This window comes from Stenotrophomonas sp. STEN225, from assembly GCF_056756445.1.
The window spans coordinates 1-54355 of the sequence record NZ_JBRRBV010000016.1 but is presented as its reverse complement, the minus strand read 5'-3'; the positions used below and the strand labels follow the sequence as shown (position 1 = coordinate 54355).

The 54355-nt window shown below is 65.9% G+C and carries 55 protein-coding genes, 1 tRNA gene and 1 pseudogene (1 of these 57 cut by a window edge); 30 read left to right on the top strand and 27 right to left on the bottom strand.

Annotation, left to right across the window (positions count from 1 at the left end):
- Positions 1 to 230, bottom strand: partial view of a polyhydroxyalkanoic acid system family protein gene (locus ACVOJ1_RS15140; protein ID WP_053515509.1) — the 5' portion only. Its footprint begins 46 nt before the window's first position; 230 of the gene's 276 nt are visible here — the first part of the coding sequence; its start codon is at positions 228 to 230; its stop codon lies off the left edge, out of view.
- Between the two features lie 124 nt (positions 231 to 354).
- On the opposite strand from ACVOJ1_RS15140, the gene ACVOJ1_RS15135 reads away from it, so the two are divergent.
- The 4 genes from ACVOJ1_RS15135 to aroA all read left to right on the top strand — a co-directional run bounded on the left by ACVOJ1_RS15135 (position 355) and on the right by aroA (position 5047).
- Positions 355 to 1158, top strand: a complete 804-nt coding sequence (locus ACVOJ1_RS15135; RefSeq protein WP_065176024.1) for an FHA domain-containing protein — start codon at positions 355 to 357, stop codon at positions 1156 to 1158.
- Between the two features lie 162 nt (positions 1159 to 1320).
- Positions 1321 to 2406 (top strand): 3-phosphoserine/phosphohydroxythreonine transaminase, encoded by a 1086-nt coding sequence (gene serC / locus ACVOJ1_RS15130; protein ID WP_053515512.1) that lies wholly within the window; start codon positions 1321 to 1323, stop codon positions 2404 to 2406.
- A 52-nt stretch (positions 2407 to 2458) separates the two neighbouring features.
- Positions 2459 to 3655, top strand: a complete 1197-nt coding sequence (gene pheA / locus ACVOJ1_RS15125; RefSeq protein ID WP_053515513.1) for a prephenate dehydratase — start codon at positions 2459 to 2461, stop codon at positions 3653 to 3655.
- A 75-nt stretch (positions 3656 to 3730) separates the two neighbouring features.
- Entirely contained in the window at positions 3731 to 5047 is a 1317-nt protein-coding gene (gene aroA, locus ACVOJ1_RS15120; protein WP_346480598.1) for a 3-phosphoshikimate 1-carboxyvinyltransferase, read from the top strand.
- Between the two features lie 122 nt (positions 5048 to 5169).
- Here the strand turns inward: aroA and ACVOJ1_RS15115 are convergent, their stop codons facing one another.
- The gene (locus ACVOJ1_RS15115; protein ID WP_053515518.1) at positions 5170 to 5739 is read right to left on the bottom strand and encodes an energy transducer TonB; all 570 of its coding nucleotides are present in this window, start codon (positions 5737 to 5739) and stop codon (positions 5170 to 5172) included.
- Positions 5740 to 5858: 119 nt separating this feature from the next.
- Positions 5859 to 6497, bottom strand: coding sequence for an energy transducer TonB (locus ACVOJ1_RS15110; protein ID WP_053515537.1), 639 nt, complete (start codon positions 6495 to 6497; stop codon positions 5859 to 5861).
- 113 nt (positions 6498 to 6610) lie between these two features.
- Here ACVOJ1_RS15110 and serS point away from each other — a divergent pair, with 113 nt between their 5' ends.
- Positions 6611 to 7891 (top strand): serine--tRNA ligase, encoded by a 1281-nt coding sequence (gene serS, locus ACVOJ1_RS15105; protein WP_111186122.1) that lies wholly within the window; start codon positions 6611 to 6613, stop codon positions 7889 to 7891.
- A gap of 103 nt (positions 7892 to 7994) precedes the next feature.
- Here serS and ACVOJ1_RS15100 read toward each other — a convergent pair.
- Positions 7995 to 8345, bottom strand: a pseudogene (locus tag ACVOJ1_RS15100) (SH3 domain-containing protein).
- A 208-nt stretch (positions 8346 to 8553) separates the two neighbouring features.
- A complete protein-coding gene (locus ACVOJ1_RS15095) occupies positions 8554 to 9141 on the bottom strand; it encodes an FMN-dependent NADH-azoreductase (RefSeq protein ID WP_074899233.1) in 588 nt (195 codons plus the stop codon).
- A 124-nt stretch (positions 9142 to 9265) separates the two neighbouring features.
- On the opposite strand from ACVOJ1_RS15095, the gene ACVOJ1_RS15090 reads away from it, so the two are divergent.
- A complete protein-coding gene (locus ACVOJ1_RS15090) occupies positions 9266 to 10258 on the top strand; it encodes a LysR family transcriptional regulator (protein WP_053520355.1) in 993 nt (330 codons plus the stop codon).
- 105 nt (positions 10259 to 10363) lie between these two features.
- Positions 10364 to 10453 (top strand) — tRNA-Ser (locus ACVOJ1_RS15085).
- A gap of 493 nt (positions 10454 to 10946) precedes the next feature.
- Here the strand turns inward: ACVOJ1_RS15085 and ACVOJ1_RS15080 are convergent.
- The 4 genes from ACVOJ1_RS15080 to ACVOJ1_RS15065 form a co-directional block, all read right to left on the bottom strand.
- On the bottom strand, positions 10947 to 12695 hold the full coding sequence (locus tag ACVOJ1_RS15080; RefSeq protein WP_346480597.1) for a DUF262 domain-containing protein: 1749 nt from the start codon (positions 12693 to 12695) through the stop codon (positions 10947 to 10949).
- A 291-nt stretch (positions 12696 to 12986) separates the two neighbouring features.
- Positions 12987 to 13496 carry a hypothetical protein gene (locus ACVOJ1_RS15075; RefSeq protein WP_346480596.1) on the bottom strand — a complete coding sequence of 170 codons (510 nt, stop codon included), beginning with the start codon at positions 13494 to 13496 and terminating at the stop codon, positions 12987 to 12989.
- Positions 13497 to 13523: 27 nt separating this feature from the next.
- A complete protein-coding gene (locus tag ACVOJ1_RS15070; RefSeq protein WP_346475630.1) occupies positions 13524 to 14039 on the bottom strand; it encodes a hypothetical protein in 516 nt (171 codons plus the stop codon).
- Positions 14036 to 15226 (bottom strand): PAAR domain-containing protein, encoded by a 1191-nt coding sequence (locus ACVOJ1_RS15065; RefSeq protein ID WP_346480595.1) that lies wholly within the window; start codon positions 15224 to 15226, stop codon positions 14036 to 14038. The genes ACVOJ1_RS15070 and ACVOJ1_RS15065 overlap by 4 nt, the downstream gene beginning before the upstream one ends.
- 515 nt (positions 15227 to 15741) lie before the next feature.
- Between ACVOJ1_RS15065 and ACVOJ1_RS15060 the strand changes: the two genes are divergently transcribed.
- Both ACVOJ1_RS15060 and ACVOJ1_RS15055 read left to right on the top strand, forming a co-directional pair.
- Positions 15742 to 16149 carry a hypothetical protein gene (locus ACVOJ1_RS15060; RefSeq protein ID WP_322523151.1) on the top strand — a complete coding sequence of 136 codons (408 nt, stop codon included), beginning with the start codon at positions 15742 to 15744 and terminating at the stop codon, positions 16147 to 16149.
- A gap of 109 nt (positions 16150 to 16258) precedes the next feature.
- Positions 16259 to 16690, top strand: coding sequence for a hypothetical protein (locus tag ACVOJ1_RS15055; RefSeq protein ID WP_322523201.1), 432 nt, complete (start codon positions 16259 to 16261; stop codon positions 16688 to 16690).
- Here ACVOJ1_RS15055 and ACVOJ1_RS15050 read toward each other — a convergent pair.
- Entirely contained in the window at positions 16687 to 17331 is a 645-nt protein-coding gene (locus ACVOJ1_RS15050; RefSeq protein ID WP_065183049.1) for a hypothetical protein, read from the bottom strand. The two genes, ACVOJ1_RS15055 and ACVOJ1_RS15050, sit on opposite strands and share 4 nt — an antisense overlap.
- Positions 17332 to 17500: 169 nt before the next feature.
- Here ACVOJ1_RS15050 and ACVOJ1_RS15045 point away from each other — a divergent pair, with 169 nt between their 5' ends.
- The 3 genes from ACVOJ1_RS15045 to ACVOJ1_RS15035 are packed head-to-tail and all read left to right on the top strand — an operon-like array spanning position 17501 to position 21581.
- A complete protein-coding gene (locus tag ACVOJ1_RS15045) occupies positions 17501 to 18553 on the top strand; it encodes a DUF6932 family protein (RefSeq protein ID WP_346480594.1) in 1053 nt (350 codons plus the stop codon).
- Positions 18553 to 19377 (top strand): Fic family protein, encoded by an 825-nt coding sequence (locus ACVOJ1_RS15040; protein ID WP_164153095.1) that lies wholly within the window; start codon positions 18553 to 18555, stop codon positions 19375 to 19377. The genes ACVOJ1_RS15045 and ACVOJ1_RS15040 overlap by 1 nt, the downstream gene beginning before the upstream one ends.
- Positions 19377 to 21581 carry a peptidase domain-containing ABC transporter gene (locus ACVOJ1_RS15035; protein ID WP_164184964.1) on the top strand — a complete coding sequence of 735 codons (2205 nt, stop codon included), beginning with the start codon at positions 19377 to 19379 and terminating at the stop codon, positions 21579 to 21581. The genes ACVOJ1_RS15040 and ACVOJ1_RS15035 overlap by 1 nt, the downstream gene beginning before the upstream one ends.
- Before the next feature lie 111 nt (positions 21582 to 21692).
- On the opposite strand, the gene ACVOJ1_RS15030 is transcribed toward ACVOJ1_RS15035, so the two are convergent.
- The 6 genes from ACVOJ1_RS15030 to ACVOJ1_RS15005 all read right to left on the bottom strand — a co-directional run bounded on the left by ACVOJ1_RS15030 (position 21693) and on the right by ACVOJ1_RS15005 (position 28223).
- The gene (locus tag ACVOJ1_RS15030; protein ID WP_346480593.1) at positions 21693 to 22250 is read right to left on the bottom strand and encodes a hypothetical protein; all 558 of its coding nucleotides are present in this window, start codon (positions 22248 to 22250) and stop codon (positions 21693 to 21695) included.
- Between the two features lie 110 nt (positions 22251 to 22360).
- On the bottom strand, positions 22361 to 23638 hold the full coding sequence (locus ACVOJ1_RS15025; protein ID WP_080375280.1) for an HlyD family secretion protein: 1278 nt from the start codon (positions 23636 to 23638) through the stop codon (positions 22361 to 22363).
- Positions 23639 to 23686: 48 nt separating this feature from the next.
- A complete protein-coding gene (locus ACVOJ1_RS15020) occupies positions 23687 to 24976 on the bottom strand; it encodes a retropepsin-like aspartic protease (protein WP_346480592.1) in 1290 nt (429 codons plus the stop codon).
- Between the two features lie 68 nt (positions 24977 to 25044).
- Positions 25045 to 25602 (bottom strand): hypothetical protein, encoded by a 558-nt coding sequence (locus ACVOJ1_RS15015; RefSeq protein WP_197601014.1) that lies wholly within the window; start codon positions 25600 to 25602, stop codon positions 25045 to 25047.
- Between the two features lie 637 nt (positions 25603 to 26239).
- On the bottom strand, positions 26240 to 27559 hold the full coding sequence (locus ACVOJ1_RS15010; protein WP_262218788.1) for a retropepsin-like aspartic protease: 1320 nt from the start codon (positions 27557 to 27559) through the stop codon (positions 26240 to 26242).
- 49 nt (positions 27560 to 27608) lie between these two features.
- Entirely contained in the window at positions 27609 to 28223 is a 615-nt protein-coding gene (locus ACVOJ1_RS15005) for a hypothetical protein (protein ID WP_197601012.1), read from the bottom strand.
- Between the two features lie 268 nt (positions 28224 to 28491).
- Between ACVOJ1_RS15005 and ACVOJ1_RS15000 the strand changes: the two genes are divergently transcribed.
- Together ACVOJ1_RS15000 and ACVOJ1_RS14995 are read left to right on the top strand one after the other, a co-directional pair.
- Positions 28492 to 29178 (top strand): hypothetical protein, encoded by a 687-nt coding sequence (locus ACVOJ1_RS15000; protein ID WP_346480591.1) that lies wholly within the window; start codon positions 28492 to 28494, stop codon positions 29176 to 29178.
- Positions 29175 to 29597: a hypothetical protein gene (locus ACVOJ1_RS14995; protein WP_346480590.1), complete on the top strand. Its 423-nt coding sequence runs from the start codon at positions 29175 to 29177 to the stop codon at positions 29595 to 29597. The genes ACVOJ1_RS15000 and ACVOJ1_RS14995 overlap by 4 nt, the downstream gene beginning before the upstream one ends.
- A 54-nt stretch (positions 29598 to 29651) precedes the next feature.
- Here ACVOJ1_RS14995 and ACVOJ1_RS14990 read toward each other — a convergent pair whose 3' ends face one another.
- From ACVOJ1_RS14990 to ACVOJ1_RS14960, 7 genes are all read right to left on the bottom strand, one after another.
- A complete protein-coding gene (locus ACVOJ1_RS14990; protein WP_346480589.1) occupies positions 29652 to 31793 on the bottom strand; it encodes a TonB-dependent siderophore receptor in 2142 nt (713 codons plus the stop codon).
- A 102-nt stretch (positions 31794 to 31895) separates the two neighbouring features.
- Entirely contained in the window at positions 31896 to 33599 is a 1704-nt protein-coding gene (locus ACVOJ1_RS14985; RefSeq protein ID WP_197572054.1) for an ATP-binding protein, read from the bottom strand.
- 89 nt (positions 33600 to 33688) lie between these two features.
- Entirely contained in the window at positions 33689 to 33874 is a 186-nt protein-coding gene (locus ACVOJ1_RS14980) for a hypothetical protein (protein WP_111187042.1), read from the bottom strand.
- Between the two features lie 4 nt (positions 33875 to 33878).
- Positions 33879 to 34118 carry a hypothetical protein gene (locus tag ACVOJ1_RS14975; RefSeq protein WP_053517863.1) on the bottom strand — a complete coding sequence of 80 codons (240 nt, stop codon included), beginning with the start codon at positions 34116 to 34118 and terminating at the stop codon, positions 33879 to 33881.
- A 106-nt stretch (positions 34119 to 34224) separates the two neighbouring features.
- Positions 34225 to 34479 (bottom strand): hypothetical protein, encoded by a 255-nt coding sequence (locus ACVOJ1_RS14970; protein ID WP_111187041.1) that lies wholly within the window; start codon positions 34477 to 34479, stop codon positions 34225 to 34227.
- 129 nt (positions 34480 to 34608) lie between these two features.
- Positions 34609 to 34878 carry a hypothetical protein gene (locus ACVOJ1_RS14965; RefSeq protein ID WP_053517866.1) on the bottom strand — a complete coding sequence of 90 codons (270 nt, stop codon included), beginning with the start codon at positions 34876 to 34878 and terminating at the stop codon, positions 34609 to 34611.
- Positions 34879 to 35017: 139 nt separating this feature from the next.
- Positions 35018 to 36229: an MFS transporter gene (locus tag ACVOJ1_RS14960; RefSeq protein ID WP_053517900.1), complete on the bottom strand. Its 1212-nt coding sequence runs from the start codon at positions 36227 to 36229 to the stop codon at positions 35018 to 35020.
- A 307-nt stretch (positions 36230 to 36536) separates the two neighbouring features.
- On the opposite strand from ACVOJ1_RS14960, the gene ACVOJ1_RS14955 reads away from it, so the two are divergent.
- Positions 36537 to 37043 carry a GNAT family N-acetyltransferase gene (locus tag ACVOJ1_RS14955; protein WP_197601007.1) on the top strand — a complete coding sequence of 169 codons (507 nt, stop codon included), beginning with the start codon at positions 36537 to 36539 and terminating at the stop codon, positions 37041 to 37043.
- Between the two features lie 10 nt (positions 37044 to 37053).
- Here the strand turns inward: ACVOJ1_RS14955 and ACVOJ1_RS14950 are convergent, their stop codons facing one another.
- Positions 37054 to 37491 (bottom strand): acetyltransferase, encoded by a 438-nt coding sequence (locus ACVOJ1_RS14950; RefSeq protein ID WP_065182778.1) that lies wholly within the window; start codon positions 37489 to 37491, stop codon positions 37054 to 37056.
- 111 nt (positions 37492 to 37602) lie between these two features.
- On the opposite strand from ACVOJ1_RS14950, the gene tadA reads away from it, so the two are divergent.
- From tadA to ACVOJ1_RS14930, 4 genes are all read left to right on the top strand, one after another.
- Positions 37603 to 38127, top strand: a complete 525-nt coding sequence (tadA, locus tag ACVOJ1_RS14945) for a tRNA adenosine(34) deaminase TadA (RefSeq protein ID WP_053517868.1) — start codon at positions 37603 to 37605, stop codon at positions 38125 to 38127.
- Positions 38128 to 38202: 75 nt separating this feature from the next.
- A complete protein-coding gene (gene orn, locus ACVOJ1_RS14940) occupies positions 38203 to 38775 on the top strand; it encodes an oligoribonuclease (protein ID WP_053517870.1) in 573 nt (190 codons plus the stop codon).
- Positions 38776 to 38839: 64 nt separating this feature from the next.
- Positions 38840 to 39712 carry an EcsC family protein gene (locus tag ACVOJ1_RS14935; protein WP_053517871.1) on the top strand — a complete coding sequence of 291 codons (873 nt, stop codon included), beginning with the start codon at positions 38840 to 38842 and terminating at the stop codon, positions 39710 to 39712.
- A 158-nt stretch (positions 39713 to 39870) separates the two neighbouring features.
- On the top strand, positions 39871 to 40986 hold the full coding sequence (locus ACVOJ1_RS14930; protein WP_053517903.1) for an alkene reductase: 1116 nt from the start codon (positions 39871 to 39873) through the stop codon (positions 40984 to 40986).
- Positions 40987 to 41091: 105 nt separating this feature from the next.
- Here the strand turns inward: ACVOJ1_RS14930 and ACVOJ1_RS14925 are convergent, their stop codons facing one another.
- Together ACVOJ1_RS14925 and ppsA are read right to left on the bottom strand one after the other, a co-directional pair.
- Positions 41092 to 41985: a mechanosensitive ion channel family protein gene (locus tag ACVOJ1_RS14925; RefSeq protein WP_346480588.1), complete on the bottom strand. Its 894-nt coding sequence runs from the start codon at positions 41983 to 41985 to the stop codon at positions 41092 to 41094.
- A 156-nt stretch (positions 41986 to 42141) separates the two neighbouring features.
- Complete coding sequence (ppsA, locus tag ACVOJ1_RS14920; RefSeq protein WP_053517874.1) at positions 42142 to 44520, bottom strand: phosphoenolpyruvate synthase; 2379 nt, start codon at positions 44518 to 44520, stop codon at positions 42142 to 42144.
- Positions 44521 to 44665: 145 nt separating this feature from the next.
- Here ppsA and ppsR point away from each other — a divergent pair, with 145 nt between their 5' ends.
- The 5 genes from ppsR to ACVOJ1_RS14895 all read left to right on the top strand — a co-directional run bounded on the left by ppsR (position 44666) and on the right by ACVOJ1_RS14895 (position 48909).
- Positions 44666 to 45487: a posphoenolpyruvate synthetase regulatory kinase/phosphorylase PpsR gene (ppsR, locus tag ACVOJ1_RS14915; protein WP_053517875.1), complete on the top strand. Its 822-nt coding sequence runs from the start codon at positions 44666 to 44668 to the stop codon at positions 45485 to 45487.
- 177 nt (positions 45488 to 45664) lie between these two features.
- Entirely contained in the window at positions 45665 to 46177 is a 513-nt protein-coding gene (locus ACVOJ1_RS14910) for a DUF1249 domain-containing protein (protein WP_053517876.1), read from the top strand.
- Between the two features lie 40 nt (positions 46178 to 46217).
- The gene (locus ACVOJ1_RS14905) at positions 46218 to 46706 is read left to right on the top strand and encodes an NUDIX hydrolase (protein WP_053517878.1); all 489 of its coding nucleotides are present in this window, start codon (positions 46218 to 46220) and stop codon (positions 46704 to 46706) included.
- A gap of 93 nt (positions 46707 to 46799) precedes the next feature.
- The gene (locus ACVOJ1_RS14900; protein WP_111187038.1) at positions 46800 to 47432 is read left to right on the top strand and encodes a DUF2239 family protein; all 633 of its coding nucleotides are present in this window, start codon (positions 46800 to 46802) and stop codon (positions 47430 to 47432) included.
- A 115-nt stretch (positions 47433 to 47547) separates the two neighbouring features.
- The gene (locus ACVOJ1_RS14895) at positions 47548 to 48909 is read left to right on the top strand and encodes an MATE family efflux transporter (protein WP_346480587.1); all 1362 of its coding nucleotides are present in this window, start codon (positions 47548 to 47550) and stop codon (positions 48907 to 48909) included.
- Positions 48910 to 48999: 90 nt separating this feature from the next.
- On the opposite strand, the gene ACVOJ1_RS14890 is transcribed toward ACVOJ1_RS14895, so the two are convergent.
- Positions 49000 to 49650, bottom strand: a complete 651-nt coding sequence (locus tag ACVOJ1_RS14890; protein WP_065182725.1) for a class I SAM-dependent methyltransferase — start codon at positions 49648 to 49650, stop codon at positions 49000 to 49002.
- 343 nt (positions 49651 to 49993) lie between these two features.
- On the opposite strand from ACVOJ1_RS14890, the gene ACVOJ1_RS14885 reads away from it, so the two are divergent.
- The 6 genes from ACVOJ1_RS14885 (at position 49994) to ACVOJ1_RS14860 (ending at position 53920) form a co-directional block, all read left to right on the top strand.
- Positions 49994 to 50608, top strand: a complete 615-nt coding sequence (locus tag ACVOJ1_RS14885; RefSeq protein ID WP_053517884.1) for a CDP-alcohol phosphatidyltransferase family protein — start codon at positions 49994 to 49996, stop codon at positions 50606 to 50608.
- Positions 50609 to 50630: 22 nt separating this feature from the next.
- Positions 50631 to 51722, top strand: coding sequence for a class III poly(R)-hydroxyalkanoic acid synthase subunit PhaE (gene phaE / locus ACVOJ1_RS14880; RefSeq protein ID WP_262218793.1), 1092 nt, complete (start codon positions 50631 to 50633; stop codon positions 51720 to 51722).
- A gap of 3 nt (positions 51723 to 51725) precedes the next feature.
- Entirely contained in the window at positions 51726 to 52799 is a 1074-nt protein-coding gene (gene phaC / locus ACVOJ1_RS14875; protein ID WP_180877025.1) for a class III poly(R)-hydroxyalkanoic acid synthase subunit PhaC, read from the top strand.
- A gap of 32 nt (positions 52800 to 52831) precedes the next feature.
- Entirely contained in the window at positions 52832 to 53203 is a 372-nt protein-coding gene (locus ACVOJ1_RS14870; RefSeq protein WP_053517888.1) for a YfeK family protein, read from the top strand.
- A 64-nt stretch (positions 53204 to 53267) separates the two neighbouring features.
- On the top strand, positions 53268 to 53471 hold the full coding sequence (locus ACVOJ1_RS14865) for a PspC domain-containing protein (RefSeq protein WP_053517889.1): 204 nt from the start codon (positions 53268 to 53270) through the stop codon (positions 53469 to 53471).
- Between the two features lie 11 nt (positions 53472 to 53482).
- Positions 53483 to 53920 (top strand): hypothetical protein, encoded by a 438-nt coding sequence (locus ACVOJ1_RS14860; RefSeq protein WP_053517890.1) that lies wholly within the window; start codon positions 53483 to 53485, stop codon positions 53918 to 53920.
- Positions 53921 to 54355 lie beyond the last annotated feature (435 nt).

The window sequence follows — 54355 nt, the reverse complement described above, 5'->3', positions numbered from 1 at the left end:
ATGCCTTTCATTGCCGACAGCAGGAAGCCGAGCTTGGCGGTCACCCGCACGGCGCCCGGCTGCAGCTCGATCGCGCCGTCCACGCCGCTGCCGGAGAAATTCAGCACATCGGCGCTCCACGAGGACTTCAGGCCAAAGCGCTCGGCCAGCTTGGCGGCAACCTGTTCGATCGCCTCGCGCGCCTGTGCGTCGGGCAGGGCGTGGGCGTGGCGGACATCGATGGTGGACATGCAGGCTCCTGGCGCAGGGCGGGGTGATCAGAGAGGGCGAGCATTGTGCGCATCGATCGCGTCCGCGCCAAGCGCTCATCCGGGGTTCTTCTTCGATGCCGGCCAACCTGCTAGGCTGCGCCGCGTGCAGAACCTGCTTGTTCACTTCAGTCAACAACAACAGCCCGACCAGCCGCTGCGGCCCGGGGTGCAACGCATCGTGCGCCATGCCAACGGCAGCGTGCGGCTGGGCGAAGCAGGCAACGGCGCGTTGCTGCTGGCGCAGTTCTGCATGGATGATCGCGGCCTCTGGCTTCAGGTCGGCAACGGCATCCGCGGCATCCATGTCAACGGCCGTCCGGTACGGCGCATGGCGCTGCTCCGCGCCGGCGATGCGGTGTATGTCGATGGCGTGGAAATGGTCCTGCGGGGCGAAGCCGAGAGCCTGCTGCAGGCGCCGTCACCGGACGGCGAAGATGCCGGCGACGAGCAGCGCCTGCTGCGGGGCGTCGGTGGCCTGCACCATGGCCGCAGTTTCACCTTGTCGCGCGCCCGCGTGATCGGCCGCGGCACCGAGGCCGACATCGCCATCGACGATCCGGCGTTCGCCGAACAGCACGCGCGCGTGGAAGTGCACGGCGATCGCGTCCTGCTGCGTGACCTGGGCAGCGCCGATGGCACCTGCGTCAACGGCGTGGCCGTGCGCCACTGCTGGCTGCAGCCGGGCGACCAGGTGGTATTCGATGGCCAGCACCGTTTCGTGCTGGAAGTGCCGCGTGATCCGCGCCGGCGGCCGCTGGCGGCCGAGGATGAGTCCAGCCACGAGGCCGAACGGGCGCCTGCCGAGCCCCTTCCTCCGCGCCGGGTCCGCCGCTGGCCGTGGCTGCTGGTCAGCGCACTGCTGCTGGCTGCGCTGCTCAGCCTGCTGCTCTGGTTCGGCGCGCGCTGAGCCTGTCGTCTCCGTGCTTCGGGCAGGCGCCGGCCCAGGTCGGCGACTGCCGGCGCAGTGCCGCGGGCGATGGATTCCGATGAAACCAAATTTCCCTTGCCGCGCAAGGCCGCAAGGCTGGTGCACTGCGGCATACTAGGGATCTTGCCCCACAGGTGTGACATGACGCGCGCGTTCAACTTCAGTGCCGGCCCTGCAACCTTGCCGGAATCGGTTCTGCGCCAGGCGCAGGCGGAAATGCTGGACTGGCACGGTACCGGCGCCTCGATCGTGGAAATGAGCCATCGCGGTGCGGAATTCATGTCCGTCGCCGCCGAGGCCGAGGCGGACCTGCGCCGCCTGCTCGACATTCCCGAGGACTACGCCGTGCTGTTCCTGTCAGGCGGCGCCACCACCCAGCAGGCGTTGATCCCGCTGAATTTCGCAAGCCCCGGCCAGCGTGCCGACTACGTGGTCAGCGGCCACTGGGGCAGGACGGCGGTCAAGCAGGCCGGCCCCTATGTGGACGTCAACATCGCTGGCAGCAGCGAGGACGGGGGCTACCGCGAGCTGCCCGCGCGCAGCAGCTGGCAGCTTTCGCCCGATGCGGCCTATGTGCACATCACCGCCAACGAGACCATCCACGGCGTCGAGTTCCGTGACGTGCCCGATACCGGCGATGTGCCGCTGGTGGCCGATTTCAGTTCGTCCATCGCCAGCGAACCGCTGGATGTGCGCCGCTACGGCGTCATCTACGCGGGCGCGCAGAAGAACCTGGGCCCGGTCGGCATCGCGGTGATGATCATCCGTCGCGACCTGCTGGAGCGCAGTGGCCAGCCGCGCGCGGACATCTTCGACTACCGCTCGCACGTGGCGCGCGACTCGATGCTCAACACCCCGCCCACCTGGAACTGGTACCTGGCGGGGCTGGTGTTCAAGTGGATGCTGGCCGAAGGCGGCGTGGCCGAGTTCGCCCGGCGCAATGCGGCCAAGGCCGCGCTGGTGTACGGCGCCATCGATGCGTCCGGCGGCTTCTATCGCAATGAAGTCGCGCACGCGGCGCGTTCGCGGATGAACATCCCGTTCTTCCTGCCCAACGCCGACCTCGATGCGCGTTTCGTCGCCGAGGCCAAGGCCGCCGGCCTGCTGGCGCTGAAGGGTCACAAGGTGGTCGGCGGCATCCGTGCTTCGCTGTACAACGCCATGCCGCTGGCGGGTGCGGAGGCGCTGGTCGCCTTCATGGCCGACTTCCAGCAGCGCTACGGCTGAGCAATGAACGGCGCGCACCGTCGGGTGCGTGCCCACGCAACAGGGAATTCCGATGGCAAGCAAATCCAGCAAGAAGGCGCCGAAGCAGGCCGCACCGGCCAAGGACAGCGCTGCGTCCAAGGGCACGTCCAAGGCCAGGGCTGCATCGACGCCGGCCCCCACCCAGGCGCCGCTGGCACTGGCCGACGTGCGTTCGAAGATCGACCAGATCGACCGCGACATCCAGCGCCTGATCGCCGAGCGCGCGCAGTTCGCCCACCAGGTCGGCAAGGCCAAGGGCAAGCTTGCCGCCGCCGTCGATTACTACCGCCCCGAGCGTGAAGCACAGGTGCTGCGCATGGTGGTGGACCGCAACGAAGGCCCGCTCAGCGATGAAGTGCTGGTGCACGTCTATCGCGAGATCATGTCGGCCTGCCTGGCCCAGCAGGAGCCATTGAAGATCGGCTACCTCGGCCCGGAAGGCACCTTCAGCCAGCAGGCCGTGCTCAAGCATTTCGGTCGCTCGGCGCTGGGCCTGCCGTTGGCCAGCATCGAAGAAGTCTTCCAGGAAGTGGAAGCGGGCAACGCCGATTTCGGCGTGGTGCCGGTGGAGAACTCGGGGCAGGGCACCATCCAGATCACCCTGGACATGTTCCTGACCTCCAACCTGAAGATCTGCGGCGAAGTGGAACTGCGCGTGCAGCAGTACCTGATGTCGCGCAGCGGCCGCATCGAGGACATCGAACGCGTCTACGGCCACCCGCAGTCGTTCATGCAGACCTCGGCGTGGATGCGCGCCAACCTGCCCAAGGCCGAGAAGATTCCGGTCTCCAGCAACGCCGAAGGCGCACGCCGCGCGCGCAACGCCGACGATGCGGCGGCCATCGGTGGCGAAAGTGCCGGCCACGTGTACGGCCTGAAGAAGGTGGTGACCAAGCCGATCCAGAACGATGCCGACAACACCACCCGTTTCCTGGTGGTGGGCCGCAACATCTTCCCGACCTCCGGCCATGACCGCACCTCGGTGCTGGTCTTCATCCATGACAAGCCGGGTGCGCTGTTCGACGTGCTCAGTCCGTTCGCACGCCACGGCATCAGCATGAACCGCATCGAGTCGCGGCCTTCGCACCACGGCAAGTGGGAGTACGGCTTCTTCATCGACCTGGCCGGCCACATCGACGACGCGCCGATGCAGGCCGCGCTGGCCGAACTGGAAGCACACTCAGCGCAGATCAAGGTCCTCGGCTCCTATCCGGTGGCCGTGCCCTGATGCCTGCCGCGGTGGCCGCGGCCACCGCCCCTTGATGCACCGCCGGCCCGCCGGCGTCTACGGAATGATCGAACGATGAGCAACGCGCAACACTGGATCGCCCGCAAGGGCCAGCCGCTGCAGGGCAGCCTCACCATTCCCGGCGACAAGTCGGTTTCGCACCGTTCGGTGATGTTTGCCGCGCTGGCTGACGGCACCTCTCACATCGAGGGTTTCCTGGAAGGCGAAGACACCCGCGCCACCGCGCGCATCTTCAGCCAGCTGGGCGTGCGCATCGAAACCCCCAGCCCGTCGCAGCGCATCGTCCACGGCGTCGGCATCGATGGCCTGCAGGCGCCCAGCGCAGCGCTGGACTGCGGCAACGCCGGCACCGGCATGCGCCTGCTGGCGGGCCTGCTGGCCGGGCAGTCGTTCGACTGCACCCTGATCGGCGACGAATCGCTGTCCGGCCGGCCGATGCGCCGTGTCACCGGCCCGCTGTCGCAGATGGGGGCGAAGATCGATACCCAGGACGATGGCACGCCGCCGCTGCACGTGCACGGTGGCCAGGCACTGCACGGCATCGCGTTCACCTCGCCGGTGGCCAGCGCGCAGATCAAGTCGGCCGTGCTGCTGGCAGGCCTGTACGCACAGGGCGAAACCAGCGTCGTCGAACCGCACCCGACCCGCGACTACACCGAGCGCATGCTGTCCGCGTTCGGCGTGCAGATCGAGTTCTCGCCGGGCAAGGCGCGCCTGCGCGGTGGCCAGCGCCTGCGTGCCACCAACATCGCGGTGCCTGCCGATTTTTCCTCGGCAGCGTTCTTCCTGGTGGCCGCCAGCATCATTCCCGGCTCCGAGCTGCGCCTGAAGCAGGTTGGCCTGAACCCGCGTCGCACCGGCCTGCTGCATGCACTGCGGCTGATGGGGGCGGACATCACCGAGGAAAATCCAGCCGAGCAGGGCGGCGAGCCGGTCGCTGACCTGGTGGTGCGCTACGCGCCGCTGAAGGGCGCGCGCATTCCCGAAGCGCTGGTGCCGGACATGATCGATGAATTCCCGGCCCTGTTCGTCGCCGCCGCCGCCGCCGAAGGCCAGACCGTGGTGAGCGGCGCAGCAGAGCTGCGGGTGAAGGAATCGGATCGCCTGGCAGCGATGGCCACCGGCCTGCGCGCGCTGGGCATGCAGGTGGATGAAACCGAAGACGGCGCGACCCTGCATGGCGGCACGCGTCTGGGCAGCGGCACCATCGAAAGCCACGGCGACCATCGCATCGCCATGGCCTTTGCCATTGCCGGCCAAATCAGCGACGGCGAAGTACGGATCAACGACATCGCCAACGTGGCCACCTCGTTCCCCGACTTCGACGGCCTGGCACGCAGCGCCGGATTCAACCTCTCAGATCATCGGTAGTGCCCGGCCAGGCCCGCCGAATCGGTAGCGCCGGGCCATGCCCGGCGAGCAGGCATCAGACGTGCAGATAAAATGACGGAGGCCGAAGCCTCCGTCGAACATCACGAACCCCTCGTCCGCGATCAACGCTGCTCGGTACGGAAATCCACTGGGACCCGCACCACACTGGCCACAGCACGGCCATCCTGCATGGCCGGCTGGAACTTCCAGTTCTGGACCGTGCGCAGGACCGCACGATCCAGGTCACGGCTGCGTTCGCCACTGCGCGACACGATCGCGGCATTGGTGACGTTGCCGCGGGTATCCACATCAAGGCTGGCGATCACGCTGCCCTGCACACCGTTACGAAGCGCAGCCGCCGGATAGTCCGGCTTGCTGTTGCTGGCGAGCGGGCGCGCCTCGCGGTTGCGCACCGCCGGCACTGCCTTGCGCTCGCTCGTGGCCGGCGTGGCCTGTCGTGCGGCAGGCGGTGCCGTTTCGGCAACAGGCGTCTGTTCGGTGGCTGGCAGCATGCGCTCGCCGACCGGTGCAGGCGCCACCTCATCCGGTCCGGAATAGCGCAGCCAGAGCAGCGCGGCCGCGAACATCGCCACGATCAGCGCGACCCACAGCCAAGGCGATGTGGCCCGGCGCGGCGTACCGTCCTGCTGCATCTGCGGCGAATGAAGGTCTTCATGGGTGGTGACAGTCATCGCAAACTCCTTACGTCGGTTGACGACGTGCCGAGTGTTGCCCGAGGCCACGAAGAAAAGTGTCAGTGTTGCGTCAACGCAACCGGGAGGGTTCAGTTTGCCTTCCGGTATGCGTTCAGTTACTGCGTCTTGAAGTCGAACGGCACTTCAATGGTGCCCGGCACCGCCTGCCCGTTGCTCTGCGCCGGGGTGAAGCGCCAGCGGCGCACCGCGTCGGTCGCTGCGCGGTCCAGGTCACGCGAGCCGCTGCGCTGGATGACGGTGACGTTGTTCGGATAGCCCGTAGCGTCCACCTCTACCCGCACCACCACACTGCCGGTTTCGCCCGCACGCAGTGCGGCGGCTGGATAGGCCGGCGGCGGCGATTGGCCCGCGATCGGCATGGGCTGGCTGCCGCCACCGGCGACCGGCACGGTGCCGGGCGCAGCGGGTGCCGGTTCAGCCATTGCAGGCGGCGGGGGCGGAGCGGTTTCCACCAGCTTCGGGGCGTCTTCCGGTGCCGGCGCCGGCTTGGCGTCGGGCATGTCGCTGGACCCGGCTGCCGCCGGCAGGGGTTCCGGCAGAGGCTCCACCTGGGCGGTTTCCTGCGGCGTCTGTGCCGCAGGGTCGGCGCGGAAGAATTCCTTGTCGCGGCCGGTCAGCCAGACCACCACGAACAGCAGCACCCCCACGCCGAAAGCGATGCCGGCGATCTTCAGGGCGTTGCGCGGAATATGCACAGTGAACGACTTGGCGGACGACGAGCGGGGTGCAGACATGGACCGGACCAGTACGGAATAGCCCGATTCTGCCACGGCCCGAATGAACCGGGCGGCAGAAATCCGCATAACAGGCGATAATCCCGGTCCTGACACCCACCACGACACCTGCCATGCTTGATCCAGCCCTGCTCCGCCACCAGCCCGCCGACCTCGCCGAACGCCTGCGCACCAGCCGCGGCTTCGAGCTCGACGTGTCTGCCCTGGAGTCCCTGGAGGCCGATCGCAAGCGCATCCAGGTGCGGACCCAGGAGCTGCAGAGCCTGCGCAACAGCCGCTCCAAGGCCATCGGCCAGGCCAAGGCCAAGGGCGAGGACGTCTCGGCCATCATGGCCGAGGTCGCCGCCTTCGCCGACGAACTGAAGGCCTCGGAAGTGGCGCTGGACGAGCTGCGCGAGAAGATCGAAGCAATCTCGCTGGGTATTCCGAACATTCCGGCCGACGACGTACCGGCCGGTGCCGACGAGAACGACAACGTGGAGCAGGCGCGCTGGGGTACCCCGCGCCAGTTCGATTTCAAGGTGCTGGACCACGTTGAACTGGGCGCCCGCAACGGCTGGCTGGATGGCGAAACCGCCGCCAAGCTGTCCGGTTCGCGCTTCACCGTGCTGCGCGGCCCGATCGCGCGCCTGCACCGTGCGCTGGCCCAGTTCATGGTCGATCTGCACACGGGCGAACACGGCTACGAGGAAACCAACGTACCGCTGCTGGTCAACGCCGAATCGCTGCGCGGCACCAGCCAGCTGCCGAAGTTCGAGGATGACCTGTTCAAGACGGCCGTCGGCGAGTCCACGCGCTACCTGATCCCCACCTCGGAAGTGCCGCTGACCAACATCGTGCGCGACGAGATCGTCGACGCCGAGCGCCTGCCGCTGCGCATGACCGCGCATTCGATGTGCTTCCGTGCCGAGGCGGGCAGCGGCGGCCGCGACGTGCGCGGCATGATCCGCCAGCATCAGTTCGAGAAGGTCGAGCTGGTCTCGATCTGCCAGCCGGAAGACAGCGAGGCCGAGCACCAGCGCATGACCCGCTGTGCGGAAGTCGTGCTGGAAAAGCTGGGCCTGCCGTACCGCAAGGTCCTGCTGTGCACCGGCGACATGGGCTTCTCGGCCATCAAGACCTACGACCTGGAAGTCTGGCTGCCCTCACAGGAGACCTACCGCGAGATCTCCTCGTGCTCGAACTGTGGTGACTTCCAGGCCCGCCGCATGCAGGCGCGCTGGCGCAACCCGGCCACCGGCAAGCCCGAGCTGGTGCACACCCTGAACGGCTCGGGCGTGGCGGTCGGCCGCGCGATGATCGCGGTGATGGAGAACTACCAGAACGCCGACGGCAGCATCACCGTGCCGGAAGCGCTGCGCCCGTACATGGGTGGGCTGGAAACCATCGCCTGACAACCGGCTCAGGTGGGTGCCATGCTTGCATGGCACCGAATCCACGCATGGCGTGGATCTGCAATGCGGCTACATCCACGCCCTGCGTGGATGAACCCCGCGATCACTCCACAACCCGCACCTTCTCCAACGGCACCCATCCCGCTTCGCCCGCCTCGGGCATGCACCACGCCCAACCATTCAGTGTGCGCAGCCCGCGCAGCCTCTGCCCCGGATTCACATCCAGCTCCCGCGCGCAGTAATCCGCGGTGGCAAACGCGTCACCCTGCGTATCGCGACCGATCACCGGTGCCGGCACGAATCCAGGCTGCTGCCCCTCGGCCTGGCACAGGAACCAGTCCTCTCAGCCCTCCGGGCCTTCATAGCGCTCGCCTACCACCAGCGCCTGGCCGCGGAGCAGGGTGATCGGGTGTGGGAATTCGCTGCGGTGCGTGGTCGTCACGATGTAGTTCATGGCCCACTGTACCGTCTCCGCCGGGCATGGCCCGGCGCTACCCGATCGGTGTGGTAGCGCCGGGCCATGCCCGGCGGGCGGGAACCGGGCCACAAAAAAACGGCCCCGCATTGCGGGGCCGTCGGGGTGGGCCGGGAGGGGGGAGGGGAATCCCGGCCCGCGTTCAACGCCCAGACGAGGAGAGAGGGGCGCTGAACGCTGGAACGCGTCACGCCGCTGCCGCTTCCGCCGCCTCATGCGAGGGCAGTGCAGCCAGTGCACCGGCAATGGCGTCTTCGCGGTGCTGCGGCGAGTAGGCGATGCCCTCGGCACGCACGAACTCGACCTCATTGATGCCCATGAAGGCGAACACCTGGCGCAGGAACGGCTCCTGGAAGTCGGCCGGCGAATCGGTGTAGATGCCGCCACGGCTGCTGGCGATGATCACCCGCTTGCCACCGGCCAGACCCACCGGGCCATTCTCGGTGTACTTGAAGGTGCGGCCGGCCACGGCCACGCGGTCGATCCAGGCCTTCAGGGTGGAGGGGATGCTGAAGTTGTACATCGGCGCGCCGATCACCACCACGTCGGCATCGAGGAACTGCTGCATCACCTGTTCAGCGTCGGTCGCCTCGGCCGCATCGGTCTTGGCCAGCGAGCTGCTGCGCAGATGCGGTACCGGATTGGCGTCAAGATCGCGATAATCGACCTGCAGGCCGTCGATCTGGTCCTTGAACCGGGCCACCACCGCTGCCGACAGCTGGCGGGAGACGGAATTGTCGCCAAGCACGCTGGCGTCGAGATGCAGAAGCTTCATGGCAGTCACCTATGTTCTGGAAGGAAGGGCGGGTTTGCCGCCGACGGAGAGAACGATAGGTTGTTGCAAAGGCGGAATAAAGGTGGTTGAATGCCACGTATTGTTCTAGATATGGAACTCGGGTATGCATGACCTGAATGATCTGTACTACTTCGCGATGGTGGTCGACCACGGCGGGTTCGCCGCGGCCGAGCGCGCCCTGGGCATCCCCAAATCGCGCCTGAGCCGCCGCATCAGCCAGCTGGAGACCGACCTGGGCGTGCGCCTGCTGCAGCGCTCCACGCGCCGCTTCGCGGTCACCGACGTCGGCACCAGCGTGCACCGTCACGCGCAGACCATGCTGGCCGAAGCACAGGCCGCACGCGAAGTGGTGGACCGCCTCAGTGCGGAGCCGCGCGGCGTGGTCCGCGCCAGCGTGCCGGTGTCGTTGGCGCAGATGCAGCTGCCCAAGCTGCTGCCCAAGTTCCTGGAGCAGTACCCGAAGGTGCGGCTGCAGCTGAACATCAGCAACCGCCGCGTGGACATCATCAACGAAGGCTACGACGTGGCCCTGCGCGTGCGCTCGCGCCTGGACGACGATGGCAGCCTGGTGATGCGCAGCTTCGGCCAGGTGCAGGAACTGCTGGTGGCCAGCCCGAAGTACCTGGACCGCGCCGGCCGCCCGAAGGAGCCGGAAGAGCTGACCCAGCACGTCACCCTCAGCATCAGCGAGGACGAGGCGCGCCAGCGCTGGGAACTGCATGGCCCGGAAGGCGAAGTGCGCCGGGTGGACCTGCAGCCGCGCGTGGCCGGCTTCGACTTCCCGCTGCTGCAGAGCATGGTGAAGGACGGCTTCGGCATCACCATGCTGCCGGAAACCGTATGCGCCGATGCCGTGCGCAATGGCGAACTGGAAGTGGTGCTGCCGGACTGGTCGCTGCCACAGGGCGTGTGCCACGCAGTGTTCGCCTCGCGTCGCGGCCTGCTGCCGGCGGTGCGCGTGTTCATCGATTTCCTGGCCGAGCACCTGCCGCCGCAGCTGGAGGCCTCGCGCCTGCATTGCGACGGCGCCTGCGAGAAGGCCAAGGAACGCATCAAGGCCAGCGCGCTGGGTGCGCTGGCGGTGGATGCGGGCTGAGGCTGGAGCGGTAACGCCGGGCCAGCCCCGGCCGCGACGACGGTCTTGGGCAAATCGCCCGACCGTGCGAGAATGCGTGCCCGGCCTGCAGTGCCGGGCCGATACGGAGAGATGGCCGAGCGGTTTAAGGCACCGGTCTTGAAAACCGGCGAAGGGTTAAACCTTCCGTGGGTTCGAATCCCACTCTCTCCGCCATAGGCATTTAATTCAGTGGCTACCAAGGCCTTCGTCGGTCGATACTGCCGCCTACCGAAGCACACGGCGCTTTGATGTCTAGTGGACTGGCGATCAGACAGGATCCATTGCGCCGAATCTGAGCTAGGTGTCGGGTTTGACTGCGGCTGCCGCTCGCCTGTTGAACGCCTTGCGCCAGTCCAGCATCGATGTCCGCGCCACGGCCACGCGCGTTGTTCTTGGTTCTGGTTATCACGTCTCGCTGCTGCGCTGGGTCGAGACGTGAGTTTAGGGAGACTTATCGGCCGCCAAATTACTGGCACATAATCCAGACGCCTTTCCCGGTTTTTTCGTCGTCGCAGGATCCCACAACCGCTGTCCTCTCTCGCAACTAACTATTCAGGGGGCGCAATTCCAAGGCCAAATGTATGAGGGAGGCAAGTGGCGCAAATATGTGCGATCAACTGACCGGAAGTCGTCCCATTCCGCCCCAATTTCGGTGCGCGAATTCTCGTCACGCGTGGCCCACTGCCGGAACAGCCATGCTCTCCGGATTCACGATCTTGTTACAGATTTCCCAGATCTTTGCGGCTCGCGCATCACGGAACGTCCGGTAGGTAATCGAGTCAAATGCCATGGTGCTCGGAGCGGCTGAGTAGGAGGTTACTAGGAGATGTCTCTCGATTGGGGCGCCGGAGGCCTTCAATCGACTGAAGTAGTCTGCAGGTAGTTCAGCGCGTTTGCGAATGTTGTCAGTCGCGCCAACGAACCGGAAATTGCCTATGGTGTTCACTTCGCTGCTTGGAAGTCCAAGCTTGGTGAGCAGCGCGTGACGTGGATAGATGTGGTCGATATGAGGCTCGTTCCCTTTGAACTTCACGTCAAATGGCGAGCCTCCCATCTGGTCTACATAGACGAGGTTTAGCAGGATGTAGCGAAGCCTGCTGGTGTGAAGGTGACCGGGCCGAAGCTCAGTTTCGCTGCTGCGACTGCGGAAGAACGTCTTGATCTCTTCCATGGGGAAGTCAGCTGGACAGCGGCTTCCCACAATCGAATGCAGACCATTGATAACGGAGTCGGTACTCTGAGAGTACCAGCCAAAGATCTGCGCTTTGTAATGGTACGCGCGCATCAAAGTCCTGCTGCGTTCATTTGGCTTTGGATTTGAATACAGGTAGTCGAACAAGGGGATGAAGCTGTTGTAGCTCCGAATGACCTTGTCAGCGTACACCTTGAGGTCAGATTTCAGGAAGTCGCGTAGTTCTTGGAAGGCTTGTTCAGCTCGTCCCCAGTTGGCCTTCATTTCCTGAAGCAATGTTGCGCCATACTCGCCGCTGAACTTCTCTGGCGAGGTTTCAGCCCCCCGCCCGTGAACTACAAGTAGGCACTTCAACGGGAAGGATTTGTCGAAATCCAAATTCGTACTATTGAGAAGCTCCGTGGTCTCCTCAATAGCTTCTTCGATTTCGTCCCATCCTTCCTTCATGGCAGCAAACATGAGATCTGATGCGTCGAGTTTAGTGCCGCCGGAGTTTACTCGAACAAAGATGTCCAGCACTGTTCTATACGGGTACCTGTTGGCGACGCCATCCAGCTCTTGAACCCAGAAGTGTTTTTCTTCTCGCAACAGCGAGACTAGTTGAGCGAAATTTCGGCGAACGAGCTTCTGGCGCGCTTTCTGCTGTTCATCGGTAGGCTTTTCTTCCACATGCATAGACGAATCGAGTGTGTCCAAGGAGTCGTTGGCGCGTTCAGACAATTCTTCAGCATTCTTCTGCGAATCTTTCCCCAGTAGGTCTGCAACCCTATACCAAGGGGATAGGAGTGGCGATGTCGAAAATTTCAGAGAGTACTGCAGGCCGGATTCGGAAACTGCGTCTCCGCTAGTAATGTCGAAGTACGCCTCGGCCCGGTCCTTCCCCTCAGGTTTGATCGCCCCTGAAAAAATGGCGAAAAGTGTCTGCAGACGCTGCTGGCCGTCGAGAACAAACACCTTCTCGTGGCCTTCCTTGCTGACGTTAGATGCGTAGTGATCGCTAAGGTCGGCATCCCAATCCACTACATCCATGAACTCACGCGCTTTGATTTCATCCTTGGTGCGCCAGAACAGTAGCGTCTGAATTGGGTAATTTCGCATGAGGCTGTCGAAGAGCTTGACCATCTGCTCTTCATCCCAGACAAAAGGTCGCTGAATGTGCGGCAGGTAGAGAGAGGTATTGATGTCCTCAATAAGACGGAACAGCGTCTTCGGCTTGTAACTCATAAACCCAATCTCCAATGCAACCCAATGTGTTGTTCTGATGATATCAGCGAAGCTGAACAGGCTATTCCAGCTTCGTGCCATGTGTTGCTAGGGGGGTAATCCTGGCGGCGCTTGAGAAGGTCGTTCCATGGGACTAGCGGCTCCCAACATCGTCCGATCAGCCAGGCCGAGGCGCGGTACGCCCTCCAGTGCTGCATCGTCGCCGGCCGATTCCACCCGGACGGCAATTAGCAGTTTGCTCATGGACATCCGCAGGCCCAGCAAGGCCAGGATGCCGCCCAAGGCCAGCCGCTACTTGGACTCGGCCTCCCCCAGGCGCAGGTCGGCAGAAGACGCAGTTGAGCAGTCCGATTCGACAGGTCTCACAGCACCAGCCGCTTCCACCATGTAGAAGCAGGCGCTGAACACGCGCTTCTCCGCACCATTCGTGGTGCCGGAGGTACCCGGGGTGTAGCCGGAAACAACCACTCTATAGTGCTTTCCCGCACGCAAAGCTGTGCCGAGTGCAGGCTTCCCATCCTGACCGTACGGCAGACACTGACCAGGACCCAGCGCAGGGTCGGTAGACCCTTCGCGAAGAAAGATGCGCTGCCAGACAGGCGGATGTCCCTTGCCCACTTCCGTCACTGTCACGCCCGCGATAATCGGCGGGGCAGCACGTGTCTCACGCGTGTCAGGCACGCCAAAACACGGTACGCCATCGTGTGCCTGGATCGTGGCGCGCTGATAGGTCCCATGGGGCTGTGAACCCGTGGCCATCATTGGCAACAGCAGGATCACCAGGGCCACCGTCTGTCGCATCAACGGGTCACCTCGAAGTGGCATCTGCTACGTGCCGTCTTCGCGTACGGGTGGCGGTCCGGACGAGAGTGCAGTCGCGCAGTCCGATATGACGGATTTCATGCTTTTGCCGGCCACGTCCACCATGTGGAAGCAGGCACTGAACACACGCGCCTGTGCTTCATTCTTCTTGCCCGGCGTGCCAGGTGTGCGCCCCCATATCTCCACCTGGTAGCGCTTGCCCGGCCGCAGCGCGGGGGCGGATGCCGCGCCCTCGCCGTAGGTGAGGCACTGGCTGGGGGGCAGCGCAGGTTCGGTTGTGCCCTCGCGCAGAAAATCATGTTCCCATAGCGGGGTGCCGCCGGTGCCCACTTCCATCACGGACACGCCAGTGACAAGGGGGGCGTTGACGCGCGTTTCATGGGTATCGGGCACGCCGAAGCAGGGCACACCCTCACGGCTCTGTATCGTCGCCTGCTGGTAGCGACCGGCTGGCGAGGAGCAGCTGGCCATCATCGGCAGGAGCAGCCCCAGCAGAGCCACCGGCAGTTGTAGTCGCATCATCGGGTCGTCCTCGGGAGGTTGTCCTTGCTGCTGCGGTCGGCCAGGAACTGGGAGAGCGCGCGCTCGAGTTGTGCGCCGATGCCAGCCGTCGCGCGATAACGCGTGTTGTTCATGCTCGACTGTGAGCCACGGAACGTGACGAGGAAGTAGTCCGCCAGAATGTCACCCTGGGCCTCCATGTTGTAGTCATGCAGCAGCCGCGTCTCGTCAAGCACGTAGTCGTAGCTCATGTTCGGCCGGGGTGCCCGCACCAGCTTGACGTTGTAGCCAAGCTGATACTGCCAGACGTGGGCCATCTCATGGATGAAGAACGCCTGGAATCTCACGGTATCCAGCGAGTAATCCTCCCGATAGATACCCTTCGGGAAATACATCTGCCCGTTGGGCGTCACGGCAGTGTCCTTGTCCTGGAAGCCGAAGAACATCCAGTAGCCGTGGTTATGGACTTTCACGGTGCTGTAGTCGACTGCATCGCCGAACACCAGGCGTGCCATTTCGATCTCGCCGGCGGTCATGGCGCGTTCGTGGCCAGGCGCGCTTACCGGTACCACGGAGGTGCCCATGCCCTCGGCGGTGGTCACCACACCGTCCACATCGAACACTTCCGCTTCGTCGGTGCTGGCCGGTGCCGTGCGCGCACAGCAGCCGGTCGGCTGTGTCGGCGGGCGCAGTTCGGCACGCACGATGGCCTGGCTCTGCGCGGTCGATACCCGCGCCGTCTCGCCCTGCGCATTGGTGGTGCCGGAAAGGGTCTGCCCATCGGCCAGATGCAGCGTGTACGGCACCTCGGCCAACGGTGCGCCTTGCAGGCCGAGAAAACGGATGGCCTGATCGAACGCGGTGGGCAGTGCGCGCGCCAGCTGTGCGGCCGTGCTGGCGACCGCGGCCGCCTTGCCGGCACCGCCTGCGGCCCCGCCGCCGCCACCACCCCCTCCGCCCCCCGTGACATGCACCACGGCCTGCTGGCTGGACAACACCCGGCAGCCGCAGGCCAGCGCGCTGCCGTGCAACGCCACCGGCTGGCCGTCCACCATCAAGGTGGCATCGCCTTCAACAATTGGAAAGACGCCTTTATGCAGGGTAGGGCAGGTCGCCTTGTCGCTGACCCGCGCGACGCCGATGCCGTCGATGTCGGTTTCACTTGAGGCCGTGATGACCCGTCCGCCGCTGGAGGTCGGGTCCCCCATCACAATCCAGTTCCGTCCCATGGTTCGCTTCCATTGCAGACCAGGGCTCCATGATGCGCCGGTTCAGGTCGGGTTGGCTGAATAGGCGGCGAGGCGGATGGCAGGCCGCACTGTGTCGCGACCCGCCGTGGTGCTGCGGGTTCTGGATCAACGCAGGCGTGCCTCGGTCAGCGGCGTCGAGTGAAGGCGGTCACAAGTTGATGTTTCACTCGCGGCGCTCTGTCGCGTGCTGCGCCAAATGCCGCATCTGCCTCTTTTCCAGAGGCCGCGCAGGGCAAACGATGGCCGCGCCAAGGCACCCGCCCTGGCCGGGATTGGCGTCCCGAACATACGTTGTCCGTCGAGTCGCGGTTGCACCTCCCATTGCAATCACGACAATGCACCGTCTGCCAGTTCATGGCGGACGGTGTGTGGGGATCTTTTGATCCGCCGGCATTGGACAATGTATCCGGCACGCCAACCCGCACCGTCCGCCACCTTGCCTCCGCGGGTGGCCCACCTGTGAGGTTGCCGCCATGCCTGATCTGCGCCCCGACTATCCCCGCCTGCACGCCCTGCTCGGCGATGCGCTGCGTGATCTTCCCAACACCCTTGCTGAAAAGATGGAAGACGCCCTCAGCGATGCCGCCGCGTCCTCGCCACCGTCCGCGTTCTTCACCCATCTGCTGGGCCATGGCAGGAACCTGCGCGCGGATGGCCAGCCCTGGACCGAAACCCGCCTCAGCCCGGGGCGTGCGTTCGATCTGGCCCTGGCGACCCGATGCGCATCCGGTATCACCGCGCTGACGGCAGTGCTGCAGGCATCCCACGTGGCCCGAGAAAACGACGATCCGGACGGTTATCCCTCGGCGGCGCTGGTCCATGGCATGTTCGACGCCTGCCATGCGCTGTCGATGCAGATCGAGCGCTGCCTCGTTCCCTGAGCCGCCTGTTGTCCCTCACGCCTCGTTTGCATTTCCGCCGTCCGCCATTGCTAAGGTCGCTGCGCACCCCGAACAGGAACCTGCAATGACCCGGATGTCCTCGCTCACGCTGCTCGCACTCTGCCTCGCCCCCACGCTGGCCTTCGCCCAGTCCGATCGCGAGGTGGCCGAACACATGGTCACCCGCGCCGCCAATGTCTGCCCCGGCCACAGCGCCGAGCGCACCACGCCCACGGTGAAGAAGGTCCCGGTCGGCGCGCTGCGGGTGATGCTGGATCGTGGCCTGGTGATGTGCCCGGACCGGCGCCTGGACGCCAGCGCGCCGGCCGTGTTCTACGGCCGGGTAGGTGTGTTCGGCTGGAACCCGGACGTTCCAGCGGCAGCGACCGTGGTCATCGGCCAGATCGACGCGATGACGCGCAAGGACGAGTACCCGGTGGAAACCCTGGTGTGGGATGCCCAGGGCGGGGCGCTGAGCCAGCAGACCGTGCCGGCCTTCGAGCCGCGCCCTGGCGCCGCGGTGCTGTACAAGGTCCGCTAGGGCGCCATCGGAGGCGCGGTGTCCGGCACCAGCGTGAACCGGTAGCGGTTCTCGTAAAGCTTCACTTCCAGCTGTGTCCGGCCGCGCCGTTCGAGGGTGTACAGCTTGCCGGCCCAGGGGCTGCCCAGGGCCGTGATCGGATTGATGTTGCCCAGCCGGCTGGCGTCCAGATGCACCACGACGCGGTCGTCCAGGTACGCCACCTTCACCGTGCTGAAGAACGTGGCGTACTGGCCGCTGGTCATCGCGGCATAGCCGGACAGCTCCGGGTGCGCCACCAGGAAGGCGAACTGCGTGCTGAAGTCGATACCGGAAAGATCCGGCGCGCGGTACTGCGATTGCCGGGCCCACGCAGCGTCGGTGCTGTCCAGCGCATCGGCGGAGGTGATGGGGAAGAACTGGAGATCCATGTAACCGGGGCCGTTGCCATCGACGCGGGCCTGCCCGCCTTCCACCGAAGCCGACGAGACCAGGTTCGGGTAGGCCAGCGCCGGCAGCCCGCTGACACGGAACTCGCTGTGCGCCTGCACCTCCTGCGGTGGGTTGAAGAACTCGCCGACCTTCTCGCTCTGGCAGGCCGAGAGCAGGGCCAGCAGGGCCAGCGGCAACGCGCGTCCGAGCGCGGAACGGGGGTGGATCATGCGATGTGCCTCATCCTTGGGGGACGACAGTAGACCACGCTCTGCGGCAGCGGTACTGGTCCGACGCATTGCGCTGCCTGTTCAGGCATGTATTTGCGGGGCTGCGTGCACAAGCCCGACGCGTGGATATGCTAGCGTTGAGACGTTCCACCGTTGGCCTGGATGCCTGATGAACTACGCTGAATGGATTCGCGAACAGCACGCGCGCAGTGTGGCGGCCGAGCAGATCGCCGAGGCCGCGCTGGATGGGCCGGCACTGTGTGCCGGCGACACCGAAAGCCTTGCGCCGCTGCTGCGGGGAGTGAGCCAGCTGCTGGCGGTGCCGGTGGCCGATGTGCAGATTGTCGGCTCGGCCCGCTTCGGCTTTTCGCTGCGCGATGGCGCGGCTTTCGATCCCGCGTTTTCCGATCTGGATCTGGCCATCGTCAACGCCGGGTTGTATCAGCGGTGCTCGGCGCCGACGGCGGCGTCGGCCGATGCTGCCCGCTTCCCGGAGCGTGATTTCCCCGCCGACGAGCGCATCGCAGTGCGCAAGGCATTCGATGCGCTTTCACTTTCAGTGGCCGACCGCTTCGCCTACGTCTCGGTCGCGGTGTTCCCGGACCAGGCCGCGCTCGTGCGCGCACAGGCAGGGCGCATCCGTACCTATCTGGGCGTTGCGGGCCCGGCGCCCGCTGCCCGGACGGCCGGTGCCGCGCCCGCCGGCGCCGTGGAAACCCCCTTCCAGCACATCGTGGATGCGGGCCTGCCGCAGTACCTGCTGCCCATCGCTGCCAGTACACCGGGCAATGCCTCCCCCTGGCTGGCCGACCGTGCGGCCTTCGAGCGCGCGTTCGGCGGCAGCAGCCTGCGTCGGGTGCGGCTGGCGGCGCTGGGGCGCGCACTCGCCGACCTGGCGCAGGTGGTGCAGGTGCACTGCTGTCTGGTGGGCGGCAGCTTCGTGGACGTCTCCAATGCCGTGCCGAACGATCTGGACATCGTGGTGTTCTACAGTGCGCGGGCAGACGTCCGCTTCGAGCCGGGGCGTGCGCTGCAGCGGCTGACCCGCAAGTTCCTGCTTGAACACATCGACATGCGTTTCGTGCCGTGCGACGCCGAGCCGTGGCTGATGGTCAAGCTGACCTCGTACTTCACCCAGTTGTATCAATCGCGCCGGCCGGGCACCGAAGCGCGCGAACATGGCCTGGTGCTGTTGCTGCCGGGTACCGGGACGGGGCAGTGATGACCGCACGCCTGGCCACCGCGCCCACGGATATCCCCGTCGCCACCGAACGGGCGCTGATGCCGCTGCCGCCGCCGCAGCCGTCCCCGGCGCTGGCAGAGCGGCTGCAGGCGTGCAACCTCAGGCTGCCCGCACTGCTGCCCTGTGCGCAGCCCTGCGAAACGCTGTGGTCCCATCGCGGGCATCCGCGGCTGCGGGCGGCGGTGCAGCAGCTGCGCCATCCGCTGTCGGCGCACATGCAGATGCCGGCGTTCGATCTGGCCGCGCTGGCTGCGGCGGAGGCTGCCGAGGCCGACGTCTATCGGCAGTGGCACCGCACCGTGCAGGGGCCGCTGTCGATGGCCGATGTACAGCGCTTCGTCTCGCTCAGCACCGGCGGTGACGGCGCGCTGCGCAGCGGGCCGGTATGGATCCGCGCCCATGATGGGCGCGCGCAGCTGCCGATGGTGCCGGCCCTGCAGGGGGCCGCGCGTTGGGACGAGCTGCTGCGGCAACGGGCCGCGCCCGATCCGGCTGAGGGCCTGCGGTCTGCGGTGCAGCTGCTGGCGCTGGCCAACAATGCGCATGCCTTTGCCGACGGCAATGGCCGGCTGGGGCGCGCGCTGTTCAATTTCTGCCTGCACCGCGCCGGGCTTCCGCAGGCCTGCTTCATCCCGCTGAAGGTGCTGACGGTGCTGTCCCGTGGCGGCTACGAAGTGCGCCTGCGCGAGGCGGAACTGTACGGTCGCTGGGAAGGGCTGTACGCCTGGCACTGCACGGCAATCGAGTTGTATGCATGGCTGGGACAGCAGCCGGCCATGCCCGACCGGAACGAGGATGTCTGATGTTCAACAAGCGCTATTGGCGGGTGCAGTCTGAAGTGAGCGAATGCGGGCTGGCATGCCTGGCGATCTGCTCGTCCATGCTGGGCGCGGATCTGGAAATGAGCGAGCTGCGGCGCAAGTACCACAACTCCCAGCGCGGTGTGGACCTGAACCAGCTGATCGCGCTGGCCAGCGCGCTGGACATGCAGTGCCGGCCGGTGCGCTGCGAGCCCAGCGATCTGCAGCATCTGGGCACGCCGGCCATCCTGCACTGGAAGCTCAATCATTTCGTGGTGCTGGAGAAGGTCTCACGCGGCCGCTACCACATCATCGACCCGGCCCATGGATCGCTGTCCTTCAGCGAAGCGGAGCTGTCCCAGGCCTTCACCGGCATCGCGGTGGAGGTCAGTTCCTCGCCCAGCTTCCGGCCGCGCAAGCAGCGTTCGCCGCTCAACATCTGGTCGATGATCCGCTTCAAGGGCGGCGTCGGCACCGCGCTGTTCCATACGCTGGTCTATACGCTGCTGCTGCAGGGCTTCGTGCTGTTGTCACCGTTCTTCATGCAGCTGGCGGTGGACGAGGGTGTGCTGCGCGGCGACCGCGGCTTCCTGATGGCGCTCGCGCTGGGGTTCGGTGCGGTGGCCGTGTTCAACAGCCTGGCCGAGGCGCTGCGCGGGGTCACGCTGCAGCGGGCGTCGGCGTTGATGGGCTGGGACATGAGCCGGCGCCTGTTCCATCATCTGGTCAGCCTGCCGCTGACCTGGTTCCATCGACGCCGTCTGGCCGATGCGCTGTCGCGGATGGAGTCGATCGACCCGATCCGCCAGCTGATCGCCAACGGGCTCATCGGCGCACTGCTGGACGGTGTGCTGGCGCTGGGCATCATCGTGCTGATGTTCGTCTACTCGCCGCTGATGAGTCTGGTCGCACTGACTGCGCTGGGGCTGTACGTACTGATGCGGGTGGCCGCCATCCCGATGTCGATGAAGATGGGCATGGCCAGTCTGCAGGCGAACATCGCCGAGCGCGGGACGCGCATCGAAACGCTGCGCGCGATGCAGTCGATCAAGACCATGGGCGGCGAGTTCTCGCGCGAATCGATCTGGGCCAACAAGTACGCCGATCTGGTGCGTGCTTCGTTGAACAGCGCCAACCTGCAGATTGGCATCGGCGCGGGGCGCACCCTGCTTGATGGCCTCAGCCTGGTGGCCATCGTCTACATCGGCGCCCAGGCGGTACTGGCCAACACGCTGACAGTAGGCGCGCTGTATGCCTTTGTGGCCTACCGGCAGCAGCTGAGCAACCGGCTGACCACGCTGGTGGACCAGTGCATCGCCTGGCGCCTGACCGAGCTGCATTCGGACCGCATTGCCGATATTGCCCTCAGTCCCAGCGAAGAGGGCTTCAGCAAGGATCCTTCGGCGTCGGACAGCATGGAAGGACACATCCAGCTGCGTTCGGTGTACTTCCAGTACTCGGCACAGGAAGCGCCGGCGCTGAAGGACATCAACCTGGCCATTGCGCCGGGCGAGTTCGTGGCCATCACCGGCCCGTCCGGCTGTGGCAAGAGCACGCTGGTGAAAGTGCTGACCGGGCTGTACCCGCCCAGCGCCGGCGAGCTGCTCTATGACGGGCTGAACATCGCCAGCTGGGGGCCGCGCGTGGTCCGTCAGCGGATGGGCGTGGTGATGCAGGATGATGAGCTGCTGACCGGTTCGATCGTGGAGAACGTGACCTTCTTCGCCGAGCGCCCGGACATCGCGCTGGTCTGGCAGTGCCTGGAGATGGCGGCAGTGAAGGAGGATGTGCAGCGCATGCCGATGCAGCTGGAAACGCTGGTGGGCGACATGGGCTCGACCCTCTCCGGCGGCCAGAAGCAGCGCCTGCTGCTGGCCCGCGCGCTGTACCGCAAGCCCAGCATCCTGGTGCTGGATGAGGCCACCGCGAACCTGGACGTGGCGCGCGAGAGCCGCATCTACCAGGCGCTGGCGCAGTTGGATATCACCCGCATCCTGATCACCCACCGCCCCGACACCATGCGCCTGGCCGACCGTCTGGTGCGCATCGATCAGGGCAGGGTGGTGGGCGATACCCGCAAGCCCACCGCAGCGGCGCCCACAGCAGCGCCGACCGTCAACCTCATTCCTGCCGTCGTTTCGCCGCCAGCAGCGGTTCCAGCAGCCAGTCCAGCAGCGAACGCTTCTCCAGAACCAGACAGGCTTTGAGGCGTGCTACAGCCAGGAATGAAACCACGCCGATGCGGGCATCCAACCAGAATTACCGGGCGCCCAGCGCCCGACAATCGCCATCCTTCACTGCACGGTGGGGCGCATATCCTAGCGTGCGGCGCGATAGAAGCTGAGCAGGCACTCGTCGAGGGATCCATCGGTAGTGAAGTGCAGGACAGTCCCATTGGAACGAAGCTCGTAAGCAGATTCCCTGCTCACTCGTTCAGCGGCTGCATTGTGCGGGCTCGGCGGATACATGAACTGCTCAAGCGCGTATTTTTCCTTCAAGGACGCAGCGGGATAGCAATGACCCTGTTCCAGCTTGGCATAGAAGAAACTGATTCCCTGCACCAGGCGCGGATGGATCCTGAATTCGGTATAGGCGATCCGGTAACCATCGCGGGTCTCGATCGGGCTTGACCTGAAAACGACGGGGTCGGTATTGCTGTTGCCCTGCTGCATGAATTCACGTGCGCCCATGCTTCGGAAGAAATCGAAGCCCAGCGGCCAAGGGGCATCGGCAAGCTTCTGAATCACGTCTTCAAGTGAATTCTCGTTGCTGTCCTTTCCTCGGGCGCCGTCTTCAGCAGATGCCTGGAATGCGAGTGACAGGGTCAAAGACAACAGAGGCAGCAGGAGATGCTTCCGGGAGAGATTGAGGTTCATCGTTCCTGTTCCTGGAGATGGCCGCCAAGTCGCCACATGGAAGCCACCTCATCGCCAGCTCTGCGCGGAGCGTGGGCATTGCGGTTCCGCGACGGCGCCGACCGTCAACCTCATTCCTGCCGTCGTTTCGCCGCCAGCAGCGGTTCCAGCAGCCAGTCCAGCAGCGAACGTTTCTCCAGAACCAGATCGGCTTTGAGGCGCATGCCCGGGGTCAGTGCCAGCGCCTTGCCATAGGCCTGCATCTGCTGGTCGTCCAGCGCGGCCAGCAGGCGGTACTGGCTTTCCACGGCCTGCAGGTCGGCGGGCAGTTCCTCTGGTGATGTCGGTGAGCGCGCGATCTTGACGATCCGGGCGCGGCCGACGCCGAACTTCTGGTAGGGGAAGGCGTCGTACATCAGCCGCACGTCGGTGCCGACATTGACGAAGGCGATGGCCGAGGAGGGCACCCACAGCTCGGCGAACAGCTGCGAGCCTTCCGGCATCATCACCCCGAGCGTGCGCCCGGCGGTGACCGTGGCGCCCGGCTTGGCCTGCAGCCAGGTGACCTGCCCGGCGGACTGCGCCACCAGATTGAACTGCGTGCCCAGCTTGTAGTTGATCGCCTTCTCGCGTGCGCCCAGCAGTTCGGACAGCGCGGTGGCGCGGTTGGCGTCACGCTCGGCCTTGAGGCGGCCCAGCTCGTGCCGCATCTGCTCGTGCTCCTGTTCCAGCTGGGCAATGCGCGTCTGCACTTCGGCCACCGATTGGCGCACGTTCAGTACCCGCACCTCCGCGTCGCGGTACTGCAGTTCGGATACCAGCTTGTCCGCGCGCAGGCGGCCCAGGTCGTGCACGGTCTTCTCGGCGATGGCCTGCTGTTGCTGGTACAGCGTGACGTTGTCACGCAGTACCGAAAGCTGGCGGGTGGTGCCCAGCATGCGCTCGCGGATGCCGGCCTCCTGGCTTTCCAGGGATGCTTCGGTGGCGCGTTCGCGATCGACCGAAGCCTGGGTGAGGCGCTCGGCCATGCCGGACAGGGTGGCGCCGGTGCTTTCGCCGGTGTCGATCACCGAATCCACCGAGACGCTGACGATGGGGTCGCCTTGGCGGACCTTCGCGCCTTCCTCCACATGCACGTTGCTGACGATGCCCGAACGCTGGCTGATGATCGGCAACAGGCCGCGCGAGGGGACCAGCGCACCGGATACGGTTTCCTTGCGCGGGAACGAGGTGGTCACCAGGAACAGTACCGCCAGGCCCAGCAGCGCAACCACGAAGCCGGTGGCCAGCCACATGCCGACGCCCGGGGCCTGCACCGGGGAGCCGAAGCGCTGCGTGGCGGCCTCGATCGCTTCGTTGCGGAACAGCGGAATCACATCCGCCGTCTCATCCTTTCTGGCTGGTTCCATGTGGCCTGCGGTGCCGCGTCGTTGCGGAGAGTGGGATGGGTAGGGACATCATCGCGCGGTTCGGGGCGCAAGGCAGCCACGGCCACCGGCCACGTCCACGTAGTAGTCGTAATCGTCGCGCAGGCCGAAGCCCACCCGCCAGGAGATCGGGAACACGTTGGCGGGCTGGTCGGAGACCTGGGTCTGCAGGGTGACCGTGCGGCCATTGAACGTGACCGGGGCGGTGGCCTCGGCGTAGCGGACCGGTTGCAGGCCGTGCATCGTCCAGCGGCGTCGCTGCACCAGGCTGGCCTGTGGGTAGGTGGACAGGTCCACGCCGGAGGCTTCCAGTGCGACATCGGTGCCGGTGTCGAGCAGGACGAGCTCGTCGCGCTTGCCGATGCGCATCGGCAGGCGCAGCGAGTACTGGCCGCCCCACAGTGCAGAGGTGGTTGCCAGGGATTGCCGGCAGGTATCGGCCGGCAGTGTCTTCAGCAGCTCCAGCTCGGTGGGCCGCAGCACCAGCGGACCCAGCCGGTACAGCAGGTCCAGGCCGATGATGTTGAACTCGATCTGGTCGGTGACCGTGAAGGCGACGTTGCTGAAGTGCAGATCGCCCAGCTGCACATCGACCGGAGCGGCCAGGCCGATCGCCACGGTCTGCCCGGGCCGCGAATTGTCGGTGGCGAAGCCGTCGGTCACCGCCAGGCCCATCGCCTGTGCGGCCTTGCGGCTGATATGCGAACGGGTGGCGCCGGTGTCGATGATGAAATCGGAGTCGATGTCGCGCTGCTTTCCATCCTGGCCGCCCCGGATCTTGCCGCGGATGACAGGAACACCGGCCTTGGCCGACAGCGGCAGGCGGGTTCCGGCAGGCGGCGGTGCGGCCAGCGTGGCCGATCGCGGCCATTGGCTGAAGGACTCGAACGCGGGGGCGGTGATGCCGCTTACTTCCTCGCCTGCACGCAGCGACGGCGCGACATGCTGTTGATAGAGCGCGCGGACCTTCTGCATGTCGGCGGCCCAGCCGGCGATGTCGCCTTCCAGCAGACGGTTGCCGGCACGCAGGCTCCGGCACAGGTACATGACCCCCTGGCTCTTTTCGGCCACCACGGCAGCGTCGGCGATACAGGTGTCGGCCCAGCGATTGGACTGGGCGATTTCGCCACGCGTGCGGTGGTAGCCGGCACGTGCGGCCAGCCGTGCCGTGGTATTGGATTTGCCGATCCGCTCCAGGGCCGCGCTGTTGCCCTGCATCACCGCTACGGTGATGCCATGGCTGTCTTCAGCGACCACATCGCGGGCCCCGGCGGGGGCGGCCACGCCCAGTGCGATCACTGCGGACATCAGGAATTTCATTGCCTCAGCTCCTCTGTGACACGTATCGGCCGCCCGGTCTCCCGGGCGGCCGATGTTCCGGTGCAGCGTCAGAACCCGCTGATGACCAGGTTGAACTGGCCGGTGAACGAGTTGGTGTTCGGATCGAACGTCAGGCCGATGTTGAACGACACACCGTTACCGAAGTCCTGGTTGAAGCTGGCGTTGTAGTTGCTCACATTGAAGTGATCGGTGGTCAGGCCCAGGGTGTAGGTCTGGCCTGCATACTGGAAGCTGCCGTTACCGGCCAGGCCCCAGTTGCCATTGGTCAGATTCAGGTTCTCGGTCAGATTGAAGGTCAGGTTGTAGTCCTGCAAGACCCATGTCTGGGTCGCGCTGGCTACACCGTTGCCATCAATGCTGGCGTTGGAACTGAAGGTGGTCTCGCCACCGCCGTCCCCACCACCACCGCCGCCGCCGCCACCACCGCCACCGCCGCCATCGCCCGGATCCCACGGATCGGTCCAGTCCGGCGGATCCGGGTTGGGACCCCAGTCGTCCGGCGGGGTCACATCGACCGGCGGCAGATCGGTGGTGTCCACCTGTGCGCCACCGGAGACCAGTGCACGTTCTTCGGGGGAGAGATCACGAATTCCACTTGCAGACATCTCACAACTCCTTGTTTGTCCGATGCTGAGTACGGATGCGTCGTTGCCGCCTTCATGCGGCGCTCCGACATTTATCACACGAAGTGGACAGTGCTCTGTCAGAAAAATCTGATTCGGACAGAAGGGTGATAAACGACAAAAATGAACGCGCCCTGCGCTTGCTTTCGTTCAGCGGCCGCTTGCTGCGACACGCTAGCCCCCACCGCAGGCACTGAGGCAGCGGTCGCGTATTTCCCCGCACTTGATGTCCGGAAGGCGATTCCGGCAGAAATCCACGCTCGCCTGGCATGATCGACGAAGATCCCTGTCCTGGATTTCTTCGCAGTTGCCACCCCATTGGGATGCCGAGCCCAGGCAGCCGCTATTGCTTCCGGCGGAATGACAGCTGGCATAGTGGTCCCGACACTGGTCCATGCATTGGCGTGCAGCCGTGGTTTCACGAGCCCCCTGCGCCAGATAGGCGTCGCCATGGCTGCTGCAGGATGCCATCGCAACGACAGCCACGAATACGAGTAGTTTGCTCTGCACTGCAGCAGACCCCTTCAATTGATCGTATCAGGCTCTTCATCATCAGCCGGCTGATTCCATTCTGGCCTGAGTGGCTGTGCTGATGCGGAGATTCAAACAGGATGCGATATCAGTGTGCCGACTGGGTAGCCCCCAAAGACATCAGGCAGGCCTTGTTTGTGATGAAATCCAGATAGATGGAGACCTTGCGCAGGCTGCCGCCGCCCAGCACATAGCGCGTCTTGCTTGGATGGTTTCCAGTGGATGTGCTCATCTGCAATTCTGCAGAGCCGTCCAAGGTCTGCACAACGGCTTCGCGCGCGACCGATGCTCTTCGCTGCTGTCCTTGTACGCCTTGAACAACACTGTGTTGAACTGAACCTGGTGGCAGAGCCACACCGATTGGCAGGGCTTCCATCAACTCGCCACTGTTACCAGTATCCAGCATTGCTTCCTGGCGCTTGCCGTCAACAGTAATGAACAACCTTGGGACGGTCTGCGTACCGCTCAGGTCTGCCGCCGAGAACATCGGGGCGTCGCAGGCCGGAGCGGCAGATCCCTCCGCGAGCACCTGCAGGCCATCCTTGCCGATCAGGACTCGGCCGAGACGAGATAGAACATCGAGGCCAAGAAGGTTCGCAGGAATGCGTTCGCTGACGGATACCAATGGCTGCGAGATGATCAACGGACCAAACTGGAGGGTCTGTGGCTGGGCGATCCTGCTGCGCTGTTGTGAGTCGCCCAGCACGCCGGACAGCGTGAATCCCTCCATGAGCGGGGGCGCAGTTATCGCCGCGGGATGCACTATGGTCAGTGCCGAGCCTGTGTCGACCAAGACCTCAAGAGTCTTTCCGTCAATCTGCAGTTGCGCCATGTTGGGATAAGCGACACGGCCGCCGTCGTGATCCTGGCTGGACGCTACCGTAACCGTTCCTGTGTGCAGGGCGATACGTCCTTGGCCAGATGAATCGACTTTGGGAGCGGGCCGACCGGCCATCGCGGCGTAGTCTGGAATGCGGGTGAATACATCGACATTTCCCAATGTTTTGCCCCGCTTCTCCGCAGCGGCCCGAACGCGCTCCCGCGCCTGCATCGACAGGCGTGCCCATGCAGGCAGGTCACCCGCTACCACCTCGACGCCAGCTCGCAGTGCTCCGCAGACAGTCAGCCCGGCCAGATGCGTAGTCTGCTGCGCCATCTGGATACATTCATCTGACGCTTCGCGGGCTCCAGGAACGTCCAGCAGAACGCGGCGTTCGGCGGCCCTGGCCATCTTCTTTACGACGGTATTGGTTGCATTGACCTGCAGCTGCCGTAGTGCAGCGACATCACCTTGAGCCAGCGCTTGGCTGACCGGCGTGGGGTCGTTGAATATCTGCGTGACGCGGGTTGTCTCAGCGGCACCAGCACAGGATGAAACGAGCAGCAATGCAAGTAAAAGGGGACGCATGGGACTCCAGATGGATGCCGCGTCCGCGGACGCGGCATCCCAAGAGGGATCAAGGACTCTTGTTGTAGAGGAACTGGGCTTCGCCCTTTATGTCGTTGTCCGCTGAGTTGTAGATCAGGTTGATCTGAAAGCCGAAGCCTGCGCCGATATCCCAGTAGTAACCACCATTGACGGTGGAGGTCCAGGAACCTTCGTTCAGCTGCCACTTGAGAAGACTGCCATCGTTGCCGACGAAATCCAATGTGCCCTTGCCGTCCTTGAAGGTGCCGTCGGTGTTGAACTTCAGCTCGGTGCTGACCGTCCACTGGCCGAATTCATTGGGAATCGGGTAGGTCAACACCGCTTTGTTGAAGCCCGGCTCGCCATTCTCGCCCGGCGTGTAGGTCAGCTTGCTTTCAAAAGGCTTGACATCGATGAAGGTGAAGTCCGGCTGTCCGTCACCGTCACCACCGCCGTCGCCACCACCACCACCACCGCCGCCACCGCCGCCGCCGCCATCGCCCGGATCCCACGGATCAGGCCAGTCCGGCGGATCCGGGTTGGGACCCCAGTCGTCCGGTGGGGTCACATCGACCGGCGGCAGATCGGTGGTGTCCACCTGCGCGCCACCGGAGACCAGTGCGCGTTCTTCGGGGGAGAGATCACGAACTCCACTTGCAGACATCTCACAACTCCTTGTTTGTCCGATGCAGATTACGGATGCGTCGTTGCCGCCTTCATGCGGCCCTCGGACATTTATCACACGAAGTGGACAGTGCTCTGTCAGAAAAATCTGATTCGGACGGAAGGGTGATAGACGATAAAAATGAACGCGCATCGCACTTGCGCAACGACGATTCTTCATCTTGACGTAATGCGAATGTGCTATTTAACCATCACGCAGTTGCTGCGCTAAACACCACACCTCACGCTCGAAGCAAGGAGTTGCACGCATGCAGGAAAATGGAATTCGCGAGCTGTCGCTGGAAGAGCTCGCACTGGTCTCTGGCGGTGCGCAGATGGACACCACCGATCTGCCGCCGGTGGATGCGTTGCCGCCGGATGACGGCGGCTGGCCGGATATCGATCCGCCAGACTGGACCGATCCGTGGGACCCGGGCGATGGCGGTGGTGGCGGCGGTGGCGGTGGCGAAGCGCCGCCGAGCGCGTATGAGCAGGTCGATGCACAGGCTGACACCGTCGCGCGTGAGGTGGAGGCACTGATCAAGGCCGATCCGGGTTATCAGAGCCAGGAGCTGGGCACGGTGATCTACCGCGACGCAGTGACCGGTGAAATCAAGACCAGCCCACTGGCGCGCGGTGATGCCAGCAATCCCGGGGCCATCAGCTATCCGCTGCTGGAGTGGGGCATCTCGCCGGGCCAGGTGGTGGGCATCATCCATTCCCATCCGGCCGGGGTCTTCCCGTCGGAGACGCATGAGGTCAACAAGTACCCGTCCGACAACCGCACCGTTGGCGGCGTGGCCTATGAGGGCGGGGACTGGGGTGTGGCCGATCTGCTGCGCGACAACGGCATGAATGCCGAAGAGTTCCGCTACTACATCATCGGGCCCGACGGTGTGACCCGTGAGTATGATTTCAACGACCGCGATGCGGAAACGCTGGGTACGACGCTATGAAGATAGAGGCCGCATGGGCGGTGGCCGTTCTGGCCGTGGGCGCAGCAGCCTGTGCGCCGGTGGCGCGTGCCGATTCGCCAGGGCTGGCGGTGCTGCGCAGCGAAGATGGACTGCCTGCGAACCGCTACACCTCGCAGCACCAGATGAGTTGTGGCAGCCGCGTGTTCGAGCTCGTGGTGGAATCGCCGGGTCCGGTCAGGTTGACTGGCCTGAAGGTGGATGGCGTCGCGGTTCCTGCCGCGCAGCTGCAGGCCATCAATGCACAGGTACCGGAGCGCTCCTGGTTCCAGGGCATCGCCTCGTCCTGCACGTTGGCCCGCCAGTCGCTGACCCTTCAGCTGTCATCGCCGCAGGGGGCAGTGACCATCCCGCTTTCGTTCAAGGATGGCGTGCTGGTGCCGGCGGCACCCGCCAGGTAACGCAGGTGCTGCAGGCTGCCGGCCCCTGCGCGGGGCCGGCAGCGCGACCGCCCGTCAGAAGCGGTAGGCCGCCTGCACGTACACCCGGCGCGGTTCCCCGGGGAAGTGCCCGTTGCGCGCGATGAAGCCGCTGGCCGCATACACCTTGTCGAACAGGTTCTTGACGTTGGCCTGGAACTGCCACTGCTTCCACGTGGTCTTCCAGCTCATGTCGAATACGGTGTAGGCCTTCACACTCTGTCCGTCCAGGCTGATGCGCTCGCCGACATGGTCGGCACCGAAACCAATGGCCGAGTTCAGCGCAGGCAGGTCGTAACGCGTCCACAGGCCGAGCGTGTTGCGCGGTGCATTGGCGAAGCGGTCTCCGGAGGCGTTGGTGATGCCGTTCGGGCCCGCATCCTTCACCCGTGCGTCGTTGTACGCGTAGGTGAGGTTCACCACCCAGCGATCGGTCACATCGGCCAGCAGATCGAGTTCCATGCCGGTGCTGCGCACCAGGCCCAGCGCGGCGAGCTGGTTCACGCCTGCGGTCACTTCGCCGGTGGCCTGCACGATGTTGCTGCGGTCGATGCGGTAGGCCGCCATGTTCAGGGTCACACGCTCGGCCAGCAGCGACTTCATGCCTATCTCCCACTGTTTGCTGCGTTCAGCGTCGAACGGGCCGCCGGCAGCACGGTCCTGGTTGGCCGCGCTCTGTGGCACGAATCCGCTGGCCACGTTCGCGTACAGGTTCAGCCCCTCGCGCACGGTGAAAGTGCTGCCCAGCCGCCAGCTGAGGTCGTGCCCATCCACGCTGCTGCCGCCGAGGCGATCCTCGTCCTTGAAGCCATCCCAGCGCAGGCCGGCCAGCACATGCCAGCGCGTGCCCAGCGCAAGTTCGTCCTGCAGGTAGCCGCCGTAGCGGGTGCTGCGCGTGGAGGTGCTGCGCCAGGGCAGGGTAGTCAGAGCGTAGTCGTGCCAGGTGCTGGCGCCATACACTGGATTGAACAGGTCGATGCCACGCACCGGTCCCGCACCGCGCGCGAGGTCGGCACTGTTGGCGGTCTGCGCGGTGAAGTCGGCATCGAGCTGGTACACGTCAGCGCCGAACAGCACTTTATGCTCGATGCGGCCGGTACTGACCCGCCACACGGCATTGCCGTTGACAGTAAACGCCTCGTTGTCGCGGATCTGGTTGCGCAGCTGGCGCGTCATCCACTCGGCCACGCCATCGCGATCGCGGTCGATCAGCCCCATCGGCTCGTGATACATCTGGTGTTCGTTGTTGGTGAACCAGCGCGCGGCGAAATCCACATCCAGATTTGAGGCCGGCGCGAAGCGATACTGCGCCAGGGCGACCTTCGCGCGCATGTCGAGGAAGTCGCTGGCCTCGTTGTGGTTCCAGCGGCGATCGGTCAGGAACGTACCTGCGTCATTCACCGGTACACCCCGCAGGCGGTTGCCGCCCAGGTTCTGGGTGATGTCGGTGAACTGCAGGGTCAGCTCGCCGGTATCGCCCACATCGAAGGCCAACGATGCATCGCCGATCACGCTTTCGCTGTCGGTGTTCCAGCGCACACCCTGCTCGGTGTCGCCGTACAGACCGGCGCGGTAGCGCACGCGGCCGGCCGCATCCAGGGGGCCGGTGGCCTCGACCGAGCCGGCGCGGAAATCCTCGTTGCCCAGCTGGACTTCGATGCGGCGCTCAGTCGTGGCCCGCGGTTTGCGGGTCACATAATTGATGACGCCGCCGGCATCACCACCGCCATACAGTGCGCCGGCCGGACCCTTCAGCACCTCCACCCGCTCGATGTTGAACAGCTGGGGCACCGCGAAGCCCGCATACGGGTCGCCGCGCAGGCCGTCATAGAGCACGTTTTCCTGCCGGAAGCCACGCAGGGTCACGCCCGCATAGCTGAAGAAGCTGATGCCGCTGATGCTGCGGTACAGGTCGGTCACCTGGCGCGCAGCCTGGTCGTCGATCAACTCGCGCGGCACCACCTGCACCGATTGCGGCACCAGCTCCAGCGGGGTATCGCTGCGGGTGCCAACTGCGGCGTCGTCAACCCGGTACAGCGTCTGAGCACGGCCACGCACTTCGACCTTGTCGAGCTCGGTGGTTGCGGTGGTGGGTGGTGCAGCGGCCTGTGCCAGGGGTGCCAGGGGCAGGGCGAGGGCCGCGCACAGCGCGCGGCGGCGGAGCGGGAATAGGGTCATGGGAGGGGATTGGCAACCGCAAATGAGAAAGATTAGCATTTGCAGTGATGCTGTGCCTATTCCCTGATGGCGCGATGGACATCTGGGCACGTGCGGAGGACGTTACGCCCGTATCGTCGCAACCTCCCTCCGGCCCGCGGCCTCGGTCATCACGACGGCGAGCTGCTTGAGCGAGTAGGGCTTGCGCAGCAGGGTGAAGCCGTGGCCGGGGTCGCGTGCCAGCAACTCGCTGTAGCCGCTGGTCAGGATGATGGGCAGATCCGGAAAGCGATCGCGCACGTGCCGGGCCAGTTCCAGGCCGTTGGTGCCGGGCATCACCACGTCGCTGAACATCACATGGAACCGCGTGGCGTCCTGTTCCAGTTCGGCAAGTGCCTCATTGGCGTTGCGGGCCAGTACCACCTCATAGTCGAGTTCGCGCAGGGCTCCGACCGCGAACTCGGCCACATCCACGTTGTCCTCCACCACCAGCACGCACAGCCCGTGCCCGTGCAGCAGGCCCGGCTGTGCCGCCGGCCGCGCCACCGTCTCGCTGGAACGGGTGAGCGGCAGATACAGCGTGAACCGGGTACCGACGCCAGCCTCGCTCTTGACGTCCACCTCGCCTTCGGACTGCTTGACGAAACCGAATACCTGGCTGAGGCCCAGGCCGGTGCCGGCACCAATACCTTTGGTGGTGAAGAAGGGTTCGAAGATGCGATCCACCACGCCAGGGTCGATGCCAGTGCCCGTATCGGTCACGCTGATGGCGGCGAAGTCACCTTTCAGCGGTGCCGCGAAGCGGACCGAAGGCACCGCGGTAACCTGCTCGACGTCGATGGTGACCGTGCCGTGGCCGTCGATCGCATCGCGCGCATTGACGGCGATGTTGATCAGCGCGGTGTCCAGCTGGGTGCGGTCCAGCAGCACCGGCAGCGGGCGATCAGGCAGGTTGACCGACACCTGGATGCGTGCCCCCAGTACCGTGGTGATGATGTCCGACAGGGCCTGCACGCTCTCGCACAGGTCGAAGACCTCCGGTGACAGGCTCTGCCGGCGCGAGAAGGCCAGCAGCTGCGCTGTCAGCCGTGTGGCCCGGTCCGACGCATTGCCGATTGCCTGCACGTAGCGGCGTCGCGGATCTTCCGCCGGCCAGGTATGCAGCAGCATGTCCACCGAGCCGGTGATGACCTGCAGCAGGTTGTTGAAGTCGTGCGCGACGCCTCCGGTGAGCTGGCCGATGGCTTCCAGCTTCTGCGACTGCCTGAGCTGCTCACGGGCCCGCACCAGTTCCAGGTGCGCCTCGCGCGCCTGTTCGGTGATCGCGGCCACCTGGCGGCTGTGCAGGTCGCGCTCGATCACGCGTTCGGTCTGCTCGCTGACCACGCAGATGATCCCGGCGACGGCACCGCTGGCATCGCGCAGAGGCGAATAGGAGAAGGTCCAGAAGGTCTCGCGCAGCGTGCCGTCGCGGTCCATCATCAGCGGCAGGTTCTTGAAGCTGCGGCTGCGGCCCGCGAACGCCGCATCGATGGCATGCTCCACATCGGCCCAGACGTCAGACCACACCACGTCCAGGCGGTTGCCCATGGCGCCGTGCAGCTTGTCACCCAGCATCGGCAGGTAGGCATCGTTGAAGAAGAATGCCTTTTCGCTCTGGCCCCAGGCGATCCACAGAGGTTCCGGAGAGTCGAGGATCATCGCAAGCAGCGTGCGCAGCTCGCAGGGCGCCTGTGCCGCCGCCGGCGAGCGTGCCCAGTCGCTGTCCTGCAGCAGGCGATAGGCAAGCTGGTCGGGTGCGGAGACGGGAAGGGGGAAAGGATGCATGGCCGTCGGCGCGGGAAGGTGCGGCAGCATAGCCGAACCGATGTCAGCAGGGCCTGCACATCGCCAATGGGTCGGGGCAACCGCAGCGGCTAGCCTGGCTCCTGGCCTGGTTGCCCGGCCAGGGCGTGCCGGCCTGCCGGCGTCAGGTCGATGTCCGCATCCTCGGCCTGCACCGCAAAGCCCGCATTCACTGCCCAGGTCGCAGCGTCACCGCGCACCGGCTGCGCGTCGGCGATGTCCTGCAGGATCCTGATCTGCGCTGCGGTCAGCTCCATCGCCTCATACCCCCAGCAGCGACGGGAGCTGCCACTCCGAAACACGCGCATGGCTGATCGGCTGGTGGCAGCCGCAACGCTCGCAGCGGAACAGGGCACCGCCTGGCAGCTGCAGCAATGTGTCCTCACTGGCGGAGGTGGTCTCCGCGCAATGGTGGCAGGTGACGGTGAGCGCGGTGATGCGTTCAACGCCACCGGACAGGTTGAAGACGGCTTCGAAAGCGCGGATGACAGGGTGGGACATAACCGCTCGCGAGTAGTACACGTCCGCATCCTCGCCTGCCACCCGTGACGGCGCAGTCAGCTGTGTGCATCGGCCGCATCAAGACACCCCGCCGTCAGAGCTTTCTTCAAAGCTCCTTCTTCTTGCCGCTCAGATCCAGCGGCGTGTCATCGCCCTTGCGCTCGCTGGACCAGACTTCAAGACTCTTGTTGCAGCGGCTTTCGCGTGCGGCGACCTGCGGCGGCAGGTCCTTCAGGTGCGGTGATTCCTGGCAGCCCGAATGCATGGCCGTGTCGTCATAGGTGGCGCAGGCAGCGAGCGAGGCAAGCATGACGGCATAGACCGAGGCGCGGAGCGCGCCGGGGGCGAAGCAGGTAGGCATGGACGGCATCCTGGGAAAGTGGGGGTGCCCTGATTCAATAATGTGACCCCGTGCCGACGCAATCGGTCTGCCTGCACTTGTTATTCAGTAACAAGTGTGGCGATACTCTGCGGTTGTGGCATCTGCGGGCTACGCGACGCAGATCATGAACAGTGCGGACAGCGCCAGCATCAGCATGAAGACCCGCCGGCTCAGGGCCAGGCAGGCCAGGCAGGCGGCCAGGGCCCAGGCCGCCAGCAGGACGCAGGTGAGCAGCCACAGTCCGGTGGTCATCAGTGACCCCGCAGCGATGGCCGACAGAGCGGACGCCTTGAACAGCGCGATACCCAGCACACTGCCCAGCACGCCGGCCTGCAGGGCGACCGCGTCATGGTGGGCAGGGGCACGGCGGGGAGGCATTGCGGTCCGGACGATCGACCAGGGGGTGTTGATCGAAGTCTGCCCGAACGGATATCCACGCCATGTGTAGTACCGTCGGCGGCCGCCGCAGGCCTGCCTGCCGCGTGCGGCGCCGCGGGACGGCCGGAGGACAGCAGTGTCAGTGACTGCGGGCGACCGTGCGTGCGCGGTTCTTTTCCAGCATCACCGCGACGCACCACAGCAGCAGGCCACCGAAGGCGGTGGCTGCGCCGACATAGCCGGTGGTGGCGGGACTGAAGCCGGCGCTGATGGCCATGCCACCCAGCCACGGCCCCAGCGCGTTGGCGGTGTTGAACGCGGCATGGTTGGAGGCCGCAGCCAGCGTCTGCGCTTCCCCCGCCACATCCATCAGGCGGGTCTGCAGCACGGCGGCGAGCGCACCCATGGTGCCCACGGTGATGATCATCGGGCCGATGGTCCACACCGACTGCGCAGCCAGCGGATACAGCAGCAGCATCACGATCGACCACGCCAGTACCAGCGCGGCGGCCTTGAAGTGGAATCTGTCCACCAGCCAGCCGCCGGCGATGTTGCCGATGATGGCGCCGATGCCGAACACACCCACGGCGAGCGGCATCCACGATTCGGCAACCCCGGTCACCTGCACCAGGGTCGGCGCAAGATAGGTGAACACACAGAACATGCCGGCGAATCCGACCGCACCGATGGCCAGTGCCAGCCATACCTGCGTGGTGTTGAAGGCGCGCAGCTCGCGCATCGGCGAGGTGCGCACCTCCTCCGGGTCGGGCAGCAGGAAGCGCGCGATCATCGCAACGGTGGCAATGGCCAGCAGGGTGACCAGCGCAAACGCCGTACGCCAGCTCAGTTGCTGGCCCAGCCAGGTGGTGAGCGGGTTGCCGATCAGGATGGCGATGGACAGGCCGAGCAGCACGCGCGACATCGCCTGGCCGCGCTGGCCGGCCGGGCTGATCGCCGCCGCTACCAGCATCGCCACGCCAAAGTAAGCGCCATGCGGAAGGCCCGCGACGAAGCGCGCGATGAGCATGGTGGCGTAGTTCGGTGCCAGCGCGCTGGCCAGATTGCCGACTGCATAGAAGCCCATCAGCGCCAGCAGCAGGCGACGGCGTGGGAAGCTGGCGCCGACGAACGCCAGGACCGGTGCACCGACCACCACGCCGATGGCGTAGGCGCTGATGAGATGGCCGACCTGTGTTTCGGTGATCGACAGGCCACGACTGATTTCCAGCATCAGGCCCATGCTGGCGAACTCGCTGGTACCGATGGCAAAGCCGCCGAGCGACAGGGCGAGGATGATCAGGGTGCGCTGGCGGGGCGTCAGCTGCGCGGCCAGGGAGGAATTGGGGCTCATGCGGGGGCGCAGGGGGCGGGGGAGCAGGCTATTGTACTGCTGCACCGCAACAGGGGTCATCGCCGGCTGCCAAGAATCAGCGTCCGGCCAGTGGTAGTGCTGCGCACCGCATGTTGACGGGATCTCCATTTCCATGAACATCTCCATAGCGGAGCAGAGCACCGTGCGGGTGCCTGCCCAGGCCGCTGCATCGCTGTCTTCCGCGAGACCTCCGCGGTTGGACAATCGCGGATGCACGGTTGTTACACCCTTCGTTCCCTGTCGCGGCGGTCTCCGGGCCGGTGCGTGGCCTAGCTCAAGGTGCTCCATGACACTTTCCATCCGTACTGAAACGCCGGCCGACATCGCCGCCATCCATGCCCTGACCACCGCCGCTTTCGCCACGGCCGGACACAGCAGTCACACCGAGCAGTACATCGTTGATGCGCTGCGCGAGCGCGGCGAGCTGAGCATCTCGCTGGTGGCCGACGCGGCCGGAGAAGTCATCGGCCACGTCGCTGTTTCGCCGGTGTCCGTCAGCGACGGCAGCAGCGGCTGGTACGGCCTGGGCCCGATCTCGGTGCTGCCGGAGCGACAGGGGCAGGGCATCGGTGCCGCATTGATGCGCGCGGCCATCGAGGCCCTTCGCCAGCAGCACGCGCGAGGCTGCGTGTTGCTGGGCGAGCCGGCGTACTACGGTCGTTTCGGCTTCCGCGCCGAGCCGGGGCTGGTGCTGCCGGGCGTTCCTGCCGAGTATTTCCAGGCGCTGTGCCTGCAGCCGCCACTGGCGCAGGGAGAGGTGCGCTACTCCCAGGCGTTCGAAGCGACCGCCTGATCGCCGGCGTTCAGCCCGCGTGCCGAAGGTGGATCAGCGGATACGGACGGCCCTGCGAATCCAGCGCTGAGCGGCCGGTCTCGATGAAGCCCATGCGCAGGTAGAACCCCACTGCCTGCGCATTCTGCGCATTGACGTCGGTGCTCAGCTGCGGATGCAGGGCCAGTGCGTGCTGCAGCAGCTGGCGGCCGATGCCGGTGCCGCGCACGTCCGGGTCGATGAACAAGGCTTCCAGATGCGTCCCGTCGATCAACATGAAGCCCAGAGGACGATCATCTGCATCCACGGCCACGGTGGTCGGCGCCTGGGGCAGGAAACCAGCCACTTCGGCATCGATGGCCAGGCGGTCTTCAGGGCTGAGGAAGTCATGGGTGGCGTCGACGGCGCGGCGCCACAGGTCGACGAGTGCGGCACCGTCATCGGCGCGCGAGGGGCGCAGGGTGGTCATGGGCGGGAACGTGAAGCGGGCAGGCAGCACAGTATGACGTCATTCTGGCATCCGCTGCGCAGCCCGGCGTTACACTGTGCGCCTGAGCTCCGCCGCCTCACGGAAACCGCCATGACCGACGCCCCGGGTGTACCGGTGCACGACGCCGACGAACAGTGGATGCGCCATGCGTTGGCGCTGGCCGAACGCGCGCAGCGCGAGTTCGACGAGATCCCGGTCGGTGCGGTGCTGGTCGGTGCCGACGGCCAGCTGCTGGGTGAGGGCTGGAACCTCAATATCGCTTCGCACGATCCCAGCGCGCACGCCGAGATCGTGGCGATGCGTGCCGGCGGCAAGGCGCTGGCCAACCATCGACTGTTGGGCAGCACGCTGTACGTGACGCTGGAGCCCTGCGCGATGTGCGCGATGGCAATCGTGCATGCGCGCGTGTCGCGGCTGGTCTACGGTGCCAGCGACCCGAAGACCGGTGCCTGTGGCAGCGTGTTCGACCTGCTGGGCGACGCGCGCCACAACCACCGCGTGGAGATCCACGGCGGGGTGCTGGCCAAGGAGGCAAGCACGCGGCTGACCAACTATTTCCGCGCCAAGCGCGGCAAGCCGCCCCTGCTGCTGGAAGGCCCTGCGGACGAGGGTTGAGCAGCGAAAGGGTATGATGGGCGCCCCTTTCCTTTTCCGGCGGCCCGCGGGCCAGCCCTGCAGCGAGACGACACGATGGTGGAGAACGGCGCGGCCAACGAGCGATTGATCTGGATCGACCTGGAAATGACCGGGTTGGATACCGACAACGATTCGATCATCGAGATCGCCACCGTAGTGACCGATGCCCAGCTCAACGTGCTGGCCGAAGGACCGGAATTCGCCATCCATCATCCGCTGGAGACGCTGGAGGCGATGGACGAGTGGAACCGCAACCAGCATCGTCGTTCCGGCCTGTGGCAGCGCGTTCTGGACAGCAGCGTGACCCTTGCCCAGGCCGAGGCGCAGACGGTGAATTTCCTGGCGGAGTGGATTCCGGCTGGCCTGTCGCCGATGTGCGGCAATTCGATCTGCCAGGATCGCCGCTTCCTGCACCGGCAGATGCCGCGCCTGGAGAAGTACTTCCACTACCGCAACCTGGATGTGTCCACGGTGAAGGAACTGGCCAGGCGCTGGGCGCCGGGCGTGGCCGCTGGCGTCGGCAAGAACAGCAGCCATACCGCACTCAGCGACGTGCATGATTCGATCAACGAGCTGCGCCACTATCGCCGGTTCATGGGCGCGCTTTCAGGGTTGCCGACTGCCTGAACGACGACGCCGGGCATGGCCCGGCGCTACCCATCGTTCAACCGCGTGGCGCTACTATCGGCCCATGAACGAGCCGATCCTGCTGCCGCGCGATATCGCCCACGACGCCCGCGACTGGTCCGACCTGCAGCGGGCGGTGGCACTGCTGGAGGCGCCGACCCTGACCGCGCGCATGGCCAACCTGGTCGGCACGCCGCTGGAGTTCGCAGTGAAGGCCCTGCCGACGTCGGTGTCCAGCCGCATCCACGGCGCGGTGCAGGCGGCGCTGTCGAAATCCGCGCAGGCGGCGCTGTGGAGCATGGACAATTCACCCGGCAAGGGCGCATCCACCCGCTGGCACAAGGTGGCTGCCGCAACCTCCGGCGCGGTCGGCGGTGCCTTCGGTTTTGCCGCGTTGTTCATCGAACTGCCGGTGTCGACCACCATCATGATGCGCGCCGTGGCCGATGTGGCGCGCAGCGAAGGCTTCGACCTGTCCGAGTTCAGCACACGCCAGGCCTGTCTGGAAGTGTTCGCGCTGGGCGGCAATTCGCCGCGCGACGACGCCAGCGAGACCGGCTACTACCTGGCCCGCGGCTTCACCACCGATGTGATGCGCCACCTGTCGGCCGAGCTGGCCGGCCGCGTGGTGACCGGCCGCGACCTCACCCTGGGCGTGGCCCCGAAGGAGGCCGGCAAGCTGTTGGCCAAGCTGGTGGAGAAGGTCGCCGCGCGTTTCGGTGTGGTGGTGACCGAGAAGTTCGCCGCGCAGGCGGTCCCCATCGTGGGTGCTGCCGCCGGCGCCACGCTCAACACCATGTTCACCGACTACTACCAGGACATGGCACGCGGGCATTTCATCGTGCGCCGGCTGGAGCGCAAGTACGGTGAGGATGTAGTGCGCACCTGCTATGACCGCGTGGCGCATGGCGGCGCCCTGATCGAGCCGACGCTCTAACCGGTGTCGGGGTCAGATCCCTCTGCCGTGCAAAGGGATCTGACCCCGGGCGAGACTATCATTGCCCCGGTGGAACAACTGTTTTGCCAGTCCGTACCTGTTGCCCGGCGGGCGCCATCCCCATTCTTTGCGGCACTCCCCCGCAAGAGATGGCCGACATGCTGTTCACTCCCCACCGCCTGGGCGCACTGACTCTGCCCAACCGCATCGTGATGCCGCCGATGACCCGTTCGCGTGCGGCCCACGGTAATGTTGCCACCGCCGAAATGGCGGCGTACTACGCGCAACGTGCCGGCGCCGGCCTGATCATCAGCGAAGGCACCCAGATCAGCCCGCAGGGCCAGGGTTATGCCTGGACCCCGGGCATCCACAGTCCGCAACAGGTACAGGGGTGGCGCCAGGTCACCGATGCGGTACACGCGGCGGGCGGACGCATCTATGCGCAGCTGTGGCACGTGGGCCGCGTTTCGCATATTGCCCTGCAGCCGAACGGTGAGGCGCCGGTGTCGTCGTCGGCACTGCTGGCCGAAGGCGTGAAGGTATTCGTTGATCCGACCGGTGCCGGCCCGGAGGCAGGCGTCGGCGAGATGATCCAGCACTCGATGCCGCGCGCCCTGCGCGAGGACGAGATTCCTGGCATCGTCGAGGACTACGCGCAGGCGGCACGCAATGCCCTGGCGGCGGGCTTCGACGGGGTCGAGCTGCATGGGGCCAATGGCTATCTCATCAACCAGTTCATCGATTCGCAGGCCAACCAGCGCACCGATGGCTATGGTGGCGCGCTGCAGAACCGGCTGCGCTTCCTGCGTGAGGTGACGCGGGCGGTGGTTGAGGTGGCGGGTGGCGACCGGGTGGGGGTGCGCCTGGCGCCGCTGACCACGCTGCAGGGGGCGGTGGACGATACGCCGCAGGCCACCTATCTGGCGGCCGCGCATCTGCTGGGTGGGCTGGGCGTGGGCTACCTGCACATCGCCGAAGCCGACTGGGACGACGCACCACCGATGCCGCTGGCATTCAAGCAGGCGCTGCGCATGGTCTATCCGGGAACACTGATCTACGCCGGCAAGTACACCGCCGAGCGCGCCGAGCAGGCACTGGCCGAAGGCTGGGCCGACCTGATTGGTTTCGGCCGGCCCTTCATCGCCAACCCGGACCTGCCGGAGCGGCTGCGCCAAGGTTCGGAACTGAACCTGCCGGACCGCGCGACGTTCTTCGGAGGCGGGGCGGTGGGCTTCACCGATTACCCGACGCTGGAAGAGAGCGTCGCTGCCTGATTCCGCATCCGCCGGGCAGGGCCCGGCGCTACCCGTGCCGGCCGGTCGAGCAGGTAGCGCCGGGCCATGCCCGGCGAGCGCGCAGCGCGGGATGAGGCGCGGCGGTCAGGGCGTGTCGCGCACCAGCGCGTCGGCCTCGACCACGCCACCGTCCTTGCCGTGCAGGTACAGATGCATGTCCTGCTGCGGGTAAGGAATGTTGATACCAGCCTTGTCGTAGCCCAGCTTGATCTGCTCGAGCAGCGTCACCTTCGTGCCGAACCAGTCGGCCGACTTCACATAGCAGCGGATGCCCAGATTGATCGCGTGCGCGCCCAGCTCGTAGACCACTACATCCGGCACCGGCGTCTGTAGTACGCGCGGGTCGGCCTTCATCAGCGCGAGGGCGGTATCGCGCGCCAGCTGGATGTCGTCGTCGTAGCCGATGCCGACCACCAGCTCGACGCGACGGGTCGGTTCGGCCGTGAGGTTGATGATCGGCGCCGCGGTGATCAGGGTGTTCGGAATGGTGGTGTGCTGGTTGTCAGCGCCGGTGATGACGGTCTGGAAAATGCGCACTTCGCGTACCGTGCCGGTCTGGCCGGCGACCGTCACCACGTCGCCCACGCGGAACGGGCGCAGGGTCACCAGCATCACGCCTGAAGCGATGTTGGACAGCGAATCCTTCAGCGCCAGGCCGACGGCCAGGCCTGCGGTACCAAGCACGGCCAGCAGCGGGGTGATCTGCACGCCCAGCGTGCCGATGGCCAGCACCACCACGATCACCAGCGATGCGGCGTAGACCACGTTGCGCAGGAAACTGCCCAGCATCGGGTCCACGCCCATGCGCGCGGTCGCGCGCGGCATCGCGTTGGACAGGCGGCGTGCCACCCACAGGCCGACCAGCAGCACCACGATGGCGGCCAGCAGTGGCACGCCATAGGTTTCCACCAGTCGCTCCCAGTCCAAGGTGTGGAACCAGGATGACGTGGCGGGCGTAGCGGGTGCGGCGGCGATCATGCGGGTGGTCCTCTGCTGCGAAAGGGAGTTGCCCAGGGCAGGGCAGGGCGTGCGCGCACGCCAGAAACAGCAAGCCCCGCAGAGGCGGGGCTTGCATGCAGCAGCAGTATGGGCGGACGTCGATGAAAACGACGTCAGCCTGCAGCCTTCAACGCATCATGCGCTGGCCTTCAGCTTGGCCAGGCGCAGCCAGGTATCGACCACGGTGTCCGGGTTCAGCGACACCGATTCAATGCCTTCCTGCATCAGCCATTCGGCCAGGTCCGGGTGATCGGACGGGCCTTGGCCACAGATGCCGACGTACTTGCCCTTGGCCCGTGCCGACTTGATCGCCATCGACAGCAGCTTCTTCACTGCCGGGTTACGTTCGTCGAACAGATGGGCGACGATCGACGAGTCGCGGTCCAGGCCCAGGGTGAGCTGGGTCAGGTCGTTGGAGCCGATCGAGAAGCCGTCGAAGATCTCCAGGAACTCATCGGCGAGCAGTGCGTTGGACGGCACTTCGCACATCATGATGATCTTCAGGCCGTTCTCGCCCTGCTTCAGGCCGTTCTGGGCGAGGACTTCCACCACCTTGCGGCCTTCTTCCAGCGTGCGCACGAACGGAATCATGACCCAGAGGTTGTCCAGGCCCATTTCGTTGCGCACGCGCAGCACGGCCTTGCACTCCAGCGCGAAGGCAGCCGAGAAGCTCGGATCGACATAACGGCTGGCGCCGCGGAAGCCGATCATCGGGTTCTCTTCGTGCGGCTCGTAGTTGCTGCCGCCGATCAGGTTGGCGTACTCGTTGGACTTGAAGTCCGACAGGCGCACGATCACCGGGTTCGGCGCGACCGACGCGGTGAGGGTGGCGATGCCCTCGGCCAGTCGGTCCACGTAGAAGCTGACCGGGTCACCGTAGCCGGCGATCTTCTCGTCGATCTTCTTCTTCGTTGCCGCGTCCTGGCGGTCGTACTCCAGCAGCGCGTTCGGATGGATGCCGATGTGGCTGGCGATGATCATTTCCAGGCGCGCCAGGCCGATGCCGGCGTTCGGCAGCTGGCCGAAGTCGAAGGCACGTTCCGGGTTGGCCACGTTCATCATGATCTTCAACGGAGCCGGCGGCATGTTGCCCAGATCGGTGGTGGTGCGCTCAAAGCCGAGCTTGCCTTCGTAGATGAAGCCGGTATCGCCTTCAGCGCAGCTGACGGTGACCAGCTGGCCGTCTTCGATGACCTTGGTGGCGTTGCCCGAGCCGACCACGGCCGGTACGCCCAGCTCGCGGGCGATGATCGCGGCGTGGCAGGTACGGCCACCGCGGTTGGTGACGATGGCCGAAGCGCGCTTCATCACCGGCTCCCAATCGGGATCGGTCATGTCGGCAATCAGCACGTCGCCCGGCTGCACGCGGTTCATGTCGTCCAGCGTCTTCACCACGCGGGCCACGCCCGAACCGATCTTGGCGCCCACGGCACGGCCTTCAGCCAGCACGTTGCCGCCCTTTTCGGTCAGCGCGAAGCGCTCGATCTGGGTGGCGTGGCTGCGCGACTTCACCGTCTCCGGGCGCGCCTGCACGATGAACAGCTTGCCGCTGACACCGTCCTTGGCCCACTCGATATCCATCGGGCGGCCGTAGTGCTTTTCGATCACCAGCGCCTGCTTGGCCAGTTCCTGCACGTCCTCGTCGCTGATCGAGAAGGTGTTGCGCAGTTCGGCCGGAGTGTCCTCGATCCTGACGCGCTCGCCGGGAACGTCCGAGTAAACCATGCGGATCGCCTTGCTGCCGAGCGAGCGGCGCAGGATCGCCGGCTTGCCGGCCTGCAGGGTGGGCTTGTAGACGTAGTACTCGTCCGGGTTGACCGCGCCCTGCACGACCATTTCGCCCAGGCCGAAGGACGAGGTGACGAACACCACGTCGCGGAAGCCCGATTCGGTATCCAGGGTGAACAGCACGCCGGAGGAACCCACGCCCGAGCGCACCATCAGCTGCACGCCGGCGGACAGGAACACGTCCTCATGCTTGAAGCCGTGGTGTACGCGGTAGGCGATGGCGCGGTCGTTGTACAGCGAAGCGAACACTTCCTTGACCTTGTGCACGACATCGTCGGCACCGGTGACGTTGAGGAAGGTTTCCTGCTGGCCGGCAAACGAGGCATCCGGCAGGTCTTCGGCGGTGGCCGAAGAGCGCACCGCCACGGCCACGTCGCCGCCGCCGTTCTCGGCGCTCAGCTTGGCGTACGCGGTCCGGATGTCCTGGTCCAGCTGCGGCTGCAGTGGAGCGTCGATGACCCAGCCACGGATTTCCTTGCCGGCCGCGGTCAGCGCGGTAACGTCCTCGACGTCCAGCGTGGCCAGCTTGTCGAAGATGCGCTTGGACAGATCGTTGTGCGCGATGAAGTCCTTGAAGGCTTCAGCGGTGGTGGCATAACCGCCTGGCACCGACACGCCCAGACCGGCCAGATTGCCGATCATCTCGCCCAGCGACGAATTCTTGCCGCCTACGCGGGCCAGGTCGGCCAGACGCAGTTCGTGCAACCACAGGATGTTCTCGTTCAAGCGCGATGCTCCGTTTGGCCATCGCCCGAGGCGGGCTGTAATGGCCGCGTCCGTAGGAAGAAGCCGATATGATGCCGGGCAGAGTACCGTCGGCACAAGCTTGTGCTGGCGGCCTTTTTAGGCTTCGTAGGGGGTAAAAGCGCGCATGTCGACCATCCGCCCGGTGTTCTATGTTTCCGATGGAACCGGTATCACCGCTGAAACCATTGGACATAGCCTGCTGACCCAGTTCTCCGGGTTCAGCTTCATTACCGATCGCATGTCGTTCGTCGATGACCCCGAAAAGGCCCGTGAAGCCTGCGCCCGGATCCAGGCGGCGGGGGAGCGCTACCAGGTCCGGCCGATCGTGGTGAACTCCTGCGTGGACCAGAGCCTGAGCCTGATCCTGGCAGACAGCGGGGCGCTGATGCTGGACGTGTTCGCGCCGTTCATCGAGCCGCTGGAGCGGGAACTGTCCAGCCCGCGCCTGGCCCGGGTCGGCCAGGCCCACGGCATGGTCGATTTCGACACCTACCACCGCCGCATCAATGCGATGAACTTCGCCTTGACCCACGACGACGGCATCGCGGTGAACTACGACGATGCCGACGTGATCCTGGTGGCGGTGTCGCGGGCCGGCAAGACCCCGACCTGCATCTACCTGGCCCTGCACTACGGGGTGCGCGCAGCCAACTATCCGCTGACCGATGAAGACCTGGAAAGCGACCGCCTGCCTGCGCGGCTGCGCAACTACCGGCGGAAGCTGTTCGGCCTGACCATCGACCCGGACAGGCTGCAGCAGATCCGCCAGGAGCGCCGGCCGAACTCACGCTACGCCAATCTGGAAACCTGCCGGCGCGAAGTGGCGGCGGCCGAGACCATGTTCCGCATGGAGAGGATTCCGACCCTGAGCACCACGCACACCTCCATCGAGGAAATCTCCAGCAAGGTGCTGGGCACGCTGGGGCTGCAGCGCGAAATGTACTGATCCTCTCCCGGCGGCGCCGGCCATCCCAGGCGACGCTTGACGGCTGCGCTGCGTGCTCGCCGGGCATGGCCCGCCGCTACCCGTCGGCGCGTGGCTGCACACGGACGATCGCGGCCGGTGGGTTGGCTGTGGCTTGAACCGCCCCCACGTTGAACCACCAACGTGTAGGATCGACCCATGGCCCGAGCCTTGCCCCGCACCGAACGCATTCCCCGCCTGAGCCGGCTGAGCTGGCTCATGGGCCTGTATGCGGAAAACTACCGGCACCTGGTGCGCCTGTTCGCACCGGCCGAGCTGGTTGCGGGCAGCTACATCTCTTCGGTGGGTGATGGCCTGGATGTACGCCTGGACGTGATCGAGTGCCATCGCTACACCGTCGAACTGCGCCTGACCTACGACCTGGCCGACCCGGTGACCGGCGAGCCGGACCCGTCGGCCTATGTGCGCCTGTACCGCGACGCACGCCAGGCTGAAACCACCCATTGCTACGTCGGCCGCCGCTGGCAGGACACCATGGGTCTGTATCCGCCGCCGGCCGAACTGATCAGCCACCGCATGCGGATGAACACCTTCCTCGGCAAGTGGCTGGAATACCTGGCCGAGCGTGGCCATGGCGTGGCCACCCTGCGCCGCGATCCGGACGGCAGCGCGGCAGCCGATGGCGAGCGTCGCCTGTCGCTGGTGCGCTGATCGGCCATAATCCGGGGCTGACCTGCCGCCGGATGCCGCCATGCCGTATACCCCGATCGTCGCCACCCTGGGCTATGTGCTTTCGCCCGACGGGCGCCAGGTGCTGATGATCCATCGCAATACCCGCCCCGGCGACCACCATCTGGGCAAGTACAACGGCCTGGGGGGCAAGATCGAGCCGAGCGAGGACGTGGCAGCCGGCATGCGCCGCGAAATCGCAGAGGAAGCCGGCATCGCGTGTACCTCGATGCGTCTGCGCGGTACCATCAGCTGGCCGGGTTTCGGCAAGCACGGTGAGGACTGGTTCGGGTTCGTGTTCGTGATCGACGGCTTTGAAGGCAGCCCGCATGGCGGCAACCATGAGGGCACGCTGGAGTGGGTGGACCTGGACAAGCTCGACACGCTGCCGATGTGGGAGGGCGACCGCAATTTCCTGCCGCTGGTGTTCGATGCGGATCCGCGTCCATTCCACGGGGTGATGCCGTACAAGGACGGACGCATGCAGAGCTGGTCGTTCAGCCGGCTGTGAGCCGCGTCGAGGCAGTGCGGATTAATACCCGGGTGATATTGACGCCATAAAATTGCCCGGGTAATATTTCCGCATCGCCCCGGTGCCCGTGCCATGTCCAATGCTCCCCTTCCGCCGTTCAGCTGCTTCGACGGTCATCGACTTGTCGCTTCCGGTACGCCGGACGTCGCCGCGCTGGCGCTCAGGCAGCTGCGTGCCGATGCGGCTGCCGGCCCGCTGCTGGTGTTCGACAACGCCACCGGCCTGACCCGGGATTTCGACACGCGTGGCAGCGTCGCGCAGCTGCTGGTGCGTATCGCCCAGGCCTTCCCGGCATCACGCGCGGACGCCGATGTGCAGACGGCGGCCACCGATGAGCCGGTGGTGGCGCGCGGGCGCGGGCGACCGAAACTGGGTGTGGTCGCGCGCGAGGTCACGCTGCTGCCGCGTCATTGGACCTGGTTGGCCGGACAGCCGGGCGGCGCCTCGGTGGCGCTGCGGCGGCTGGTGGAAGCGGCCAGCCGGGCCGGTGCCGATCTGGACCGGCAGCGCCGCAACGCCGAGCGCGCGTATCACTTCCTGCAGACCATCGGCGGCGATCTGCCCGGCTTCGAGGAAGCCACGCGTGCGCTGTTCGCGCACGACCGCGCGCGCCTGCAGGCTGTGCTGGAAAGCTGGCCTGTCGACGTACGCAGCCACGCTTTGCGTCTGGCCTTCGACGAACCTGCCGGCAGCACCGACGACTGACCTGCCGCCCCGCACATGCAAGCGGCCGCGCTGACCGCGGGCCGTTACTCCTCCCACCTGCGTCTCCTGCTGGCCCCTTGGCCGGGCAGGGCAACGCTTTGCCCATGGAATGCCCATGAATCCCCCATCACTGTCCGCAGCGCCTGTGTCGCCCCCCCTGTGGCGCGCCTATCTCGGGTTGTTGCTGCCGATGCTGTTGACCAACGCTCTGCAGCTGGCCTCCGGGACGCTCGACAACATCTACCTCGGCCACCTGCTCGGTGCACATGCGGTGGCCGCAGCGGCGGCGGTGTTTCCGATGTTCTTCCTGTTGCTGGCCCTGGCGATGGGCCTGGCCACGGGCGCCACGGTGCTGATCGGGCAGGCGTGGGGGTGCGGTGATGTGGTGCGGGTGCGGCGGGTCGCCGGAACGGCGGTCGCGCTGATGCTGGCGGTGTCGTTGCTGGTGATGGTGGTCGGCAACCTGTTCGCACCGCAGCTGCTGCAGGCGCTCGGCACACCGGCGCCGATCCTGGGTGAGGCCATCGCCTACGCGCGCATCATGCTGAGCGGCGTGCCGGTGATCTTCCTGCTCTGGCTGGCAACGTCGGTCAGCCGCGCGGTGGGCGATGCGATGTCGCCGCTGCACGCGTTGCTGATCGCCACCTTGATCGGCCTGCTGTGTACACCCTTGCTGATCGTCGGTGCTGCAGGCCTGCCGAGGATGGGAGCAGCCAGCGCCGCATTCTCCGCGGTGCTGGCTTCCACGCTGGCGTTGGCCTGGCTGTCGTGGCGCTGGCGCCGACAGGGGCATCCGCTGGCACCCGACCGTAATCTGCTGCGTGCGGTGCGCGTGGATGCGGGCACGGCGCGATCAATGTTGCGGATCGGGGTGCCGTCGTCGCTGCAGATGCTCAGCCTGGCCGTTGCCGAAATCGTACTGCTGGGCTGGATCAACCGGCACGGTTACCTGGCGACCGCCGCCTATGGCGCGGTCAACCAGCTGATGAGCTGGGTGCAGCTGCCGGCGATGTCGCTGGGCATCACCGCCACTGTACTGGCTGCGCACGCGATGGGCGCAGGGCGCGTGGCGCGGCTGCCTGCGATCGCCCGCACCGGTGCTTGGCTGGGGGGCGGGCTGCTGGCTGCGGTGGTGGGGCTGGTGATGCTGTCGGCACCGTGGCTGGTCGGCCTGATCCTGGACGCACCGGACGTACGCGCGCTGGCGACAGAGCAGCTGCGCACGGTGGCCTGGGGCGTGCTGGCAATGGGCGGCGCCTCGGTGCTGGTGGGCGTGATGCGCGGCAGCGGCACGGTCGTGTGGCCGGCGCTGCTCGGAATGGCGGCCATCGTGCTGCTGGAACTGCCGCTGGCGGCCTGGCTGCATGCGCGGCATGGCCTGGCGGGACTGTGGTGGGCCTGGCCGCTGGGACTGGTGATGATGCTGGTGCTGCAGCTGTTCTGCTTCGCCGGTTGGCGGCGCCGGATTGCCGGCTGAGCGCCTGGCCGCTGCGCTCGCCGGGCATGGCCCGGCGCTACCGGGCCGGCATCCTTGAGGTAGCGCCGGGCCATCCCCGACGGAAAACGATCACTGCCGGTGCGCCAGCAGCAGATGGAAGTGCTTCTCGCGCTGCTGGCCATCGTTGCCTTCCGCGGTTTCACGGTGTGCCCGCCAGGCCGAAACACGGAAGCCCGAGATCCGCAGCGCGCGTTCCACCGCCTCCAGTTCGTGCAGGTGGAAGGTCGAGGCAAACGGCAGACCGCGCATGAAAGTGGCATCGCCGAACGCCAGGCACAGGCGGCCGCCAGGGCGCAGCACCCGCGCCAGTTCGTCCAGCACCGGCGCCAGGTTCGGCCAGAAGTAGAGGGTGTTTACGCTCAGCGCCGCGTCCACGCAGGCATCGGTGACGGGCAGGGCGTGGGCGTCGCCATGGCGCAGTTCCGCGCGATCACCCAGGCCGGTCGAGGCCAGTCGCTGGTTGCCGGCCGCAACCATGGCGGTGGACAGTTCGATACCGAGGTAGCGGCTGTTGGCCGCTTGCAGCAGCAGGGGCGCGAACGCGCCATTGCCCGGGCCGATTTCCAGCACGCTCTCGCCTGCAGCGGTCGCGAGCAGGCGGATGGCGGCCTGGTTGAGCCCGCCATTGCTGCGGTTCATCGCGTCGGCCACGTCCAGGGCGTGGTCGCCATGGGGCATCCGCAGTTGAGCGGCCAGGGTGGCTGCGTCCAGCATCGGCATCGTCCGGTGAGGGGATCAGGACGTGGCGACGGCGGGTCCGCCGCTGACCATAGCGCCAGAGAGCCGGCTTGGGAAGGGCGGAAACCCCGCCAGAAGTGATGAGCAAATGTCCACCGTCGCAGTCGGTGAGAACGGGTTGTCCACAGGGGGTGTGGATTACGCGTGGGCAACTTTGTGGATAAGCCTCGACAGGCGCCACCCCCCTAGGCTGTCAAGATGGGTGGCGAAAAATTCACCGCTGGTGACGATGCGTGAGCGACCGGTGAAGGGGGAACGCGGGCCGTGCTGTCGCCAGCGGCTGCGCTCGCGGTAACCTGTGGCCCTTGATGCCCCGTGAGACTTCATGAAACGTCACTTCTCGATGCTGCGCGAGTTCCAGCTGGCGGACTGGTTCACCCTGGCCAACGCCTTCTGCGGCACCGGCGCGGTGTTCGCCGCCATGCGCTTCCTGCAGGATGGCGAGCGTGGCTACCTGCTGTTCGGCATGGCGTTGATCCCGCTGGCCTTCATCTTCGACGCGCTGGACGGCCGCATCGCGCGCTGGCGCAAATCCAGTTCGACGCTGGGCCGCGAGCTGGATTCGCTGTCCGACGTGATCTCCTTCGGCGTGGCCCCGGCCGCGCTGGCCTATGCCTGTGGCATGCAGGGCGGGTGGGACTGGCTGGTGCTGAGCTACTTCGTCTGCTGTGGCGTCAGCCGCCTTGCCCGCTACAACGTGACTGCCGAGGCGCTGGCCGGCGACGAGGGCAAGGTGAAGTTTTTCGAGGGCACCCCGATCCCGACCAGCCTGGTGCTGGTGATCGTGCTGGCGATCGCGGCGGGTACCGACGCGATCGGCCCGGACATCTGGCTTGGCCAATGGCAGCTGGGTCCGTGGCAGTTGCATCCGATGGTGCTGCTGTTCGCCCTGTCCGGGTCGCTGATGATCAGCAAGACCCTGCGTATTCCCAAGCCATGACGGCATCCTGCGGAGGCCTGCGATGACCAGTTCGGCCCATGACGCCGGCAGCAGCGATTTCGAGACTCTGGCCCGGCAGTATTTCGGGGCTTGGGGCGATGCCCTGCGCCATGCCTCCGCCGCCGGTGCGCCGGGCAGCGGCGATGCCGGCAGCTGGCAGCGCCTGTTTGACGGCTGGAGCCAGATGCTGCCCGAGCAGGGGCCGGGTGCGCCGGAGGACGCGGTGCGCCGGTTCCGCGAGCAGGCGGGCAGCTGGTACGGCACGATGCAGGAGGTCGCCAGCCGCTTCGCCGGTCGCGATGCCAGCAGCGCAGAAGTGGCACAGGCCTGGCGCGAGGCAGTGCAGGGCCAGGGGGATGGCCTGCTGCAATGGATGCTGCAGGGCGCGCGCGGCAGCACCCAGGCCGGCGGTTCGTTGCCGGAGTTCGCCAACTGGCTGCAGCAATGGCAGCTGCAGGCGGGCCCGTGGCTGCAGAGCCCCGCCTTCGGTCCCGGCCGTGAACACCAGGCGCGCTGGCAGGCCCTGCTGCGCGCGCAGGAGGATTACCAGCAGCAGTCACGCGCCTATGTCGAACAGATCCGGCAGGCGCTGGACGAGGCCTTCGAGCTGTTCGAGCAGCGGCTGGCCCAGCATGAGCAGCCCGGCAGCCAGTTGACCAGCGCGCGTGCGATGTTCGACCTGTGGATCGAGGCGGCCGAAGAGGCTTACGCCAAGGTGGCCCTGTCCGAGCCGTTCCAGCAGGTCTATGCCGACCTCGGCAACGCACAGATGCGCCTGCGCGCTGGGTTGCAGCGCGAAGTGGAGCAGGTAAGCGAGCGGATCGGCCTGCCGACTCGTTCCGAAATGGATGCCGCGCACCGTCGCATTGCCGAGCTGGAGCGCAGCCTGCGTCGCCTGCAGGCGCAGGTGACGGTGCTGGCGGGTACGGCGACGGTGGATCCGGCCGCACAGCCGGCCCCGGCCAGGGTGAAGCCTGGCACTCGCAGGGCGGCCGCGAAGAAGGCGGCGCCAACGCCGAAGGCGGCAGTCAAGAAGGCTGCAGTCAAGAAGGCTGCTGCAAAGCGTGCGCCAGCCAGGAAGGCGACATCCCGTACTTCCTCGCGGAAAACATGACCGATGAAGGGACCTCTGGGCTTCAATGCCGATGACCTGATGCAGGAGACCCTGGCCATGCAGCGCAAGCTGATGGAAGGGCTGAAGCTGCTGCCACAGGTGGAAGATGTCGATTACGGGGTGACCGCCCGCGAGGAAGTCTGGCGTGATGGCAAGGTGGTGCTCTATCGCTTCGTCGGCGAACAGGCACCGATCCGGCGGACGCCGCTGCTGATCGTCTACGCACTGGTCAACCGCCCCTACATGGTTGACCTGCAGGCCGATCGCTCGCTGGTGCAGAAGCTACTGGCACTGGGGCAGGACGTGTACGTGCTGGACTGGGGCTACCCGGATCGATCCGAACGGTTCCAGACGCTGGAGGACTACCTGCTGCGCTACATCGAGGGCGCGGTGGATGCCCTGCGCGCGCGCAGCGGCGGCCCGGTGGACCTGCTCGGCATCTGCCAGGGCGGTGTGTTCGCGCTGTGCTATGCGGCGCTGCGCCGGCAGAAGCTGGGCAAGCTGATCACCATGGTGACGCCCGTTGATTTCCACACCGCCGACAACATGCTCTCGCACTGGGCGCGGCAGGTGGATGTGGACCTGCTGGTGGACACGCTGGGCAACATCCCGGCCGACCTGATGAATGCCAGTTACCTGATGCTCAAGCCGTTCCGCCTGAACGTGCAGAAGTACGTGGGCCTGCTGGACATCCTCGATGACAAGGCCGCGCTGGAGGATTTCCTGCGCATGGAGAAATGGATCTTCGACTCGCCGGATCTGGCGGGCGAGGCGTTCCGCGACTTCATCAAGCAGTTCTACCAGGACAACGCGCTGGTGAACGGTACGGTGCGGATCGGCGAGGAAGCCGTGGATCTGTCGCAGGTGACCCTGCCCGTGCTGAACATCTATGCCGAGCAAGACCATCTGGTGCCACCGGATGCGTCGCGCGCGATGCGGGGGCGCCTGGGCACGGAGGACTACACCGAGTCCAGTTTCCGCGGGGGGCATATTGGAATCTACGTGTCCGGACGGGCGCAGCGCGAAGTGCCAGCTACGATTGATGGCTGGTTGAAGGCCCGGGACGGGAAGGGCTAGTCTCAGGCGCTCTGGACGGGCTGGAGCCAAGGATGCTGTCGCACAAATCACTGCTGGTTGCAGCGCTGCTGCTGACCCCTGCATGGGCCCCTGCGGCCCCGGGCCCCGTAGCGCGCGGCGAAATCGCGCAGCTGATCTCCAGCCTGGACGGCTCCCAGTGCCGTTTCCAGCGCAACGGCCGCTGGTACGACGGCAGCAGTGCGCGCGCGCACCTGCAGCGCAAGTACGACTACCTGCTGAAGAAGGACCTGGTGGACAGCGCCGAGCAGTTCATCGAACGCGCGGCCACCCAGAGCAGCATGAGCGGCAAGGCCTACCGCATCCAGTGCCCCGGGCAACCGGAGCAGGCGTCGGCCGCATGGTTCAGCGCCCGGCTGCAGGCGCTGCGCCAACGCACGCCGTAGACAGGGGGGCGGTGTAGAGTCGAGTCCTGTTCGACTGCTTTATGCACTGCCAGGAGGATCCGCCATGAGTACCACGCCCCGCACGTTGTCGCGCTCGCTGAACGACCGGATGATCGCCGGGGTGATGGGCGGCATCGCGCATCGCTTCGGCTGGAATTCCACGCTGCTGCGGGTGGTCTTCGTACTGGTGTCGCTGGCATCGGCGGCATTTCCCGGCATCCTGGTCTATCTGATCCTGTGGCTGCTGATTCCCAACGAGGCCGATTGAACCGTCCTGCCATGGTCCGGCCGATCTGGCTGCGTGCCTTGCAGGTGCTGGGTGCAGCCTGGACCGTCCCCAATTCGCTGATCGGCCTGGTCGGAGGCCTGGCCGGGCTGCTGGGCGGTGCGACGGTGCGCTGGAGCGGTCGGGAGTGCGCGCTGGTGTTCGATCGCTGGCCGTGGGGGCCCGGCGGCGCGATCACGCTGGGCAACGTGATCCTGCATACCGGCCATGATCTGGCCATGCCGTGCCGGACCTATGCGCATCAGGCGGGGTGGGGGGCGGAGCCGCTGATCCGGCTGGACGACCATGAGCGCGCGCACGTCTACCAGTACCTGGTGCTGGGGCCGCTGTACCTGCCGGTGTACCTGCTGTGCGGCGGGGTGAGTGCGCGCAACCCGTTCGAGCGGGCGGCGGATCATTACGCCCGGTTCGGGCACGGCTGGTGGCCGTAGTCTGCAGCCAACGGCACAGCCCCTCGTGGGCGGCAATGGACGCCGTGAACCGTTCCCTGGGGGCTTGGCCGCGGCATCCATGCCGCGGACACCCCCGCGACCCCAACCCGACCGCCCTCTGATAGAGGGCTGTGGCCTGCACCACCCACGGAAAAGAAGAAAGAACAGCAGAAGCCGGTCGCCCGCTGCACGTGCTCGTGTAGAGCCGAGCCTGCGCTCGGCTTCGTGGACTGACCTGAAAGCAGCCGAGCGTGGGCTCGGCTCTACAAAATGCAGCCGGCCAGGCTGCTTTTGCTTTCGATCTTCTTTTTCTTTTCCGTGGGTGAACGTGCCCGAAGAACTGTCAGGGGCCGGGCGGGGTGGGTTCGCGGGACCGTTGGCGCCATGGATGGCGCCATCGAGCCCCCAGGGACGGGTTTACGGCGTGTCCCGCGA

What these genes read in the sequence shown, in the direction of transcription:
- serC (WP_053515512.1), top strand. Translation starts at nt 1,321, where the DNA reads ATGACGCGCGCGTTCAACTTCAGTGCCGGCCCTGCAACCTTGCCGGAA.
- pheA (WP_053515513.1), top strand. Translation starts at nt 2,459, where the DNA reads ATGGCAAGCAAATCCAGCAAGAAGGCGCCGAAGCAGGCCGCACCGGCC.
- aroA (WP_346480598.1), top strand. Translation starts at nt 3,731, where the DNA reads ATGAGCAACGCGCAACACTGGATCGCCCGCAAGGGCCAGCCGCTGCAG.
- ACVOJ1_RS15115 (WP_053515518.1), bottom strand. Translation starts at nt 5,739, where the DNA reads ATGACTGTCACCACCCATGAAGACCTTCATTCGCCGCAGATGCAGCAG.
- ACVOJ1_RS15110 (WP_053515537.1), bottom strand. Translation starts at nt 6,497, where the DNA reads ATGTCTGCACCCCGCTCGTCGTCCGCCAAGTCGTTCACTGTGCATATT.
- serS (WP_111186122.1), top strand. Translation starts at nt 6,611, where the DNA reads ATGCTTGATCCAGCCCTGCTCCGCCACCAGCCCGCCGACCTCGCCGAA.
- ACVOJ1_RS15095 (WP_074899233.1), bottom strand. Translation starts at nt 9,141, where the DNA reads ATGAAGCTTCTGCATCTCGACGCCAGCGTGCTTGGCGACAATTCCGTC.
- ACVOJ1_RS15090 (WP_053520355.1), top strand. Translation starts at nt 9,266, where the DNA reads ATGCATGACCTGAATGATCTGTACTACTTCGCGATGGTGGTCGACCAC.
- ACVOJ1_RS15080 (WP_346480597.1), bottom strand. Translation starts at nt 12,695, where the DNA reads ATGAGTTACAAGCCGAAGACGCTGTTCCGTCTTATTGAGGACATCAAT.
- ACVOJ1_RS15075 (WP_346480596.1), bottom strand. Translation starts at nt 13,496, where the DNA reads ATGCGACAGACGGTGGCCCTGGTGATCCTGCTGTTGCCAATGATGGCC.
- ACVOJ1_RS15070 (WP_346475630.1), bottom strand. Translation starts at nt 14,039, where the DNA reads ATGATGCGACTACAACTGCCGGTGGCTCTGCTGGGGCTGCTCCTGCCG.
- ACVOJ1_RS15065 (WP_346480595.1), bottom strand. Translation starts at nt 15,226, where the DNA reads ATGGGGGACCCGACCTCCAGCGGCGGACGGGTCATCACGGCCTCAAGT.
- ACVOJ1_RS15060 (WP_322523151.1), top strand. Translation starts at nt 15,742, where the DNA reads ATGCCTGATCTGCGCCCCGACTATCCCCGCCTGCACGCCCTGCTCGGC.
- ACVOJ1_RS15050 (WP_065183049.1), bottom strand. Translation starts at nt 17,331, where the DNA reads ATGATCCACCCCCGTTCCGCGCTCGGACGCGCGTTGCCGCTGGCCCTG.
- ACVOJ1_RS15045 (WP_346480594.1), top strand. Translation starts at nt 17,501, where the DNA reads ATGAACTACGCTGAATGGATTCGCGAACAGCACGCGCGCAGTGTGGCG.
- ACVOJ1_RS15040 (WP_164153095.1), top strand. Translation starts at nt 18,553, where the DNA reads ATGACCGCACGCCTGGCCACCGCGCCCACGGATATCCCCGTCGCCACC.
- ACVOJ1_RS15035 (WP_164184964.1), top strand. Translation starts at nt 19,377, where the DNA reads ATGTTCAACAAGCGCTATTGGCGGGTGCAGTCTGAAGTGAGCGAATGC.
- ACVOJ1_RS15030 (WP_346480593.1), bottom strand. Translation starts at nt 22,250, where the DNA reads ATGAACCTCAATCTCTCCCGGAAGCATCTCCTGCTGCCTCTGTTGTCT.
- ACVOJ1_RS15025 (WP_080375280.1), bottom strand. Translation starts at nt 23,638, where the DNA reads ATGGAACCAGCCAGAAAGGATGAGACGGCGGATGTGATTCCGCTGTTC.
- ACVOJ1_RS15020 (WP_346480592.1), bottom strand. Translation starts at nt 24,976, where the DNA reads ATGAAATTCCTGATGTCCGCAGTGATCGCACTGGGCGTGGCCGCCCCC.
- ACVOJ1_RS15015 (WP_197601014.1), bottom strand. Translation starts at nt 25,602, where the DNA reads ATGTCTGCAAGTGGAATTCGTGATCTCTCCCCCGAAGAACGTGCACTG.
- ACVOJ1_RS15010 (WP_262218788.1), bottom strand. Translation starts at nt 27,559, where the DNA reads ATGCGTCCCCTTTTACTTGCATTGCTGCTCGTTTCATCCTGTGCTGGT.
- ACVOJ1_RS15005 (WP_197601012.1), bottom strand. Translation starts at nt 28,223, where the DNA reads ATGTCTGCAAGTGGAGTTCGTGATCTCTCCCCCGAAGAACGCGCACTG.
- ACVOJ1_RS15000 (WP_346480591.1), top strand. Translation starts at nt 28,492, where the DNA reads ATGCAGGAAAATGGAATTCGCGAGCTGTCGCTGGAAGAGCTCGCACTG.
- ACVOJ1_RS14995 (WP_346480590.1), top strand. Translation starts at nt 29,175, where the DNA reads ATGAAGATAGAGGCCGCATGGGCGGTGGCCGTTCTGGCCGTGGGCGCA.
- ACVOJ1_RS14990 (WP_346480589.1), bottom strand. Translation starts at nt 31,793, where the DNA reads ATGACCCTATTCCCGCTCCGCCGCCGCGCGCTGTGCGCGGCCCTCGCC.
- ACVOJ1_RS14985 (WP_197572054.1), bottom strand. Translation starts at nt 33,599, where the DNA reads ATGCATCCTTTCCCCCTTCCCGTCTCCGCACCCGACCAGCTTGCCTAT.
- ACVOJ1_RS14980 (WP_111187042.1), bottom strand. Translation starts at nt 33,874, where the DNA reads ATGGAGCTGACCGCAGCGCAGATCAGGATCCTGCAGGACATCGCCGAC.
- ACVOJ1_RS14975 (WP_053517863.1), bottom strand. Translation starts at nt 34,118, where the DNA reads ATGTCCCACCCTGTCATCCGCGCTTTCGAAGCCGTCTTCAACCTGTCC.
- ACVOJ1_RS14970 (WP_111187041.1), bottom strand. Translation starts at nt 34,479, where the DNA reads ATGCCTACCTGCTTCGCCCCCGGCGCGCTCCGCGCCTCGGTCTATGCC.
- ACVOJ1_RS14965 (WP_053517866.1), bottom strand. Translation starts at nt 34,878, where the DNA reads ATGCCTCCCCGCCGTGCCCCTGCCCACCATGACGCGGTCGCCCTGCAG.
- ACVOJ1_RS14960 (WP_053517900.1), bottom strand. Translation starts at nt 36,229, where the DNA reads ATGAGCCCCAATTCCTCCCTGGCCGCGCAGCTGACGCCCCGCCAGCGC.
- ACVOJ1_RS14955 (WP_197601007.1), top strand. Translation starts at nt 36,537, where the DNA reads ATGACACTTTCCATCCGTACTGAAACGCCGGCCGACATCGCCGCCATC.
- ACVOJ1_RS14950 (WP_065182778.1), bottom strand. Translation starts at nt 37,491, where the DNA reads ATGACCACCCTGCGCCCCTCGCGCGCCGATGACGGTGCCGCACTCGTC.
- tadA (WP_053517868.1), top strand. Translation starts at nt 37,603, where the DNA reads ATGACCGACGCCCCGGGTGTACCGGTGCACGACGCCGACGAACAGTGG.
- orn (WP_053517870.1), top strand. Translation starts at nt 38,203, where the DNA reads ATGGTGGAGAACGGCGCGGCCAACGAGCGATTGATCTGGATCGACCTG.
- ACVOJ1_RS14935 (WP_053517871.1), top strand. Translation starts at nt 38,840, where the DNA reads ATGAACGAGCCGATCCTGCTGCCGCGCGATATCGCCCACGACGCCCGC.
- ACVOJ1_RS14930 (WP_053517903.1), top strand. Translation starts at nt 39,871, where the DNA reads ATGCTGTTCACTCCCCACCGCCTGGGCGCACTGACTCTGCCCAACCGC.
- ACVOJ1_RS14925 (WP_346480588.1), bottom strand. Translation starts at nt 41,985, where the DNA reads ATGATCGCCGCCGCACCCGCTACGCCCGCCACGTCATCCTGGTTCCAC.
- ppsR (WP_053517875.1), top strand. Translation starts at nt 44,666, where the DNA reads ATGTCGACCATCCGCCCGGTGTTCTATGTTTCCGATGGAACCGGTATC.
- ACVOJ1_RS14910 (WP_053517876.1), top strand. Translation starts at nt 45,665, where the DNA reads ATGGCCCGAGCCTTGCCCCGCACCGAACGCATTCCCCGCCTGAGCCGG.
- ACVOJ1_RS14905 (WP_053517878.1), top strand. Translation starts at nt 46,218, where the DNA reads ATGCCGTATACCCCGATCGTCGCCACCCTGGGCTATGTGCTTTCGCCC.
- ACVOJ1_RS14900 (WP_111187038.1), top strand. Translation starts at nt 46,800, where the DNA reads ATGTCCAATGCTCCCCTTCCGCCGTTCAGCTGCTTCGACGGTCATCGA.
- ACVOJ1_RS14895 (WP_346480587.1), top strand. Translation starts at nt 47,548, where the DNA reads ATGAATCCCCCATCACTGTCCGCAGCGCCTGTGTCGCCCCCCCTGTGG.
- ACVOJ1_RS14890 (WP_065182725.1), bottom strand. Translation starts at nt 49,650, where the DNA reads ATGCCGATGCTGGACGCAGCCACCCTGGCCGCTCAACTGCGGATGCCC.
- ACVOJ1_RS14885 (WP_053517884.1), top strand. Translation starts at nt 49,994, where the DNA reads ATGAAACGTCACTTCTCGATGCTGCGCGAGTTCCAGCTGGCGGACTGG.
- phaE (WP_262218793.1), top strand. Translation starts at nt 50,631, where the DNA reads ATGACCAGTTCGGCCCATGACGCCGGCAGCAGCGATTTCGAGACTCTG.
- phaC (WP_180877025.1), top strand. Translation starts at nt 51,726, where the DNA reads ATGAAGGGACCTCTGGGCTTCAATGCCGATGACCTGATGCAGGAGACC.
- ACVOJ1_RS14870 (WP_053517888.1), top strand. Translation starts at nt 52,832, where the DNA reads ATGCTGTCGCACAAATCACTGCTGGTTGCAGCGCTGCTGCTGACCCCT.
- ACVOJ1_RS14865 (WP_053517889.1), top strand. Translation starts at nt 53,268, where the DNA reads ATGAGTACCACGCCCCGCACGTTGTCGCGCTCGCTGAACGACCGGATG.
- ACVOJ1_RS14860 (WP_053517890.1), top strand. Translation starts at nt 53,483, where the DNA reads ATGGTCCGGCCGATCTGGCTGCGTGCCTTGCAGGTGCTGGGTGCAGCC.